General features: G+C 51.9%; 56 protein-coding genes and 1 pseudogene (1 of these 57 running past the window's edge). 22 read left to right on the plus strand and 35 right to left on the minus strand.

The genetic code is table 11. The features are described from left to right. A pseudogene (locus FEK66_RS26305) lies at positions 1-189 on the minus strand (hypothetical protein); the annotation flags it as partial. Here FEK66_RS26305 and hokE point away from each other — a divergent pair. Further along, a complete protein-coding gene (hokE, locus tag FEK66_RS19880) occupies positions 158-310 on the plus strand; it encodes a type I toxin-antitoxin system toxin HokE (protein ID WP_000956465.1) in 153 nt (50 codons plus the stop codon). The pseudogene FEK66_RS26305 and the gene hokE overlap by 32 nt on opposite strands. Positions 311-431: 121 nt before the next feature. Here the strand turns inward: hokE and entD are convergent, their stop codons facing one another. Next, positions 432-1,052, minus strand: coding sequence for an enterobactin synthase subunit EntD (gene entD, locus FEK66_RS19885; RefSeq protein WP_130206413.1), 621 nt, complete (start codon positions 1,050-1,052; stop codon positions 432-434). Positions 1,053-1,226: 174 nt separating this feature from the next. After that, entirely contained in the window at positions 1,227-3,467 is a 2,241-nt protein-coding gene (fepA, locus tag FEK66_RS19890) for a siderophore enterobactin receptor FepA (RefSeq protein WP_135493518.1), read from the minus strand. 242 nt (positions 3,468-3,709) lie between these two features. Between fepA and fes the strand changes: the two genes are divergently transcribed. The 4 genes from fes to wzz(fepE) all read left to right on the plus strand — a co-directional run bounded on the left by fes (position 3,710) and on the right by wzz(fepE) (position 10,361). Continuing rightward, a complete protein-coding gene (gene fes, locus FEK66_RS19895) occupies positions 3,710-4,912 on the plus strand; it encodes an enterochelin esterase (protein ID WP_130206417.1) in 1,203 nt (400 codons plus the stop codon). 2 nt (positions 4,913-4,914) lie between these two features. Beyond that, positions 4,915-5,133, plus strand: coding sequence for an enterobactin biosynthesis protein YbdZ (gene ybdZ / locus FEK66_RS19900; protein ID WP_000885787.1), 219 nt, complete (start codon positions 4,915-4,917; stop codon positions 5,131-5,133). Continuing rightward, complete coding sequence (entF, locus tag FEK66_RS19905; protein ID WP_135493519.1) at positions 5,130-9,011, plus strand: enterobactin non-ribosomal peptide synthetase EntF; 3,882 nt, start codon at positions 5,130-5,132, stop codon at positions 9,009-9,011. The genes ybdZ and entF overlap by 4 nt, the downstream gene beginning before the upstream one ends. A 216-nt stretch (positions 9,012-9,227) precedes the next feature. Next, positions 9,228-10,361: an LPS O-antigen length regulator Wzz(fepE) gene (gene wzz(fepE) / locus FEK66_RS19910; protein WP_135493520.1), complete on the plus strand. Its 1,134-nt coding sequence runs from the start codon at positions 9,228-9,230 to the stop codon at positions 10,359-10,361. Here the strand turns inward: wzz(fepE) and fepC are convergent. From fepC to fepD, 3 genes are read right to left on the minus strand one after another with little or no spacing between them, the layout of a single operon-like run. Then, positions 10,358-11,173 (minus strand): iron-enterobactin ABC transporter ATP-binding protein, encoded by an 816-nt coding sequence (gene fepC, locus FEK66_RS19915; RefSeq protein ID WP_130260253.1) that lies wholly within the window; start codon positions 11,171-11,173, stop codon positions 10,358-10,360. The two genes, wzz(fepE) and fepC, sit on opposite strands and share 4 nt — an antisense overlap. Continuing rightward, positions 11,170-12,162, minus strand: a complete 993-nt coding sequence (fepG, locus tag FEK66_RS19920) for an iron-enterobactin ABC transporter permease (RefSeq protein ID WP_130206425.1) — start codon at positions 12,160-12,162, stop codon at positions 11,170-11,172. The genes fepC and fepG overlap by 4 nt, the downstream gene beginning before the upstream one ends. Beyond that, complete coding sequence (gene fepD / locus FEK66_RS19925; protein WP_130206427.1) at positions 12,159-13,163, minus strand: Fe(3+)-siderophore ABC transporter permease; 1,005 nt, start codon at positions 13,161-13,163, stop codon at positions 12,159-12,161. The genes fepG and fepD overlap by 4 nt, the downstream gene beginning before the upstream one ends. 110 nt (positions 13,164-13,273) lie before the next feature. Here fepD and entS point away from each other — a divergent pair, with 110 nt between their 5' ends. Next, on the plus strand, positions 13,274-14,524 hold the full coding sequence (gene entS / locus FEK66_RS19930) for an enterobactin transporter EntS (RefSeq protein WP_130260252.1): 1,251 nt from the start codon (positions 13,274-13,276) through the stop codon (positions 14,522-14,524). A gap of 3 nt (positions 14,525-14,527) precedes the next feature. Here entS and fepB read toward each other — a convergent pair whose 3' ends face one another. Next, positions 14,528-15,484, minus strand: coding sequence for a Fe2+-enterobactin ABC transporter substrate-binding protein (gene fepB, locus FEK66_RS19935; RefSeq protein WP_130258593.1), 957 nt, complete (start codon positions 15,482-15,484; stop codon positions 14,528-14,530). Between the two features lie 188 nt (positions 15,485-15,672). On the opposite strand from fepB, the gene entC reads away from it, so the two are divergent. The 7 genes from entC (at position 15,673) to FEK66_RS19970 (ending at position 23,097) form a co-directional block, all read left to right on the plus strand. Continuing rightward, on the plus strand, positions 15,673-16,848 hold the full coding sequence (gene entC, locus FEK66_RS19940) for an isochorismate synthase EntC (protein WP_130260251.1): 1,176 nt from the start codon (positions 15,673-15,675) through the stop codon (positions 16,846-16,848). A gap of 9 nt (positions 16,849-16,857) precedes the next feature. After that, entirely contained in the window at positions 16,858-18,468 is a 1,611-nt protein-coding gene (gene entE / locus FEK66_RS19945) for a (2,3-dihydroxybenzoyl)adenylate synthase EntE (RefSeq protein ID WP_135493521.1), read from the plus strand. Positions 18,469-18,481: 13 nt separating this feature from the next. After that, entirely contained in the window at positions 18,482-19,339 is an 858-nt protein-coding gene (gene entB, locus FEK66_RS19950) for an enterobactin biosynthesis bifunctional isochorismatase/aryl carrier protein EntB (protein WP_135409655.1), read from the plus strand. Continuing rightward, positions 19,339-20,085: a 2,3-dihydro-2,3-dihydroxybenzoate dehydrogenase EntA gene (gene entA, locus FEK66_RS19955; protein ID WP_000347633.1), complete on the plus strand. Its 747-nt coding sequence runs from the start codon at positions 19,339-19,341 to the stop codon at positions 20,083-20,085. Before entB ends, entA begins: the two co-directional genes overlap by 1 nt. Positions 20,086-20,087: 2 nt before the next feature. Next, positions 20,088-20,501 (plus strand): proofreading thioesterase EntH, encoded by a 414-nt coding sequence (entH, locus tag FEK66_RS19960; protein ID WP_000637953.1) that lies wholly within the window; start codon positions 20,088-20,090, stop codon positions 20,499-20,501. A 180-nt stretch (positions 20,502-20,681) separates the two neighbouring features. Next, positions 20,682-22,787, plus strand: a complete 2,106-nt coding sequence (cstA, locus tag FEK66_RS19965) for a pyruvate/proton symporter CstA (RefSeq protein ID WP_135493522.1) — start codon at positions 20,682-20,684, stop codon at positions 22,785-22,787. Between the two features lie 112 nt (positions 22,788-22,899). Next, on the plus strand, positions 22,900-23,097 hold the full coding sequence (locus tag FEK66_RS19970) for a YbdD/YjiX family protein (RefSeq protein ID WP_000460431.1): 198 nt from the start codon (positions 22,900-22,902) through the stop codon (positions 23,095-23,097). Between the two features lie 9 nt (positions 23,098-23,106). Here the strand turns inward: FEK66_RS19970 and hcxA are convergent, their stop codons facing one another. After that, entirely contained in the window at positions 23,107-24,195 is a 1,089-nt protein-coding gene (hcxA, locus tag FEK66_RS19975) for a hydroxycarboxylate dehydrogenase HcxA (protein ID WP_135493523.1), read from the minus strand. 108 nt (positions 24,196-24,303) lie between these two features. On the opposite strand from hcxA, the gene ybdL reads away from it, so the two are divergent. Beyond that, on the plus strand, positions 24,304-25,464 hold the full coding sequence (gene ybdL, locus FEK66_RS19980) for a methionine-oxo-acid transaminase (protein WP_135493524.1): 1,161 nt from the start codon (positions 24,304-24,306) through the stop codon (positions 25,462-25,464). Here ybdL and FEK66_RS19985 read toward each other — a convergent pair whose 3' ends face one another. The 4 genes from FEK66_RS19985 to dsbG form a co-directional block, all read right to left on the minus strand. Then, positions 25,465-26,094, minus strand: coding sequence for a ParB/RepB/Spo0J family partition protein (locus tag FEK66_RS19985; protein ID WP_130258600.1), 630 nt, complete (start codon positions 26,092-26,094; stop codon positions 25,465-25,467). It abuts the gene before it with no gap. Beyond that, positions 26,067-27,287 (minus strand): phosphoadenosine phosphosulfate reductase, encoded by a 1,221-nt coding sequence (locus FEK66_RS19990; protein ID WP_135493525.1) that lies wholly within the window; start codon positions 27,285-27,287, stop codon positions 26,067-26,069. The genes FEK66_RS19985 and FEK66_RS19990 overlap by 28 nt, the downstream gene beginning before the upstream one ends. A 141-nt stretch (positions 27,288-27,428) precedes the next feature. After that, positions 27,429-28,334: a LysR family transcriptional regulator gene (locus FEK66_RS19995; RefSeq protein ID WP_130206447.1), complete on the minus strand. Its 906-nt coding sequence runs from the start codon at positions 28,332-28,334 to the stop codon at positions 27,429-27,431. Between the two features lie 207 nt (positions 28,335-28,541). Then, on the minus strand, positions 28,542-29,288 hold the full coding sequence (gene dsbG, locus FEK66_RS20000; RefSeq protein ID WP_131161032.1) for a thiol:disulfide interchange protein DsbG: 747 nt from the start codon (positions 29,286-29,288) through the stop codon (positions 28,542-28,544). A gap of 372 nt (positions 29,289-29,660) precedes the next feature. On the opposite strand from dsbG, the gene ahpC reads away from it, so the two are divergent. Next, the gene (gene ahpC, locus FEK66_RS20005; protein WP_000052796.1) at positions 29,661-30,224 is read left to right on the plus strand and encodes an alkyl hydroperoxide reductase subunit C; all 564 of its coding nucleotides are present in this window, start codon (positions 29,661-29,663) and stop codon (positions 30,222-30,224) included. Here the strand turns inward: ahpC and FEK66_RS25735 are convergent. Next, positions 30,221-30,397: a hypothetical protein gene (locus FEK66_RS25735; protein WP_165383272.1), complete on the minus strand. Its 177-nt coding sequence runs from the start codon at positions 30,395-30,397 to the stop codon at positions 30,221-30,223. The two genes, ahpC and FEK66_RS25735, sit on opposite strands and share 4 nt — an antisense overlap. On the opposite strand from FEK66_RS25735, the gene ahpF reads away from it, so the two are divergent. Continuing rightward, complete coding sequence (gene ahpF, locus FEK66_RS20010) at positions 30,396-31,961, plus strand: alkyl hydroperoxide reductase subunit F (RefSeq protein ID WP_135493527.1); 1,566 nt, start codon at positions 30,396-30,398, stop codon at positions 31,959-31,961. The two genes, FEK66_RS25735 and ahpF, sit on opposite strands and share 2 nt — an antisense overlap. Positions 31,962-32,079: 118 nt before the next feature. On the opposite strand, the gene uspG is transcribed toward ahpF, so the two are convergent. From uspG to citC, 10 genes are all read right to left on the minus strand, one after another. Continuing rightward, entirely contained in the window at positions 32,080-32,508 is a 429-nt protein-coding gene (gene uspG, locus FEK66_RS20015) for a universal stress protein UspG (RefSeq protein ID WP_130206453.1), read from the minus strand. Positions 32,509-32,862: 354 nt separating this feature from the next. After that, complete coding sequence (gene rnk / locus FEK66_RS20020; RefSeq protein ID WP_130206455.1) at positions 32,863-33,273, minus strand: nucleoside diphosphate kinase regulator; 411 nt, start codon at positions 33,271-33,273, stop codon at positions 32,863-32,865. 239 nt (positions 33,274-33,512) lie between these two features. Further along, the gene (rna, locus tag FEK66_RS20025) at positions 33,513-34,319 is read right to left on the minus strand and encodes a ribonuclease I (protein WP_130206457.1); all 807 of its coding nucleotides are present in this window, start codon (positions 34,317-34,319) and stop codon (positions 33,513-33,515) included. Between the two features lie 113 nt (positions 34,320-34,432). Further along, positions 34,433-35,896 carry a citrate/succinate antiporter CitT gene (gene citT / locus FEK66_RS20030; protein ID WP_130206459.1) on the minus strand — a complete coding sequence of 488 codons (1,464 nt, stop codon included), beginning with the start codon at positions 35,894-35,896 and terminating at the stop codon, positions 34,433-34,435. A 50-nt stretch (positions 35,897-35,946) separates the two neighbouring features. Further along, positions 35,947-36,825, minus strand: coding sequence for a triphosphoribosyl-dephospho-CoA synthase CitG (gene citG, locus FEK66_RS20035; protein WP_131161033.1), 879 nt, complete (start codon positions 36,823-36,825; stop codon positions 35,947-35,949). Further along, a complete protein-coding gene (gene citX / locus FEK66_RS20040; RefSeq protein WP_000550408.1) occupies positions 36,800-37,351 on the minus strand; it encodes a citrate lyase holo-[acyl-carrier protein] synthase in 552 nt (183 codons plus the stop codon). Before citX ends, citG begins: the two co-directional genes overlap by 26 nt. Before the next feature lie 3 nt (positions 37,352-37,354). Next, positions 37,355-38,887 carry a citrate lyase subunit alpha gene (gene citF / locus FEK66_RS20045; RefSeq protein WP_096987655.1) on the minus strand — a complete coding sequence of 511 codons (1,533 nt, stop codon included), beginning with the start codon at positions 38,885-38,887 and terminating at the stop codon, positions 37,355-37,357. A gap of 10 nt (positions 38,888-38,897) precedes the next feature. After that, a complete protein-coding gene (citE, locus tag FEK66_RS20050) occupies positions 38,898-39,806 on the minus strand; it encodes a citrate (pro-3S)-lyase subunit beta (RefSeq protein WP_000622357.1) in 909 nt (302 codons plus the stop codon). Continuing rightward, positions 39,803-40,099 carry a citrate lyase acyl carrier protein gene (citD, locus tag FEK66_RS20055; protein WP_000700703.1) on the minus strand — a complete coding sequence of 99 codons (297 nt, stop codon included), beginning with the start codon at positions 40,097-40,099 and terminating at the stop codon, positions 39,803-39,805. Before citD ends, citE begins: the two co-directional genes overlap by 4 nt. A 14-nt stretch (positions 40,100-40,113) precedes the next feature. Beyond that, a complete protein-coding gene (citC, locus tag FEK66_RS20060) occupies positions 40,114-41,172 on the minus strand; it encodes a [citrate (pro-3S)-lyase] ligase (protein ID WP_135493528.1) in 1,059 nt (352 codons plus the stop codon). 378 nt (positions 41,173-41,550) lie between these two features. Between citC and dpiB the strand changes: the two genes are divergently transcribed. Both dpiB and dpiA read left to right on the plus strand, forming a co-directional pair. After that, positions 41,551-43,209 (plus strand): sensor histidine kinase DpiB, encoded by a 1,659-nt coding sequence (gene dpiB / locus FEK66_RS20065; protein WP_131161034.1) that lies wholly within the window; start codon positions 41,551-41,553, stop codon positions 43,207-43,209. Next, complete coding sequence (gene dpiA / locus FEK66_RS20070; protein ID WP_130206469.1) at positions 43,178-43,858, plus strand: two-component response regulator DpiA; 681 nt, start codon at positions 43,178-43,180, stop codon at positions 43,856-43,858. The genes dpiB and dpiA overlap by 32 nt, the downstream gene beginning before the upstream one ends. A gap of 38 nt (positions 43,859-43,896) precedes the next feature. On the opposite strand, the gene dcuC is transcribed toward dpiA, so the two are convergent. Continuing rightward, the gene (gene dcuC, locus FEK66_RS20075) at positions 43,897-45,282 is read right to left on the minus strand and encodes an anaerobic C4-dicarboxylate transporter DcuC (protein ID WP_130206471.1); all 1,386 of its coding nucleotides are present in this window, start codon (positions 45,280-45,282) and stop codon (positions 43,897-43,899) included. Between the two features lie 561 nt (positions 45,283-45,843). Between dcuC and pagP the strand changes: the two genes are divergently transcribed. Further along, positions 45,844-46,404 (plus strand): lipid IV(A) palmitoyltransferase PagP, encoded by a 561-nt coding sequence (gene pagP / locus FEK66_RS20080; RefSeq protein WP_135493529.1) that lies wholly within the window; start codon positions 45,844-45,846, stop codon positions 46,402-46,404. A 174-nt stretch (positions 46,405-46,578) separates the two neighbouring features. Further along, positions 46,579-46,788, plus strand: a complete 210-nt coding sequence (gene cspE, locus FEK66_RS20085) for a transcription antiterminator/RNA stability regulator CspE (RefSeq protein WP_000034825.1) — start codon at positions 46,579-46,581, stop codon at positions 46,786-46,788. A 53-nt stretch (positions 46,789-46,841) separates the two neighbouring features. Here cspE and crcB read toward each other — a convergent pair whose 3' ends face one another. Beyond that, positions 46,842-47,225 (minus strand): fluoride efflux transporter CrcB, encoded by a 384-nt coding sequence (gene crcB, locus FEK66_RS20090; protein WP_130206475.1) that lies wholly within the window; start codon positions 47,223-47,225, stop codon positions 46,842-46,844. Positions 47,226-47,317: 92 nt separating this feature from the next. On the opposite strand from crcB, the gene FEK66_RS20095 reads away from it, so the two are divergent. Beyond that, positions 47,318-48,106, plus strand: coding sequence for a deaminated glutathione amidase (locus FEK66_RS20095; protein ID WP_130206477.1), 789 nt, complete (start codon positions 47,318-47,320; stop codon positions 48,104-48,106). Positions 48,107-48,234: 128 nt separating this feature from the next. Beyond that, a complete protein-coding gene (gene tatE, locus FEK66_RS20100) occupies positions 48,235-48,438 on the plus strand; it encodes a twin-arginine translocase subunit TatE (protein WP_064528973.1) in 204 nt (67 codons plus the stop codon). A 99-nt stretch (positions 48,439-48,537) separates the two neighbouring features. Here tatE and lipA read toward each other — a convergent pair whose 3' ends face one another. From lipA to FEK66_RS20150, 10 genes are all read right to left on the minus strand, one after another. After that, positions 48,538-49,503: a lipoyl synthase gene (lipA, locus tag FEK66_RS20105; protein ID WP_000042625.1), complete on the minus strand. Its 966-nt coding sequence runs from the start codon at positions 49,501-49,503 to the stop codon at positions 48,538-48,540. A 302-nt stretch (positions 49,504-49,805) separates the two neighbouring features. After that, positions 49,806-50,447, minus strand: coding sequence for a lipoyl(octanoyl) transferase LipB (gene lipB, locus FEK66_RS20110; RefSeq protein WP_130206479.1), 642 nt, complete (start codon positions 50,445-50,447; stop codon positions 49,806-49,808). Positions 50,448-50,546: 99 nt separating this feature from the next. Next, a complete protein-coding gene (gene ybeD, locus FEK66_RS20115; protein WP_130206481.1) occupies positions 50,547-50,810 on the minus strand; it encodes a DUF493 family protein YbeD in 264 nt (87 codons plus the stop codon). Positions 50,811-50,919: 109 nt separating this feature from the next. Further along, positions 50,920-52,131 carry a D-alanyl-D-alanine carboxypeptidase DacA gene (dacA, locus tag FEK66_RS20120; RefSeq protein WP_064528971.1) on the minus strand — a complete coding sequence of 404 codons (1,212 nt, stop codon included), beginning with the start codon at positions 52,129-52,131 and terminating at the stop codon, positions 50,920-50,922. Between the two features lie 140 nt (positions 52,132-52,271). Beyond that, on the minus strand, positions 52,272-53,348 hold the full coding sequence (gene rlpA / locus FEK66_RS20125; RefSeq protein WP_130260240.1) for an endolytic peptidoglycan transglycosylase RlpA: 1,077 nt from the start codon (positions 53,346-53,348) through the stop codon (positions 52,272-52,274). 9 nt (positions 53,349-53,357) lie between these two features. Next, positions 53,358-54,470 carry a peptidoglycan glycosyltransferase MrdB gene (gene mrdB / locus FEK66_RS20130; protein ID WP_000131717.1) on the minus strand — a complete coding sequence of 371 codons (1,113 nt, stop codon included), beginning with the start codon at positions 54,468-54,470 and terminating at the stop codon, positions 53,358-53,360. Positions 54,471-54,472: 2 nt separating this feature from the next. Then, complete coding sequence (mrdA, locus tag FEK66_RS20135; protein WP_130219433.1) at positions 54,473-56,374, minus strand: peptidoglycan DD-transpeptidase MrdA; 1,902 nt, start codon at positions 56,372-56,374, stop codon at positions 54,473-54,475. Between the two features lie 30 nt (positions 56,375-56,404). Further along, positions 56,405-56,872, minus strand: a complete 468-nt coding sequence (rlmH, locus tag FEK66_RS20140; protein WP_000776104.1) for a 23S rRNA (pseudouridine(1915)-N(3))-methyltransferase RlmH — start codon at positions 56,870-56,872, stop codon at positions 56,405-56,407. A gap of 3 nt (positions 56,873-56,875) precedes the next feature. After that, positions 56,876-57,193, minus strand: coding sequence for a ribosome silencing factor (rsfS, locus tag FEK66_RS20145; RefSeq protein WP_001161662.1), 318 nt, complete (start codon positions 57,191-57,193; stop codon positions 56,876-56,878). Positions 57,194-57,467: 274 nt separating this feature from the next. Beyond that, on the minus strand, positions 57,468-57,671 hold the 3' end of the coding sequence (locus FEK66_RS20150; RefSeq protein ID WP_135493553.1) for an adenosylcobalamin/alpha-ribazole phosphatase. 393 nt of this gene lie beyond the right edge of the window; the window shows 204 of its 597 coding nt (coding positions 394-597); its start codon lies off the right edge, out of view; the stop codon is at positions 57,468-57,470.

Genomic DNA, 57,671 nt, shown 5'->3' on the forward strand with positions numbered 1-57,671 from the left:
AGATAACTGCGGGTGCCTGAGGCTTTCCGGTTTCAGGTTTACTCTGAGGTCTGGAAAGATGAAGCCCCAGGAGATATTTCTATCAACCCTGGGGCTGCCACTCCGAACCTCAACAACTCGGATGGTAGTCCCTTCTTCGCATGGAGGCAATATAAACATGCTGACGAAATATGCCCTTGTGGCAGTCATAGTGCTGTGTTTAACGGTGCTGGGATTTACGCTTCTGGTCGGAGACTCGCTGTGTGAGTTCACGGTAAAGGAACGTAATATTGAGTTTAAGGCTGTTCTCGCTTACGAACCGAAGAAGTAGCCGTTGTGCGGGGAGCAATCCCCGCATATCCGGTTGTCAGGTCAGGGTGGTAAGGCACCTGCTTTACACTTTCGCCCGCGGTTAGTGATGGCTGCGGGCGAACCGTACCAGATGTTGTCAATTAATCGTGTTGGCACAGCGTTATGACTATCTTTTGTTTAAGCTGCCAGTGCACAGCAAACTGCTCATCCTCTCGTCGAATGATGATCCGCTGTTTATTCCAGCTAATTATCTGATAATCCAGAAAGCCTGGAGCGGCCTGTATCTTGTTTGCCTTAAATGCACTCTCTTTGGCGGAAAATGCCAGTGTCAGCGCCAGAGGAAAGGCTAAACCGCAGTCTGCAAGTCGCTTGTGTTCCGCTGGTGTAATAATGTTGTCTGTCAATTCTCTTGCGGTTTGTGCAGAGAAAATCTCTTCAATATCAATGCCAATCGGTTGACGGGAAACCACGGCTAATGCCGTAGTCCCACAGTGACTAATGCTGCCGTATACCCCCGCAGGCCACACAGGTTGGCGTAGCTCGCCGATTGCAGGCACACATTTATAGCCATATTCCCGCAGCGCATAAATTGCAGCGATCCGCCCGGCTAAATGCTCTGTTTTACGTTTACGTCCAGCGTGTTGAAGTTGTGCGTAGTGCGGCAGCCAGAGTAAATCCTGCTCGCGAAAACTCGCCGGATCAAACTCAACAAAATGCAGCGTATGTCCTGCAAAGGGGAGGGAGGTATGCGTAGTTTTCATGTCAACCATATTAGAGAATGATGACAAACGCAAAACTGCCTGATGCGCTACGCTTATCAGGCCTACGTGGTCCTGCAATATATTGAATTGGCAAGATTTTTGTAGGCCGGATAAGGCGTTCACGCCGCATCCGGCATGAACTACGCGCACTTTGTCAACAATCTGACGTTAGCTTCAGAAGTGAGTATTAATGCTCATATACCACGTACGTCCCGGCTCGTTATAGGTATACGCCCCGGCACCTGCGATATAGTTGGCTCCTGCCAGATCGCCCGTGGTCTGGGCATTACCCGCACGCCACAAACGTTTGTCGAACAGGTTGTCCACGCCGCCGGTCAGACTGACATTCTTGGTCACATCCCAGGTCGCGCTCAGGCCAACAATGCTGTATGGACTGATTTCTTTGGTTTCCGGTCCAACCGCTGGCTGACCTTTATAGTTGTACTTCTTCGGCTGCTGTTTGCCGTACCAGGTGAAGGTCGTTTGCATCGACAAATCTTCCCGTGCCTGCCAGCTCAGCGTTGAGTTCAACGTATATTCCGGGATGATCGACAAACGGTCGCCCGTGGTTTTGTTTTCACTCTTCAGCATATAAGTGATGTTATTGGTCCACATCACCGTTTCGCTAACCGGTACGTTTAACGATCCTTCCAGACCTTCAACCACCGCTTTCGGCACGTTATCCCACTGGTAGAGATCGGTGCCAGCCGCATTTTGCCCTACAGCCACATAGCCCGCTTCAATCTTATTGCGATAATCGTTACGGAACCAGGTCACACCCGCCAGCCAGCCGTCGCGTTTGAACTCCAGACCAATCTCTTTGTTGATACTGGTTTCCGCTTTCAGGTCATCGTTCCCCTGCAGATAGCAGCCGCCCGCGCTGGCGTAACAGCCCTGACCTTTACTGTAGAGAATGTAGTTCGGGTTGGTCTGGTACAGGCTCGGCGCTTTATAGGCGCGGGCAATGCCCATTTTCAGCGTGAAGTCATCGCCTAAACCTTGCGATATGTTCAGCGCCGGGCTCCAGTTATCGCCAACAATGCTGTGATGATCGAAACGCAGCCCTGGCGTTACGATGGTGCTGTCAGTCAGCTCCATGTTGTTTTCGGCAAACAACGAGAAAATTTCTGCTTTTGAATATGGGCTACGGTCGGTGGCGCTCACGCCATCAATAGCACCACCGGTATTCGTTCCGGTCAGCGCCTGGGTGTTGGAACTTAAGTCCTTCATCCGCTGCTGATTCCACTCCGTACCCAGCGTCAACGTCTGGTTAACGAGAAAATCAATCGGCAGGTTAACTTCGCTGTGCAACATCACGTCATCAAGATCGATATCGACGAAATCCTGTGTCGCTTTTTCGTTAAATTTCCCTTCGGTGCCGCCCGCCAGACCTTCCGGAATACGCGAGTTACGGGTGTGTTCGTACTGTACCCAGTTGCTGGTGGTCACACCGTTATCCCAGCCGCCGTTCCAGGTCAGTGAGTAGTTCTGGCGATACAAGCGGTTAGTTTCATCGCCATATTTTGAGCGGGTATAGGAATCGGAGTTGGTGTTCTGTGTGTCGCCCGCATACAGGTTGCCCTGGCGGCTGTAGCCTGCTTCCAGTTCGAGTGATTGCAGAGGCGCGAAGTCCCAGCGAACTACGCCATTAATATCCTTGTTGATCACCCCTTCGCGCCCGGCGGGCAGCGTATCCGCATATGTACCGGCACGCGCGGACTGATGCCCCTGGTTAATATTCCACGCGTCGGCCTGGGTTTTGTCGAGGTTGCCATATAGACGGAAGCTGAATTCATCTCCCAGCGGACCGGTCAGGCTGAAGTTGGTACGTTTGGTGGCACCTTCCTCTTTATGTTCTGGGGCGTTGAAATAAGCATCCCAGGAGCCATGCCACTCACCGCTGCCTTTTTTGGTAATGATGTTAACCACGCCGCCCGCAGCGCCGTTACCATAACGCGCAGCTGCCGGACCACGCAGAACTTCAATACGTTCAATCATTTCAGGCGGCACCCAGGAGGTATCACCACGGGTATCGCGCTCGCCGCGCCAGCCCTGACGTACTGAGTTGCGGCTGCTGACCGGCTTGCCGTCAATCAAAATCAGCGTGTTTTCCGGCCCCATGCCGCGAATATCAATCTGGCGGTTATTACCACGTTGACCACTGGTGGAGTTGCCGGTCAGGTTAACGCCTGGCATGGTACGGATGATTTCCGACACATCGCGGGCAACGGGGTTTTTGCGGATTTCATCTGCGGTGATGGTAGAAACGCCAGGCGCTTGCAAGTTCTGCTCGGCGGCGGTAACGACAATGGTATCGTCATGTGAAACAGGAGTATCGGTTGGCTCTTGTGCCTGTGCTACCCCATAAATCCCCAGATTGACCAACAAGGCCAGGGAATGAATCTTCTTGTTCATTGTTTTATTCCTGCATTTTTGCCACGAATTGCAACTGTCGGGCATGGTCGTCATCAACACGACGCATCCCGCTACCGCGAAAACCTTTGATCCTGAAAGACACGCAGTGCAGTTGGTTAATAAATGTCCGCGCTTCCCACGGCGCGCCATTACGCTATTGCAAATGCAAATAGTTATCAATAATATTATCAATATATTTCTGCGATCAATGAAAAAATTCACAATAAACATAAGGTTATGATGTGGCGGCGTTAAAGGTGGGAAGTGATAGCTGGTGGCAGTCGAAACATGGCCCTGAATGGCAGCGTCTTAATGACGAAATGTTTGAGGTCACTTTCTGGTGGCGTGATCCACAAGGTTCTGAAGACTACTCGACGATAAAGCGCGTATGGGTCTACATCACTGGCGTCACCGATCACCATCAAAATAGCCGCCCCCAGTCGATGCAGCGAATTGCAGGTACCGATGTCTGGCTGTGGACGACACAACTCAATGCCGAATGGCGCGGCAGCTACTGTTTTGTTCCCAGCGAACGCGATGACATTTTTTCTGCACCATCCCCCGATCGCCTCGAATTGCGTGAAGGCTGGCGAAAACTATTACCCCAGGCGATAGCCGATCCGCTGAATCCACAAAGCTGGAAAGGCGGTCGAGGGCACGCTGTCTCTGCACTCGAAATGCCGCAAGCGCCTCTGCAACCTGGTTGGGATTGTCCGCAAGCGCCAGAAATACCTGCCAAAGAAATTATCTGGAAAAGTGAACGGTTGAAAAATTCACGCCGTGTATGGATTTTTACCACCGGAGATGTAACAGCAGGAGAACGTCCGCTGGCAGTTTTGCTTGATGGCGAATTTTGGGCGCAAAGTATGCCTGTCTGGCCTGCGCTGACTTCGCTGACCCATCGTCAGCAACTTCCTCCCGCCGTGTATGTGTTGATCGACGCTATCGACACCACGCACCGCGCCCACGAACTGCCGTGTAATGCCGATTTCTGGCTGGCAGTACAGCAAGAGTTATTACCCCTGGTGAAAGCTATTGCCCCTTTTAGCGATCGTGCCGATTGCACCGTGGTCGCCGGGCAAAGTTTTGGTGGGCTTTCCGCGCTGTATGCCGGACTGCACTGGCCTGAACGCTTTGGTTGTGTATTAAGCCAGTCAGGATCGTACTGGTGGCCGCATCGGGGCGGGCAGCAAGAGGGCGTGTTACTTGAACAGCTAAAAGCTGGTGAAGTTAGCGCCGAAGGTCTGCGCATTGTGCTGGAAGCGGGTATTCGCGAGCCGATGATCATGCGGGCCAATCAGGCGCTGTATGCGCAATTACACCCCATAAAAGAATCCATTTTCTGGCGTCAGGTTGACGGCGGACATGATGCGCTTTGTTGGCGCGGTGGCTTGATGCAGGGGCTAATCGACCTCTGGCAACCGCTTTTCCATGACAGGAGTTGAATATGGCATTCAGTAATCCCTTCGATGATCCACAGGGAGCGTTTTACATTTTGCGCAATGCGCAGGGGCAATTCAGTCTGTGGCCGCAACAATGCGCGTTACCGGCAGGCTGGGACGTTGTGTGTCAGCCGCAGTCACAGGCGTCCTGCCAGCAGTGGCTGGAAGCCCACTGGCGTACTCTGACACCGGCGAATTTCACCCAGTTGCAGGAGGCGCAATGAGCCAGCATTTACCTTTGGTCGCTGCACAGCCCGGCATCTGGATGGCAGAAAAACTGTCGGATTTACCCTCCGCCTGGAGCGTGGCGCATTACGTTGAGTTAACCGGAGAGGTTGATGCGTCATTACTGGCCCGCGCGGTGGTTGCCGGATTAGCGCAAGCAGATACGTTGCGGATGCGTTTTACGGAAGATAACGGCGAAGTCTGGCAGTGGGTCGATGATGCGCTGACGTTCGAACTGCCAGAAATTATCGACCTGAGAACCAACATTGATCCGCACGGTACTGCGCAGGCATTAATGCAGGCAGATTTGCAACAAAATCTGCGCGTCGATAGCGGTAAACCACTGGTCTTTCATCAGCTGATACAGGTGGCGGATAACCGCTGGTACTGGTATCAGTGTTATCACCATTTGCTGGTCGATGGCTTCAGTTTCCCGGCCATTACCCGCCAGATTGCCAATATTTACTGCACATGGCTGCGTGGCGAACCAACGCCTGCTTCGCCGTTTACGCCTTTCGCTGATGTGGTGGAAGAGTACCAGCAATACCGTGAAAGCGAGGCCTGGCAGCGTGATGCGGCATTCTGGGCGGAACAACGTCGTCAACTGCCGCCGCCCGCGTCACTTTCTCCGGCACCTTTACCGGGGCGCAGTGCCTCGGCAGATATTCTGCGCCTGAAACTGGAATTTACCGACGGGAAATTCCGCCAGCTGGCTACGCAACTTTCAGGTGTGCAGCGTACCGATTTAGCCCTTGCGCTGGCGGCTTTGTGGCTGGGGCGATTGTGCAACCGCATGGACTACGCCGCCGGATTTATCTTTATGCGCCGCCTGGGATCGGCAGCGTTGACGGCGACCGGACCCGTGCTCAACGTTTTGCCGTTGGGTATTCACATTGCGGCGCAAGAAACGCTGCCGGAACTGGCAACCCGACTGGCGGCTCAACTGAAAAAAATGCGTCGCCATCAACGTTACGATGCAGAACAGATTGTCCGTGACAGCGGACGCGCGGTGGGAGAGGAACCGTTGTTCGGTCCGGTACTCAATATCAAGGTGTTTGATTACCAGCTGGATATTCCTGGTGTTCAGGCGCAAACCCATACCCTGGCAACCGGTCCGGTTAATGACCTTGAGCTGGCCCTGTTCCCGGATGAACACGGTGATTTGAGTATTGAGATCCTCGCCAATAAACAGCGTTACGCTGAGCCAACGTTAATCCAGCATGCTGAACGCCTGAAAATGCTGATCGCCCAGTTCGCCGCGGATCCGGCGCTGTTGTGCGGCGATGTCGATATTATGCTGCCAGGTGAGTATGCGCAGTTGGCGCAGATCAACGCCACTCAGGTTGAGATTCCAGAAACCACGCTTAGCGCGCTGGTGGCAGAACAAGCGGCAAAAACACCGGATGCTCCGGCGCTGGCAGATGCGCGTTACCAGTTTAGCTATCGGGAAATGCGCGAGCAGGTGGTGGCGCTGGCGAATCTGCTGCGTGAGCGCGGCGTTAAACCAGGGGACAGCGTGGCGATGGCACTACCGCGCTCGGTCTTTTTGACCCTGGCGCTACATGCGATTGTTGAAGCAGGTGCGGCCTGGTTACCGCTGGATACCGGCTATCCGGACGATCGCCTGAAGATGATGCTGGAAGATGCGCGTCCGTCACTGTTAATCACCACCGACGATCAACTGCCGCGCTTTGCCGATGTTCCTGATTTAACCAGCCTTTGCTATAACGCCCCGCTTACCGCACAGGGCAGTGCGCCGCTGCAACTTTCACAACCGCATCACACGGCTTATATCATCTTTACCTCTGGCTCCACTGGCAGGCCAAAAGGGGTAATGGTCGGGCAGACGGCTATCGTTAACCGCCTGCTATGGATGCAAAGCCATTACCCGCTCACGGGCGAAGATGTCGTTGCCCAAAAAACGCCGTGCAGTTTTGATGTCTCGGTGTGGGAGTTTTTCTGGCCGTTTATTGCCGGGGCGAAACTGGTGATGGCTGAACCGGAAGCGCACCGCGACCCGCTCGCTATGCAGCAATTCTTTGCCGAATATGGCGTAACGACCACGCACTTTGTGCCGTCGATGCTGGCGGCATTTGTTGCATCGCTGACTCCGCAAACCGCTCGCCAGAATTGCGCGACGTTGAAACAGGTTTTCTGTAGTGGTGAGGCCTTACCGGCTGATTTATGCCGCGAATGGCAACAGTTAACCGGCGTGCCGTTGCATAATCTATATGGCCCGACGGAAGCGGCGGTAGATGTCAGCTGGTATCCGGCTTTTGGCGAAGAACTGGCACAGGTGCGCGGCAGCAGCGTGCCGATTGGTTATCCGGTGTGGAACACGGGCCTGCGCATTCTCGATGCGATGATGCATCCGGTGCCGCCGGGTGTGGCGGGTGATCTCTATCTCACCGGCATTCAACTGGCGCAGGGGTATCTTGGACGACCCGATCTGACCGCCAGCCGCTTTATTGCCGATCCTTTTGCCCCAGGTGAACGGATGTACCGTACTGGAGACGTTGCCCGCTGGCTGGATAACGGCGCGGTGGAGTACCTCGGGCGCAGTGACGATCAGCTAAAAATTCGCGGGCAGCGTATCGAACTGGGCGAAATCGACCGCGTGATGCAGGCGCTGCCGGATGTCGAACAGGCTGTTACTCATGCCTGTGTAATTAACCAGGCGGCAGCCACTGGTGGTGATGCGCGTCAACTGGTGGGCTATCTGGTGTCGCAATCAGGCCTGCCGCTGGATACCAGCGCATTGCAGGCGCAGCTTCGCGAAACATTGCCACCGCATATGGTGCCCGTGGTTCTGCTGCAACTTCCACAGTTACCACTTAGCGCCAATGGCAAACTGGATCGCAAAGCCTTACCGTTGCCTGAACTGAAGGCACAAGCGCCGGGGCGTGCGCCGAAAGCGGGCAGTGAAACGATTATCGCCGCGGCATTCGCGTCGTTGCTGGGTTGTGACGTGCAGGATGCCGATGCTGATTTCTTTGCGCTTGGCGGTCATTCGCTACTGGCAATGAAACTGGCAGCGCAGTTAAGCCAACAGTTTGCCCGCCAGGTGACGCCGGGGCAGGTGATGGTTGCGTCAACCGTCGCCAAACTGGCAACGATTATTGATGGTGAAGAAGACAGCTCCCGGCGCATGGGATTCGAAACCATTCTGCCGTTGCGTGAAGGTAATGGCCCGACGCTGTTTTGTTTCCATCCGGCGTCCGGTTTTGCCTGGCAGTTTAGCGTGCTCTCGCGTTATCTCGATCCACAATGGTCGATTATCGGCATTCAGTCGCCGCGCCCTCATGGCCCCATGCAGACAGCGACGAACCTGGATGAAGTCTGCGAAGCGCATCTGGCAACGTTACTTGAGCAACAACCGCACGGCCCTTATTACCTGCTGGGGTATTCGCTGGGCGGTACGCTGGCGCAGGGTATTGCGGCGCGGCTGCGTGCCCGTGGCGAACAGGTGGCATTTCTTGGCTTGCTGGATACCTGGCCGCCAGAAACGCAAAACTGGCAGGAAAAAGAAGCCAATGGTCTGGACCCGGAAGTGCTGGCGGAGATTAACCGCGAGCGCGAGGCCTTCCTGGCAGCCCAGCAGGGAACGGCGTCGACAGAGCTGTTTACCACCATTGAAGGCAATTATGCCGATGCAGTGCGGCTATTAACCACCGCCCATAGTAAACCGTTTGATGGCAAAGCTACGCTGTTTGTTGCGGAGCGTACACTTCAGGAAGGTATGAGTCCCGAACACGTCTGGTCGCCGTGGATAGCTGAGCTGGATATTTATCGCCAGGATTGCGCGCATGTGGATATTATTTCTCCAATAGCATTTGAAAAAATTGGACCAATTATTCGTGCCGCGCTAAATAAATAACTTTATCTTAAATGCGAATCCATAATTACGATAAATAATTATGGATTTTGTTATTTATTGTATTAATATTTACTGAGTGGTTTGTCTGAAAATGCGCCAAACATTGCGTTTGCTGCGTGGAATTTACAAAGTTCAGCTTCGGATAATTCTCACCAACTGGTAAAGTGTGCGCCGTGGAAATTTACCCTCATTGGACTCATTTTCAGGTTATACCGTATGTCAACACTGAATATTAAGCAGGAAAGCGACTCGCATTTTCCCGATTATCATCTGGCGCCAGCCGGTAATAATGAAATTGATTTACTTAATCTTATCGAAGTTTTATGGCACGCAAAAAAACAGATCATGGCTGTCGTTTTTGCCTTTGCCTGTATTGGGTTGCTGGTGTCATTTATCCTACCGCAAAAATGGACCAGTGCGGCGGTTATAACGCCGGCAGAACCTGTGCAATGGCAAGATCTGGAGAAAACATTTACTAACCTTCGGGTACTGGATCTGGATATCAAAATTGATCGTACAGAAGCATTTAACCTGTTTATCAAGAAGTTTCAGTCCATTAGTTTGTTGGAAGATTATCTTCGTTCATCGCCGTATGTTATGAACCAATTGAAAGAGGCGAAAATTGATGAACAGGAGTTGCATCGGGCTATTGTCACATTGAGCGAGAAGATGAAAGCGGTTGATGACAACGCCAGTAAGAAAAATGAGCCGTCCGCGTTATATACTTCCTGGACGCTAAGTTTCACCGCACCCACCAGTGAAGAGGCACAGAAAGTGTTGGCCGGGTATATCGATTATATCTCTGCGTTGGTGGTGAAAGAGTCGCTAGAAAATGTGCGTAATAAGCTGGAAATCAGAACCCAGTTTGAAAAAGAAAAGCTGGCGCAGGATCGCATTAAAACGAAAAACCAACTTGATGCAAACATTCAGCGTCTCAATTATTCACTCGATATTGCTAATGCAGCAGGCATTAAAAAACCTGTTTACAGTAATGGTCAGGCAGTAAAAGATGACCCTGATTTTTCTATTTCTCTCGGCGCAGACGGTATTGAACGCAAACTGGAAATTGAAAAAGCGGTCACCGATGTTGCGGAACTGAACGGTGAATTACGTAATCGTCAGTATCTTGTCGAGCAATTAACAAAAGCAAATGTCAACGATGTTGATTTTACGCCGTTTAAATATCAGTTGCGTCCGACGTTGCCGGTGAAAAAAGACGGTCCGGGCAAAGCGATTATTGTGATCCTTTCCGCGTTGATCGGCGGTATGGTGGCTTGTGGTGGCGTGCTGTTGCGCCATGCGATGGCATCCAGAAAACAGGATGCCATGATGGCAGACCACTTAGTTTAAATCTTCGCGGTTGAAGGTGCCGTTCGTCCGAGCGGCACCACGAGCGGCGTTCCGGCTACCGGATCGTCAATAATCATGCAGCGCAGACCATAAATGCGCTCGATCAATTCAGCAGTAACAATCTCCTTCGGAGCTCCCTGAGCAACAATTTTCCCTTCCCGCAATGCAATCAAATGGCTGGCGTAACGACAGGCCTGATTAAGATCGTGCAGCACTGCCGCCAGGGTATAGCCTTTCTCACGGTTCAGTTCGCTTAACAGTTCCAACAAATCAATCTGATGACTGATATCCAGCCAGGTCGTTGGTTCATCGAGCAGCATAATCGCCGTTTCCTGGGCCAGCACCATCGCGATCCACGCCCGCTGGCGTTGTCCGCCGGAGAGGGTATCCACGCTTTGATCCGCCAGATGGGTGATTCCCGTGGCCTGCATCGCATTCGTTACCGCTTCTTCATCTTCTTTGCGCCAGCGGGTAAACAGCGGTTGATGCGGGTAACGCCCGCGTGCTACCAGCTCCTGCACGGTGATATCTCCCGGCGTGGTAGCATTTTGCGCCAGTAGACCAATCCGGCGTGCAACTTCTTTACTGGCGTAATGTTGAATGTGCTCGCCATCCAGCCAGACATGCCCGTGAGCAGGCGTCATCAGGCGGCTTAGGGTACGCAGTAACGTGGATTTACCGCAGCCATTTGGCCCGATAATTGCCGTGAAGTGACCATCAGGAATTTCTACAGTCAGATTTTCCGCAACGGTATATTTGCCATATCCCAGGGTTAACTGTTCGCCGCGCAAACGGGCTACTGATTCGGTCATTTTTTGCGAGACTCCTGAATTAACAAGACGATAAGGTAAATACCGCCGAGGCTGACGGTAACGACACCAACCGGAAGTTGATACGGCATAAACAGTTGCTGAGCGCAGAGATCGGCCGCCAGCAGTAACAGCGCCCCGCACAGCGCCGCCTGGGTCAGCCCCCAGCGAGCGGTGCCGCTAATGCGTCGGGCAATGTGTGGCGCGACCAGCGCAATAAAGGAAATCGGCCCCGCCAGAGCAGTTGCCGCAGCGGTAAGCACCACCGCCACCAGCATCATTAACAGACGCGAACGTTCGACGCTGACGCCCAGCGCACACGCGGTATCATCGCCCATTTCCAGTAAGCGCATTCGCCGTACCAGTAAGGCGGCGGCAATGAGCATCAATATAATGATGGGCGCGGAAGGCGAGGTTTTTGCCCACGTCAGGCCGTTGAGCGATCCGGCATTCCACAAACCCGCTGTTAGCGCCGTTTCTAAAGACGCTTTCAGCAACAGCCAGGTATTAAAGGCCACCAGCATGGCGCGAACGCCGATGCCGATAATAATTAACCGAAAGGTGTCGATACCGTTACGCCAGGCGAGCAGCCAGACCAGCAGCGAGGTGACAATGCCGCCCGCCATTGCTGCCAGCGCGATAGCCGTCAGATCCTGACCAAACAGCACCATCGCCACCAGCACGCCGCTCCACGCTCCGGTGTTAAAGCCCATTACGTCAGGGCTGCCGAGTGGGTTACGCATCAGCGACTGAAAAATCGCGCCGCTGACGCCCAGCGCCGCGCCGATCAACAGCGCCATCAGCACGCGCGGTAAACGCCATTCGGTGACTACCATCGTCATACTACGCGGTGCGTCACCCATCAGCGCGGCGAATACCTGCGAGGTTTCCAGCGTGACGGCACCGCTGCGTAATCCCCAGACACTCGCCACCACGCAGGCGGTAATCAGCAGTAAGCAGGTGATGATTAATCGGCGAGAGACGTAAATCATGCGCCACCTCGTGTTTTACGTCGCACGAGGAAGATCAGCACCGGAGCACCAATAAAGGCACTGACCACGGAAACGCGCAGCTCGCCGGGCACAATCACACGCCCGATGATATCGGCAAACAGCAGCAGGGCAGGGGTAGCGAGTAGCGTGACGGGCAGCGACCAGCGATGATCGGCACCTACCAGCCAACGCGCCATATGCGGCATCATCAGGCCAATAAAGGCAATCGGGCCAACTACCGCCGTCGCACTACCACAAAGCACGGTAATCGCCAGCAGACCAATCAACTGTGTGCGCGCCACGCGACTGCCCAGCGCCGTCGCGGTGTCGCTGCCAAGGCTTAAACTGTTCAGCGCGCGACTCAGTAATAGCGCAGTTGCTCCGGCGATCAGCACCGGGATCAGCACCACTTTTAAAGTGTGTAGATTACGAATATCCAGCGAACCGGCTTGCCAGAAACGCAGTTGATCGTAGACGTCAGGATTAAGCAGGGCGATGCCGCTGGTCAGTCCTTCCAGTACCGCCGCCAGCGCCACGCCCGCCAGAGTTAAACGCACCGGACTTAATTGCCCGCCGCCCTGGCTGCCGGTAAAGGCTACAATCAACGAGGCCACCAACGCCCCGGCGAAGGCCATCGCCAGTTGTTCCTGCGCGGATGAGTAACCAAACAGCGCCGCACCCAGCACAATGGCAAAGCTGGCTCCGGCATTCACGCCAAGTAAACCAGGATCGGCAAGTGGATTTCGGGTGAGGGTTTGCATTAACGCCCCGGCAAGCCCAAGCGCACTGCCCGCCAGCAATCCGGCCAGGGTACGCGGCAGTCGCGCGTCGAGCACGATAGTGCAGTCGGCGCTCTGGCAGGTGCCGGAGAGGGCCTCCAGCACTACGGAAGCGGGGAGTGATTTTGCCCCAATGAGCAGGCTTAATGCCGTCGCGATAATCAGTAATAACAGCAATCCGGGCACGGCAATGGCGCGTGTCACGGCAACAGAACCAGACATACGAACTTCCATGATAATGAAATTAATTATCGTTATCGATCTTATTTGGATATGTTAGCATGTGCAGCCTAAGAATAGGTATTTAAAATATTTGATGGCAAGGCATTGTAATGAATAAACAATCCTGGCTGCTTAACCTCAGCCTGTTGAAAACGCACCCGGCGTTTCGCGCAGTATTCCTCGCTCGTTTTATCTCTATTGTTTCTCTGGGTTTGCTCGGCGTCGCGGTGCCGGTGCAGATCCAGATGATGACGCATTCTACCTGGCAGGTGGGGCTTTCGGTGACGCTGACCGGCGGCGCGATGTTTGTCGGTTTGATGGTCGGCGGCGTGCTGGCGGATCGCTATGAGCGCAAAAAAGTGATTCTGCTGGCGCGCGGCACCTGTGGCATTGGCTTCATTGGACTGTGCCTGAACGCGCTGCTGCCGGAGCCGTCTTTGCTGGCAATCTATTTACTCGGATTATGGGATGGTTTTTTCGCGTCACTTGGCGTTACGGCGCTACTGGCGGCGACACCTGCACTGGTAGGGCGTGAAAACTTAATGCAGGCCGGGGCGATCACCATGTTGACCGTGCGGCTGGGATCGGTGATTTCGCCCATGATTGGCGGCTTACTGCTGGCGACTGGCGGCGTAGCCTGGAACTATGGGCTGGCGGCGGCGGGCACGTTTATTACCTTGCTACCGTTGTTAAGCCTTCCGGCGTTGCCACCGCCACCGCAGCCGCGTGAGCATCCGTTGAAATCATTACTGGCAGGATTTCGTTTTCTGCTCGCCAGTCCGCTGGTGGGCGGCATTGCGCTGCTGGGTGGTTTATTGACGATGGCGAGCGCGGTGCGGGTACTGTATCCGGCGCTGGCTACCAACTGGCAGATGTCGGCGGCACAGATTGGTTTTCTCTATGCGGCGATCCCGCTCGGCGCGGCTATCGGCGCATTAACCAGCGGGAAGCTGGCACATAGCGCGCGACCAGGGTTGTTGATGTTGCTCTCCACGCTGGGATCGTTCCTCGCCATTGGTCTGTTTGGCCTGATGCCGATGTGGATTTTAGGCGTGGTTTGTCTGGCGCTGTTCGGCTGGCTGAGCGCGGTCAGTTCGTTGCTGCAATATACAATGCTGCAAACGCAAACCCCGGAAGCGATGTTAGGGCGGATTAACGGTTTGTGGACGGCACAGAACGTGACGGGCGATGCCATAGGCGCGGCGCTGCTGGGCGGTTTGGGAGCGATGATGACACCGGTGGCTTCCGCAAGCGCGAGCGGTTTTGCTTTGTTGATTATCGGCGTGTTGTTGTTGCTGGTGCTGGTGGAGTTGCGGCGTTTTCGCCAGACGCCGCCGCAGGTGACAGCGTCCGACAGTTAATGCTTAAAACAGCGCCTTAAGTCGTTCCAGCACTTGCATGGCGCTGTAGTAATCCAGTCGGAACGTCTCGGTTCCCAGCGCATAAACCTGCTTGTTTTGTACTGCAGGCAGGTGCGCGAGCAGCGGATTGGCATAAATTGCATCGGCATCTTTCTGATCACCAGCGAACAGGAATAGTGACTCGCCATTTAACCCTGCCGCCAGATTTTCCCCACCAAGCTGAATGATGTCATGGCGTTTGCCCTGGCTTTGGCTGGCGTTTAACCCTGCGGGCAACTTCGCCAGCGTAAAGCCGAGTTGTTCCAGCATCTGCCCTTGTGCTGATTCCGGCGTCCAGAGATTGGCACTGTGTGCAGCGGCGGTATAGACAATGGCAGTGACCGGCTGCGGCGGTAATTTGATTTGCTCTTTCGCCGCCGCCAGTTGCTTATCAAACTGTGCAATCCGCTCTGCCGCTTGCTTCTCATGCCCGGTAATTTCGCCAAGTTGCGTTAACAGCGACTGCCAGCTTTTGTCGTCGTAATTGATGATTAATGTCGGGGCGATGGTGGAAAGCTGATCATACAGCGCCAGCGCCGAATCCCCGCCTGTTGCGCTAATTAAAATCAGATCCGGCATTTGCGCGGCAACGGCTTCGGCGCTCGGTTCGCCGATATAGAGCCGTTGCAGTTTGCGTTCTTTCGCCACCTTGCTCCACTGGCGTAAAAAGCCCTGGTCATCCGCGACGCGGTTATTTGGCGTGGTCGCGCCGCTGGCAATCACTGGGGCATCAATCGCCAGCAACGAACCCGTCAGCGTGACGCTGGTTGAGACGATGCGCTGTGGCTGGCTTTCCAGCATATGAGTGCCGCGGCTGTCAGTCACCTGACGCGGCCAGTCGGCGGCCTGCACTGCGGATATTCCTGAAAGTAAAAAGCCTGTTAGTAGAAGAGCGGTGCGGTAGAGCGGGGCGAGTCTCACAAATCAGCGTCCTGTTATTAATGAAGTTAATGCTTCTCATTTTCATTGTAACGACAACCAGATGCAACCCCGAGTTGCAGATTGCGTTACCTCAAGAGTTGACATAGTGCGCGTTTGCTTTTAGGTTAGCGACCGAAAATATAAATGATAATCATTATTAAAGCCTTTATCATTTTGTGGAGGATGATATGGATACGTCACTGGCTGAGGAAGTACAGCAGACCATGGCAACACTTGCGCCCAATCGCTTTTTCTTTATGTCGCCGTACCGCAGTTTTACGACGTCAGGATGTTTCGCCCGCTTCGATGAACCAGCTGTGAACGGGGATTCGCCCGACAGTCCCTTCCAGCAAAAACTCGCCGCGCTGTTTGCCGATGCCAAAGCGCGGGGCATCAAAAATCCGGTAATGGTCGGGGCGATTCCCTTCGATCCACGTCAGCCTTCGTCGCTGTATATCCCTGAATCCTGGCAGTCGTTCTCCCGTAAGGAAAAACAAGCTTCCGCACGCCGTTTCACCCGCAGCCAGTCGCTGAACGTGGTTGAACGCCAGGCAATTCCGGAACAAGCCACGTTTGAACAGATGGTCGCCCGCGCCGCCGCTCTTACCGCCACGCCGCAGGTCGACAAAGTGGTGTTGTCACGGTTGATTGATATCACCACTGACGCCTCCATTGATAGCGGCGTATTGCTGGAACGGTTGATTGCGCAAAACCCGGTTAGTTACAACTTCCATGTGCCATTGGCTGATGGTGGCGTTCTGCTCGGGGCCAGCCCGGAACTGCTGCTGCGCAAAGACGGCGAGCGTTTTAGCTCTATTCCGTTAGCCGGTTCCGCGCGTCGTCAGCCGGATGACGTGCTCGATCGCGAAGCGGGTAATCGTCTGCTGGCGTCAGAAAAAGATCGCCATGAACATGAACTAGTGACTCAGGCGATGAAAGAGGTACTGCGCGAACGCAGTAGTGAGTTACACGTTCCCTCCTCTCCACAATTGATCACCACGCCGACGCTGTGGCATCTCGCAACTCCCTTTGAAGGTAAAGCGAATTCGCAAGAAAACGCACTGACTCTGGCCTGCCTGCTGCATCCGACCCCCGCGCTGAGTGGTTTCCCTCATCAGGCCGCGACCCAGGTTATTGCTGATCTGGAGCCGTTCGACCGCGAGCTGTTTGGCGGCATTGTGGGTTGGTGTGACAGCGAAGGTAACGGCGAGTGGGTGGTGACTATCCGCTGCGCGAAGCTGCGGGAAAATCAGGTGCGTCTGTTTGCCGGAGCGGGGATTGTGCCTGCGTCGTCACCGTTGGGTGAGTGGCGCGAAACAGGTGTCAAACTTTCTACCATGTTGAACGTTTTTGGATTGCATTAAGGAGCGAGGATGAGCATTCCATTCACCCGCTGGCCGGAAGAGTTTGCCCGTCGCTATCGGGAAAAAGGTTACTGGCAGGATTTGCCGCTGACCAACATTCTGACTCGCCACGCTGCGAGTGACAGCATCGCGGTTATCGACGGCGAGCGGCAGTTGAGTTACCGGGAGCTGAATCAGGCGGCGGAAAACCTCGCTTGTAGTTTGCGCCGTCAGGGCATTAAACCTGGTGAAACCGCGCTGGTACAACTGGGTAACGTCGCTGAACTTTATATTACCTTTTTCGCGCTGCTGAAACTGGGCGTTGCGCCGGTGCTGGCGCTGTTCAGCCATCAGCGTAGTGAACTGAACGCCTATGCCAGCCAGATTGAACCCACATTGCTGATTGCCGATCGCCAACATGCGCTGTTTAGCGGGGATGATTTCCTCAATACTTTCGTCACAGAACATTCCTCCATTCGCGTGGTGCAACTGCACAACGACAGCGGTGAGCATAACTTGCAGGATGCGATTAACCATCCGGCAGAGGATTTTACTGCCACGCCATCACCTGCTGATGAAGTGGCCTATTTCCAGCTTTCCGGCGGCACCACCGGCACACCGAAACTGATCCCGCGCACTCATAACGACTACTACTACAGCGTGCGCCGTAGCGTCGAGATTTGTCAGTTCACACAACAGACGCGCTACCTGTGCGCGATCCCGGCGGCTCATAACTACGCCATGAGTTCGCCGGGATCGCTGGGGGTATTTCTTGCTGGCGGCACTGTCGTTCTGGCGGCCGATCCCAGCGCCACGCTTTGCTTCCCATTGATTGAAAAACATCAGGTTAACGTCACCGCGCTGGTGCCACCGGCAGTCAGCCTGTGGTTGCAGGCACTGGCTGAAGGCGAAAGCCGGGCGCAGCTTGCCTCGCTGAAACTGTTACAGGTTGGTGGCGCACGTCTTTCTGCCACGCTTGCGGCGCGTATTCCCGCAGAGATTGGCTGCCAGTTACAGCAGGTATTCGGCATGGCGGAAGGGCTGGTGAACTACACCCGACTTGATGATAGCGCGGAGAAAATTATCCATACCCAGGGCTACCCAATGTGCCCGGACGATGAAGTGTGGGTTGCCGATGCCGATGGAAATCCACTGCCGCAAGGGGAAGTTGGACGCCTGATGACGCGCGGGCCGTATACCTTCCGCGGTTATTACAAAAGCCCGCAGCACAATGCCAGCGCCTTTGATGCCAACGGTTTTTACTGTTCCGGCGATCTGATCTCTATTGATCCAGAGGGTTACATCACCGTGCAGGGGCGCGAGAAAGATCAGATCAACCGTGGCGGCGAGAAGATCGCTGCCGAAGAGATCGAAAACCTGCTGCTGCGCCATCCGGCGGTGATCTACGCCGCACTGGTCAGTATGGAAGATGAGCTGATGGGCGAAAAAAGCTGTGCTTATCTGGTGGTAAAAGAGCCGCTGCGCGCGGTGCAGGTGCGTCGTTTCCTGCGCGAACAGGGTATTGCCGAATTTAAATTACCGGATCGCGTGGAGTGTGTAGATTCACTTCCGCTGACGGCGGTCGGGAAAGTCGATAAAAAACAATTACGTCAGTGGCTGGCGTCACGCGCTTCAGCCTGAAGGAGAGAACACGATGGCTATTCCAAAATTACAGGCTTACGCGCTGCCGGAGTCTCACGATATTCCGCAGAATAAAGTCGACTGGGCCTTTGAACCGCAACGTGCCGCGTTGTTAATCCATGATATGCAGGACTATTTTGTCAGCTTCTGGGGTGAGAACTGCCCGATGATGGAGCAGGTGATCGCCAATATTGCGGCGCTGCGCGACTACTGCAAACAGCACAATATTCCGGTTTATTACACTGCCCAGCCGAAAGATCAGAGCGATGAAGATCGGGCGCTGTTGAATGATATGTGGGGGCCGGGCCTGACCCGATCGCCGGAACAGCAAAAGGTGGTGGATCGCCTGACGCCAGATGCCGACGACACGGTGCTGGTGAAGTGGCGCTACAGCGCGTTTCATCGTTCTCCGCTGGAGCAAATGCTCAAAGAGAGTGGGCGTAACCAGCTGATTATTACCGGGGTATATGCCCACATTGGCTGTATGACCACCGCAACCGACGCATTTATGCGCGATATTAAACCGTTTATGGTGGCGGATGCACTGGCCGATTTCAGCCGTGACGAGCATTTGATGTCGCTGAATTATGTGGCCGGACGTTCTGGCCGGGTGGTGATGACCGAAGAATTACTGCCAGCACCTATCCCCGCCAGCAAAGCGGCGCTGCGTGAGGTGATCCTGCCGTTGCTGGACGAGTCCGATGAACCGTTCGATGACGACAACCTGATCGACTACGGTCTGGATTCGGTGCGGATGATGGCGCTGGCGGCGCGCTGGCGCAAAGTGCATGGCGATATCGACTTTGTCATGCTGGCGAAAAACCCGACCATCGACGCCTGGTGGAAGCTACTCTCCCGCGAGGTGAAATAATGGATTTCAGCGGTAAAAATGTCTGGGTAACCGGCGCGGGGAAAGGTATCGGCTACGCCACGGCGCTGGCATTTGTTGAAGCGGGAGCAAAAGTTACAGGTTTTGATCAAGCGTTCGCTCAGGAGCAATATCCCTTTGCGACCGAAGTAATGGATGTTGCCGATGCTGCGCAGGTGGCGCAGGTATGTCAGCGACTGTTAGCTGAAACGGAGCGACTGGACGTGCTGGTCAATGCGGCGGGAATTTTGCGCATGGGCGCGACCGATCAGCTCAGTAAGGAAGACTGGCAACAGACTTTTGCGGTCAATGTCGGCGGTGCGTTTAACCTGTTCCAGCAGACCATGAATCAGTTTCGTCGCCAACGGGGCGGGGCGATTGTCACTGTGGCGTCCGACGCTGCGCACACGCCGCGTATTGGCATGAGTGCCTATGGCGCGTCGAAAGCGGCGCTGAAAAGCCTGGCGTTGAGCGTCGGACTGGAACTGGCGGGTAGCGGTGTGCGCTGTAATGTGGTTTCGCCGGGTTCAACCGACACCGATATGCAACGCACGCTGTGGGTGAGCGATGACGCCGAAGAGCAGCGTATTCGCGGCTTTGGCGAGCAGTTTAAACTCGGTATTCCGCTGGGGAAAATTGCCCGTCCACAAGAGATCGCCAACACGATTTTGTTCCTCGCTTCCGATCTCGCCAGCCATATCACCCTACAGGATATCGTGGTAGATGGCGGCTCAACGCTGGGGGCATAAGCATGATCTGGAAACGCCATTTAACGCTCGACGAACTGAACGCTACCAGCGATAACACAATGGTGGCGCATCTGGGAATTGTGTATACCCGTCTGGGCGATGATGTGCTGGAAGCCGAAATGCCGGTTGATACCCGTACTCATCAGCCGTTTGGCCTGCTGCATGGCGGCGCGTCGGCAGCGCTGGCGGAAACGCTGGGATCGATGGCCGGATTTATGATGACCCGCGACGGACAGTGTGTGGTGGGCACGGAACTTAACGCCACCCATCATCGCCCGGTGTCTGAAGGCAAGGTACGCGGCGTCTGCCAGCCGCTGCATCTTGGGCGGCAAAATCAGAGTTGGGAAATCGTCGTTTTCGATGAACAGGGGCGGCGTTGCTGCACTTGTCGGCTGGGTACGGCAGTTTTGGGATGAGCCCGACAGAATTAAATGAGATTGTTGGAAAACTCGGTTAACGGAGTGATCGAGTTAACATTGTGAAGTTAAATATTGGTTTCAACTCCGATTTACATGGTTGCTGTGTTGTTAAATTGTACAAAGATGTTATAGAAACAAAATGTAACATCTCTATGGACACGCACACGGATAACAACTATGAACAAATCAGGGAAATACCTCGTCTGGACAGTGCTCTCTGTAATGGGAGCATTTGCTCTGGGATACATTGCTTTAAATCGTGGGGAACAGATCAACGCACTGTGGATTGTGGTGGCGTCGGTCTGTGTCTATCTGATCGCTTACCGTTTTTATGGTCTGTATATCGCCAAAAATGTGCTGGCGGTTGACCCGACGCGTATGACGCCAGCGGTGCGCCATAACGACGGGCTGGACTATGTGCCGACGGACAAGAAAGTGCTGTTCGGTCACCATTTTGCGGCCATTGCCGGAGCAGGTCCGCTGGTTGGGCCGGTACTGGCGGCGCAAATGGGTTACCTGCCGGGGATGATCTGGCTGCTCGCCGGGGTGGTTCTCGCCGGTGCGGTGCAGGATTTTATGGTGCTGTTTGTTTCTACGCGCCGTGACGGTCGTTCGCTGGGTGAGTTGGTCAAAGAAGAGATGGGGCCAACCGCCGGGGTGATTGCGCTGGTAGCCTGCTTTATGATCATGGTCATTATCCTGGCGGTGCTGGCGATGATCGTGGTGAAAGCCCTGACTCATAGCCCGTGGGGAACGTATACCGTTGCGTTTACCATTCCGCTGGCGCTGTTTATGGGGATCTACCTGCGCTATCTGCGTCCGGGGCGTATTGGCGAAGTGTCGGTCATCGGTTTGGTGTTCCTGATTTTCGCCATTATCTCTGGCGGCTGGATGGCAGAAAGCCCGACCTGGGCGCCGTACTTTGACTTTACCGGCGTGCAGTTGACCTGGATGCTGGTGGGTTACGGTTTTGTGGCGGCGGTGCTGCCGGTGTGGTTGCTGCTGGCCCCGCGTGACTACCTCTCTACCTTCCTGAAAATCGGGACTATCGTCGGTCTGGCGGTAGGCATTTTGATTATGCGCCCGACGTTGACCATGCCTGCGTTGACTAAATTTGTTGATGGTACTGGCCCGGTATGGACTGGTAACCTGTTCCCGTTCCTGTTTATCACCATCGCCTGTGGCGCGGTGTCTGGCTTCCATGCGCTGATCTCTTCCGGTACCACGCCGAAGATGCTGGCGAACGAAGGGCAGGCGTGTTTTATCGGCTACGGCGGAATGTTAATGGAATCCTTCGTGGCGATTATGGCGCTGGTTTCTGCCTGTATCATCGATCCGGGTGTGTACTTCGCCATGAACAGCCCGATGGCGGTGCTGGCTCCGGCAGGAACGACGGATGTGGTCGCTTCTGCGGCGCAGGTGGTGAGTAGCTGGGGCTTTGCGATTACCCCGGATACGCTAAACCAGATTGCCAGCGAAGTGGGTGAACAGTCGATCATTTCCCGTGCGGGCGGTGCGCCGACGTTGGCGGTGGGGATGGCCTACATTCTGCACGGCGCGCTGGGCGGCATGATGGATGTGGCGTTCTGGTATCACTTCGCCATTCTGTTTGAAGCACTGTTTATTCTGACTGCAGTAGATGCAGGTACGCGTGCTGCGCGCTTTATGTTGCAGGATCTGCTGGGCGTGGTTTCTCCGGGCCTGAAACGGACCGATTCACTGCCTGCTAACCTGCTGGCAACGGCGCTGTGCGTGCTGGCGTGGGGCTACTTCCTCCATCAAGGGGTGGTCGATCCGCTGGGCGGTATTAACACTCTGTGGCCGCTGTTTGGTATAGCCAACCAGATGCTGGCAGGGATGGCGCTGATGCTCTGTGCCGTAGTGCTGTTCAAAATGAAACGTCAACGTTACGCCTGGGTGGCGCTGGTACCAACGGCCTGGTTGCTGATTTGTACCCTGACCGCAGGCTGGCAGAAAGCGTTTAGCCCGGATGCGAAAGTCGGCTTCCTGGCGATTGCTAACAAGTTCCAGGCAATGATCGACAGCGGCAATATTCCGTCGCAGTATACTGAGTCACAACTGGCGCAACTGGTGTTCAACAACCGTCTGGATGCTGGGTTAACCATCTTCTTTATGGTGGTCGTGGTGGTTCTGGCACTGTTCTCGATTAAGACGGCACTGGCGGCATTGAAAGAGCCGAAGCCAACGGCGAAAGAAACGCCGTATGAGCCAATGCCGGAAAATGTCGAGGAGATCGTGGCGCAGGCGAAAGGCGCGCACTAAAGTCAGAGTGTGGGGGAATGTGCCGAGCGTTCCCCTTACTCTCAGCCCGAGCGTGTTGATAGCAATTAAGCCCTCATAATTCAGGAGGGTATTTGTATTACCGGAGGTTTAGATGTTTGATTCACTGGCAAAAGCCGGAAAATATTTAGGTCAGGCGGCGAAGCTGATGATCGGTATGCCTGATTACGACAACTATGTCGAACATATGCGGGTTAACCATCCTGATCAAACGCCGATGACCTACGAGGAGTTTTTCCGTGAGCGGCAGGACGCGCGCTACGGTGGAAAAGGCGGCGCGCGCTGCTGCTAAATTTGTACGTCAGGCTTTAAACGATTCCACTTTTTCGAACGCTGCACGCAAGGTATCAGGTGTCAGCGTGACTGGCAGGTAATGAATGGATTCCACCGGACGTAAGGTGTGGGTAATCACTTTGTCGATCTCCGCCTGATTATTGATATCCACTTCCAACTCCGCCAGCGTAGTCGGCAGATGAAAACGCTGATACGCCCCGGTTAATTGCGCCAGCACATCATCCTGGCCCAGCAAGGCGCTTTGCACCAGAATACCGTAGGCAACTTTGGTGCCGTGGAGAAACTTCTCGGTTTGCGGCAGTACAGTCAGACCGTTGTGCACGGCATGGGCCGCCGCCACACGCGTAAAACGATCGCCCAGACCACCGACCATTCCGCCTCCGGCAATAATGGCATCCACCACATCGCAAAATGATTGTGTTAACTGCTGATTTTGCTGATCGGCAAGCGCCTGCTCGCTACTGTTTAACAAGACGTCGCGAATGGCCTGCGCGTTATTAATCCCCAGACGCACGGTTAGCGGCAACGTTTCTGGTTGCGGGGCCAGTACTACCGCTTCATACCATTTCGCCAGCGTGTCACCGATCCCCGCCAGCAGATATTGTTGCGGCGCATTGAGGATAATCTCCGGTTCCACCAGCACCATAAAATTGGCGTCGTCGAAAATCTCATAATGCAGCGCCTGTCCGGCATCGTTATACCAGACGGAGAGCGGTGTCCAGGCAGCGCAGGTGGCGGCGATCGTCGGAACGGCAACAAACGGCAGACCGAGACGGCGGGCGAGGGCTTTCGCGGTGTCGAGCAGTGCGCCGCCGCCGACGCCAATCACCACGCTGCGATCGTCACCGGACTCAGCCGCCAGTTGTTGTACATCGCTTTCGCTGCAATGACCGCGAAACAAAATATGCTTTGCCCCTGGCAGCCCAAACGCTGGCGGAAGTTTGGTTTGCGCCGCAGCAATGGCGCGTTCGCCGTAGATCCACACCGCGCGAGAAAGCTGTTCATCAGTGAAAAAATCGTGCAGGTGATTGAGACTTCCTGGATGTGAAAAGTAGTTAGCCGGGCCGACGACGACGCGGATGGGATTGTGAGGCATGTTGTGTTGTCCTTATTGTTTTATTTAGACATCTAAACGTCTTGATTGCCAAATACTAGCATCGTGTTATAGTGCCTTCAACACGCAACTTCGTCAGGTACAATAAAAATGACAAATAACCCTCTGATTCCACAAAGCAAACTTCCACAACTTGGCACCACTATTTTCACCCAGATGAGCGCACTGGCGCAGCAACACCAGGCGATTAACCTGTCGCAAGGCTTTCCTGATTTTGATGGTCCGCGCTATTTACAGGAGCGGCTGGCGTACCACGTTGCCCAGGGGGCAAACCAATACGCGCCCATGACCGGCGTGCAGGCATTGCGCGAGGCGATTGCTGAGAAAACCGCGCGGCTGTATGGCTATCAACCAGATGCCGATAGCGATATCACCGTAACGGCAGGGGCGACGGAAGCGTTATATGCAGCGATTACCGCATTGGTGCGCAATGGTGATGAAGTGATTTGCTTTGATCCCAGCTATGACAGTTACGCCCCCGCCATCGCGCTTTCTGGGGGAATAGTGAAACGTATTGCACTGCAACCTCCGCATTTTCGCGTTGACTGGCAGGAATTTGCCGCATTGTTAAGCGAGCGCACCCGACTGGTGATCCTCAATACGCCGCATAATCCCAGCGCCACCGTCTGGCAGCAGGCTGATTTCGCCGCTTTGTGGCAGGCAATTACCGGGCACGAGATTTTTGTTATTAGTGATGAAGTGTACGAGCACATCAACTTTTCACAGCAGGGCCATGCCAGCGTGCTGGCGCATCCGCAGTTGCGTGAGCGGGCGGTGGCAGTATCTTCATTTGGCAAGACCTATCATATGACCGGCTGGAAAGTGGGCTATTGCGTTGCGCCTGCGCCCATCAGCGCCGAGATCCGCAAAGTGCATCAGTATCTGACCTTTTCGGTGAATACCCCGGCACAGCTGGCGCTTGCGGATATGCTACGTGCAGAACCTGAGCATTATCTTGCGTTACCGGACTTTTATAGGCAGAAACGCGATATTCTGGTGAACGCCTTAAGTGAAAGTCGGCTGGAGATACTACCCTGCGAAGGTACTTACTTTTTGCTGGTGGAATACAGCGCCGTGTCTACGCTGGATGATGTTGAGTTTTGCCAGTGGCTGACGCGGGAGCATGGCGTGGCGGCGATCCCGCTGTCGGTATTTTGCGCCGATCCCTTCCCCCATAAACTGATTCGTCTCTGTTTTGCCAAGAAGGAATCGACGTTGCTGGCAGCAGCTGAACGCCTGCGCCAGCTTTAGTTATTTGACAGTCCAGGCGCGGGAATATTGACGGTCGGCAAACAACTCTTGCAGGCCGTTAATTTGCTTCAGGCGCAGCACTTCGTCGCTGTCCATTCCCAGTTCTTTGCCAATTTTATTATCGTCCCATCCCAACTGGCTGAGTTCACGGACGATTTCCGACATTGCAGTGATTTGATGGCGTCCACGAGCGCGGTTGTGGCGAATTGTTGCAGCGATGCGCTCGTTACGATCCCCTCCCAGACAGGTAACCGGTAAATACCCTTTTAAGCGCGTTTTTAACGTGTTAGATCCTTTACCAATTTCATGACGGTGAAAGCCATCAACAATCTCCATTGTGTCAGATTGAGTGTTAGTCACCACGATAGGTTGGGTAAAACCATCAATTTCAATGGATTTTTTTAGCAGCTTCTTCTCTGGCGGTGCCACATTATTGGGGTTGTAATCATTCGGCACGAGTTGGCTATTTTTAACCCACAGAACGCAATCCACGGGCTCTTCACGAAAGGGGCTAACCTGATGGATCGCCATGCGGATTTCATTAATCGCTTTGATGCGATCGTCTTCCGGCAAGCTGGCGAGAAATTGGGTTAAATCCTGCGTTAATCGTTGTTGCATAGTATCCCCCATTCCTGACGTTTTCCTTTTATCCGTTCGTTATAACGCTGATAGTTCTTCGCTTTCGTAGGACTAAATGATAATGCCCGGCACCAGTAATCGTTATTGAGTAAAACTTTGCATATTCGCCGCCAGGAGGGGATATCTTTCGTGCCAATGTCCCCTTGCTGGGTTTGTGGAACCTCGATGCCTTTTTTCTGATACCAGTGCAAATAAATGGCGATTTTATTGCGGTAATGCTCAGCTGTTTTCTCCGGCATGCTATCGAGCAGCAATAATGCATACTCTTGCCAGTCTAAATGCTCTGGCTTGAGGATTTTCCGATGCCCATAGAAATGATTGTCATGTCCGGCGTAAATTCCGCCGCTTTTTACACCGCTGACTCGTGCGCACATAGCAGCCCAGCGATCCGGTTCGATAACGTGATAGAGCCATAATCCCTGCCGTTGCTCCGGGCCAAAAGGTTCGCAAATTCGCATCTGACGCAGAGGGACGCCTGCCTGATACATTAGGTTATACAGTGGGTTGCAGAGACTTTGATGATTTGCATACCAGGTCCAGATATCAGCCACTTTCCAGTCGTAGATGGGGTAAATGTACCAGCTATGACCGCCTGGTGCGGCCGTAGTCCAGGGTTTATCGTCGGCAAAACGCTGTTTATTCGAACTGGCGATAGCAACGAAACGGTTATAGGACTCGTCAGCCCGGATGCCGATCATCATGGCCGCCGGACGTTTTTGCGAAAACCATTCGGCAAATTCACGCACGAAATGTTCAAACGTCATACCCGGTTGATAAAACGAGAAAAATGTCGGATCGGTTATCGCATCTTCCGGGGGCTGGCGTACCCATTCAACATCAGGTTCCCAGCATTGCCATTCGGGTTGATACTGAGAAAGAGAGTTTTGCGTCGTAAGAGGCAGCGCTACCCAATAAAATTCTTCAATGACATCTGCATACTGCTCTCGTAGGGACTGAATATAGTGAATAGTTAAAGAAAACTGTGCTTCCCAGTCGATAAACAGAACGTATATTTTTTTCCCCATTTTTCTGGCCAGATTCGCGGTTAGATGAAGCATTAAGCCTGAATCTTTACCGCCAGAAAATGAGACACAAACGCGGGGTAGGGTGTTGAGTGTCCAGGTAATACGCTCTTGTGCAGCTTCCAGAATATTGAGCGGAAGCGGAATTTTATAAATGGACATCTGAAAACGCTCTCTTAACGTGATCTGGAGAATAGTGCGATAGTTTTCTGATTATAGTAGTAACAAATTAAAATAAGATATCTCATTTTATATTCATCGGCTGAATTTTTTATGAGGAGCATTGTCCTTATTGAACGGTGTTCAGGATAAATTATCATTTAAGCGATCAATAAATCGGGAGAATCCCAGATTGTTTAATGATGATTTGTTATAGGAGATATAAAGCGTATTAGAGGGTAGGTTTTGCTCTAGCTTTATTTGTTTTAATTGTAGGTTCTTTTGATTGCTGCGATATAACTCAACGGGAACAATGCCCAATAAATCGGTTACCGCAATAGTATTGATGATAGTAAACAGCGAAGAACTACGGAATGCTATTTTTCGGTTTGTCAGAAGCGCTTCTATTTCCATCTGAAAATCTTCAAGTCCAGATGCTTTTGATATCAGAAAAGTAAACTCTTCATCAAGAATTTCTTCGCGGCTGCTGTATTCCGTTATTCTCGGATGGGATGAACTACAGATAAGTGTATTGCGTATCGATTGAAAAGGTACACAGCTCACCGAGCGACTGATAACTGGCGTTAATGTGATGACCAGATCTGCTTTGCGATAAGCTAATAAATCTTCGGCACTTTCTGCTGACATCATAATGTCATGATGTTCAATTTCTACGGACGAATCTTGTCGGAGACATCCGATCAAAAGGCTACTGTTCGTTGAGGAAATAAGTTGCGGGCCGTAAATAATAAATTTTTTCTTTAGCTCAGATTTATTGACAATGTTGATGGTTTGTTCAAGGTTTTTAAGGTTTTTCTCAAGATGATGATGCAAATTTAAACCCGTTGTTGTTGGTGCAATCCCTTTACCGGATCGAGTAAACAAGGGATCATTAAATTGCGCTCGTAGACGTTGTAAAGACTGGCTTACTGCAGAAGGTGTTATGTATAACGATTCAGCTGCCTTGCTAATACTGAGATGTTGATAGATGCACTCAAAAATGACAAGTAAGTTTAAATCAAATTTTTTTAGGTCGTAAAGATTAGCCATGATGTACTCCATTCATATACTTGTTTTCATGATATTCATCAAGTCAATGATATGGCTTTATGTATTTCAATATATTATGTTGTTTTGCTTAATCTATGATTAAGTTTTTCTAAACTAGCATAGTTGATATGCGTGAGGTGAGCAATACTTGCTATTATTTGGATAACTGAAAAGTGATATGTATTTCAGTTATCCATGAATTGAATGTTAATTATTCCCCATAATAATGTTTAAGGTCTTTTTATCTGGTAATCCAACAGCCTGCTGTAATGTTTTTTCTGGGCTCATGTAATAAATCGCAGGGGTGACATTTGCACCCAGTTCGTCCATCAACGCCTCGTTGGCACTGAGAATCTTCATCTGTTCAGGTGTAACGTTCCCGGAGAGGTTCAGCTTTAATTTGCCGCCAGATGCTTCATATTCTTGCCACGTTTTTGCCGGATCTTTAGACGCGAGGATTGCCGCTGCGGTGGCGGGGCTTTCTGGTTTTATCACGCCAACCAACAAAGTACGAATCTGTACTTTACCGGCATCAACCCACGGGCGTGCTTGTTGCCAGAATTGTTTGCAATATGGGCAGAAAGGATCGGCAAAAACATAAACCACGATCGGCGCGTCTTTTTTACCGTCAAGTAGCCAGTTTGATTGTTCCATACGCTGCCACATTTCGCGTCCGGCAGGCGCGTAAATCTCTTTTTCAATAAGAGCGTTACTGAGGTTTTCTCCCTTTTCGTTGTACATATAGCCAGAGATGGCATGTTTACCGTCTGGCGTAAGGTAGATAGTGACCCCCATGTCCTGATATTTCCCCAGATAACCTTTCAGACCGCCTGGCGCATCGAACGATTTAATAATCGTAATCCCCTGTTTTTCAATCGCTTTTACGGGGGCGGGAAGCTCTTCGGCGTAAACGATTCCCGGTAGCAGGGTAAAAAAAATTATCTTTTTTAACATTAATTTGTCCTTTTCAGTCAGTGCAAAATTTGAGTAAAAGGTATAACCTATCACTGTCATAGGTAAGAGCTTAGAACAGGTGATTGCCCTTTGTTTATGAGGGTGTTGTAATCCCTCTCGGCATTGCGGTCGTCATCGCAACACCGCAGCCTGCTGAACAGGCGCTGAAGATACCAAAGGGTAGTTCAGGTTACGCGGCCACCTGGAAAGGAGGCCCATTTTACTTTTATCGCCGCTGGCGGTGCAAAGTTCACAAAGTTGTCTTACGAAGGTTGTAAGGTAAAACTTATCGATTTGATAATGGAAACGCATTAGCCGAATCGGCAAAAATTGGTTACCTTACATCTCATCGAAAACACGGAGGAAGTATAGATGTCCTTGATTAACACCAAAATTAAACCTTTTAAAAACCAGGCATTCAAAAACGGCGAATTCATCGAAATCACCGAGAAAGATACCGAAGGCCGCTGGAGCGTCTTCTTCTTCTACCCGGCTGACTTTACTTTCGTATGCCCGACCGAACTGGGCGACGTTGCAGACCATTACGAAGAACTGCAGAAACTGGGCGTAGACGTATACGCAGTATCTACCGATACTCACTTCACCCACAAAGCATGGCACAGCAGCTCTGAAACCATCGCGAAAATCAAATACGCGATGATCGGCGACCCGACTGGCGCCCTGACCCGTAACTTCGACAACATGCGTGAAGATGAAGGTCTGGCTGACCGTGCGACCTTCGTTGTTGACCCGCAGGGTATCATCCAGGCAATCGAAGTTACCGCTGAAGGCATTGGCCGTGACGCGTCTGACCTGCTGCGTAAAATCAAAGCTGCTCAGTATGTAGCTTCTCACCCAGGTGAAGTTTGCCCGGCTAAATGGAAAGAAGGTGAAGCAACTCTGGCTCCGTCTCTGGACCTGGTTGGTAAAATCTAAATTTCCTTCGTCTTTCGCGCTACCAACTCCGGCGCGAAATACTTCGGAAATTCACCTAATTCTTCGGGTGCTGCGGCACCCGATTTTCTTCCCCGCATCATGATGCAAGCTGCATCCAGGTAGCCGATGAAGGCCGCTTGCATGATGATGTTTAAAGCCCAGGAGATAAACATGCTCGACACAAATATGAAAACTCAACTCAAGGCTTACCTTGAGAAATTGACCAAGCCTGTTGAGTTGATTGCCACGCTGGATGACAGCGCTAAATCGGCAGAAATCAAGGAACTGTTGGCTGAAATCGCAGAACTGTCAGACAAAGTCACCTTTAAAGAAGATAACAGCTTGCCGGTGCGTAAGCCGTCTTTCCTGATCACCAACCCAGGTTCCAACCAGGGGCCGCGTTTTGCAGGCTCCCCGCTGGGTCATGAGTTCACCTCGCTGGTACTGGCGCTGCTGTGGACCGGTGGTCATCCGTCGAAAGAAGCGCAGTCTCTGCTGGAGCAGATTCGCCATATTGACGGAGATTTTGAATTCGAAACTTATTATTCGCTCTCTTGCCACAACTGCCCGGACGTGGTGCAGGCGCTGAACCTGATGAGCGTACTGAACCCGCGCATCAAGCACACTGCAATTGACGGCGGCACCTTCCAGAACGAAATCACCGATCGCAACGTGATGGGCGTTCCGGCAGTGTTCGTAAACGGGAAAGAGTTTGGTCAGGGCCGCATGACTATTTCCGAAATCGTCGCCAAAATCGATACTGGCGCTGAAAAACGTGCAGCAGAAGAGCTGAACAAGCGTGACGCTTACGATGTGCTGATTGTCGGTTCTGGCCCGGCAGGGGCTGCGGCAGCAATTTACTCCGCACGTAAAGGCATCCGTACTGGTCTGATGGGCGAACGTTTTGGCGGTCAGATCCTCGATACTGTTGATATCGAAAACTACATCTCTGTGCCGAAAACCGAAGGCCAAAAACTGGCAGGCGCGCTGAAGGTTCACGTTGATGAATACGATGTTGATGTGATTGATAGCCAGAGCGCGAGCAAACTGATCCCGGCAGCGGTTGAAGGCGGTTTGCATCAGATTGAAACGGCTTCCGGCGCGGTACTGAAAGCTCGCAGCATTATCGTGGCGACCGGTGCAAAATGGCGCAACATGAACGTTCCGGGCGAAGATCAGTATCGCACCAAAGGCGTAACCTATTGCCCGCACTGCGACGGCCCACTGTTTAAAGGCAAACGCGTAGCGGTTATCGGCGGCGGCAACTCCGGTGTGGAAGCAGCAATCGACCTGGCAGGGATTGTTGAACACGTAACGCTGCTGGAATTTGCCCCAGAAATGAAAGCTGACCAGGTTCTGCAGGATAAACTGCGCAGCCTGAAAAACGTCGACATCATTCTGAATGCGCAAACCACGGAAGTGAAAGGCGACGGTAGCAAAGTCGTAGGTCTGGAATATCGTGATCGTGTCAGCGGCGATGTTCACAACATCGAACTGGCTGGTATTTTCGTCCAGATTGGTCTGCTGCCGAACACCAACTGGCTGGAAGGCGCAGTAGAACGTAATCGTATGGGTGAGATAATCATTGATGCGAAATGCGAAACCAACGTCAAAGGCGTGTTCGCTGCCGGTGACTGTACGACGGTTCCGTACAAGCAGATCATCATCGCTACTGGCGAAGGTGCTAAAGCCTCTCTGAGCGCTTTTGACTACCTGATTCGCACCAAAACTGCATAAGAAGAAGTAAGATTCACCTGCAATTGCTTAGCCGCCGGGGTCAAACCTGGCGGCTTTTTTTATAAAAAACGCCCTGCCGGGATTGCTCAGGGCAGGGCGTCATAAATGCGTTAATTTGTTAACGAACGACTAATACCGGCAGATTGGCGTGGCGGATCACGTTGGAAGCGTTGGAACCTAACAGATGGGTTGAAATCGATGGATTTCGCGAACCGATAACCACAACATCCGCATCCAGTTCTTTAGCTAACTCGTTCACTTCATCTCGCACGTTACCAAAACGGACATGTGGTTTGATACGGGATGGATCAATATTGAAATGGCCGACCATTGTCTGTAAGCGTTCTTCGGCTTCATGTTGCAAATGTTCTTCGAAACGACGCACATCAGCAGCAAAACGGTGCAGACTAAGGCTTGCGGCGCCCGGTAATACATGGAGTAAATGAATTACGCCATCATCCTGGGCGAGAAATTCAGCGTGACGAACGGCTTTGTCGCTCAATTCCATTTCAAATACGTCTACTGGCATAATGATTGTTTTGTACATAAGCATTCCCTCCTTGCTATTGCATGAACATATAACAGCATATTATTGATTATGATTCTATGATTTGCGAAGTTGATTTGATCTGGGATAGCAATTGATCTGGAAAATGGATTAAGTCAGCTACTACCAGCGTTGCTCAAGATATAGCACTGCCACAACAAGAATTGCTGCAATGAATATATAAAACGCAGTAATACCGAGAGCTTCGCTCATAGGGGGATCCGCTGGTGGATAACTTGTTCAGATTAGAACGCAGCGGTGAAGAGCAAAATGATAAATCTGGTTGATATTTGAGCGGAAAGAGGATGCAGAAGCATCCTCCGGGCAAAGCGAATAACGCTTGTGCAGATGGGATTAAAGCAGGTAGTCGCCAGCGGCTTCAGGCTGGTATTCGAGTTCCAGCACTTCAAGGTGGGTAGCAACGCCGCCCGGAAGTTCCCAGTGGATGGTATCGCCAACGCGCAACCCCAGCAGTGCGGCACCAACCGGAGCCATAACGGAAAGTTGAGTATTGCTGTCGGTCATTTTTGCCGGATACACCAGTGTACGCACACGGACTTCGCCATCGCTAAGATTGCGGAATTTAACCCGGCTGTTCATCGTCACCACATCGTGTGGCATCTCTTCTGGCGAACACATTTGGGCGCGATCCAACTCTGCGTTTAACGCGTCGGCGATTGGCAAACCGGCATAGGCAGGTTGCTCCAGCAGAATATCGATGCGTTCGGCATCCAGGTCGTTAATGATGATTGTTGGTCTGGACATTTTTACTCCATGTCGTCGGTACTGCGATTGTCGCAGATAAACATACCCAAAAGAAAACCCTCACCGTCAGGCGGCGAGGGTTTAGCTCATATGATGATACTGACTGTTGCTCACTCTTTGAAGTGATTTACATCACATTCAGGTAATTCCTTAATGCTGAGCGATTTGTATAAATCTTAATCGAAAAACAGCGTAAGGGATAAATTTTCGTGATGGATCAACGTCCGCTGCGCTGGATCTCAATAACCTGCTTTATCAATCACAAAGGCTTTGCCACAGTTGCCTGGGTGAGGTTGTGGCAAGAATGAGCTTGCCGAGAGCGGCGCATTGATGGCATCAGCTTTGATTGAAATCTGGATTTCAGTCAAATACGCCGGATTACCCTGGCAGGTTAACTTGACCGCTTTGACGTTCTCTTTCCCCCAGTTTTTGGCAAAGGCGTCGTCAAAGTCACTGCGGCTCACGGTTTTACCGTAGTTATCAGCGAGGAATTTTCCGGCTGCGCTCTCTTTGATCTCTTGATTCAGACGTACCATCGTCCCGAAGTAAGCGTCCGGATCAAAACCAAAGCAGGCACCGTGTTTCGCGTATTCATAACGTTCCAGACAGGAACGACCACCTGCGCCCGGCATAACTTCACTCAATTTAGCTGCTGTTTCCAGCGATAACCCTGTTTCCGGTGAAGAACACATCCGGCTGGCGCGCGCTTCCGGCAGGTTTGGGACTGGGCGAGTGGCGCAGCCGAAGCGCATCCAGCGGCGTTCATCAACGCCACGCGCAGCAACCGATTTAGGTAATCCTGGCCACAGACCATGTACGGTCAGAAAATCAGCTTTGTTGCTCGTTTCGGTTTGCAGTCGACACTCATCGCGTTCGTTACGATTTCGGTCGTGCTGGCTCTGGCAAAACCCGGTTTGCCAGGAAAGAGCTAAAACGTAACGATCAAAATCGCCATACTGTTTTGCCTGTAATGCAGCGGCGTTGACAGAAGATAAGGGGAGCAGAGAAGCCGCCAGTAAAGCGGCGTTACGCCAGAATATTTTCATAGTGGGTGTGGAACTCATACATGCACTGAATACTATCTATTAAATCATAAAAAAGCCCGCCAGGTTGGCTAACCTGGCGGGCGCGGTGATTTATTCAGCGTTTGGCGAACGTATTAGTTCCACATGGCGAGAATCGGCCAGCCTACCAGAAGCAGCATGGCAATATAAATCACCCCGAAGATAGCCCCAAGACGCCAGTAATCTTTTGATTTCACATAGCCGCAGCCGTAAATAATCACACCTGGGCCAGTAGCATATGGGGTCAGACAGCCCATGATACCGATAGACAGCACCAGCAGAATACACAGTTGTTCCATCGGTACGCCCGGAATACCTTTACCGACCGCCAGAATGACCGGCAGCATGGTTGCGGTGTGCGCTGACAGGCTGGCAAACAGGTAATGAGCAAAATAGAACACCAGCACGAGGACGATAACCGTCGCATTTGGCGAAAAACCTTCCAGATGCGTACTCATGGTGCTGGCGAACCAGTCGATAAATCCGGAACGAGTCAGGCCATTAGCCATGACGACCAGCGTTGCCAGGTTGACCAGCGTGTTCCATGCGCTGTTATAACGGGTAATGTCTTTCCACGGCACAACGTGCAGCGCCAGCATCAGCGAAACAGCCAGCAGGCCAACCGCAGTGGCATTAATCACTTCGCTGCCAAATACCCATAAACCTAAGCTGAGCAACACAAGGCCAATCAGCGTCCACTCTCTGCGTGTCAGCGCCCCCATGGTTTTTAGTTCATCACCCGCCCAGGTTGCCACTTCTTCACTGTGTGTGATTTCCGGTTTGTACAGCACGTAGGAAAGCCACGGCGCAATGATAAGCAAGATAACCCCAACCGGCAGGAAGCAGAGGAACCACTGCAACCAGCTAATCTGGATACCGGCAATTTTGCTGACGAACTCCAGACCCAGCACGTTTGGTGCTGCACCAGTGACAAACATAGAGGAGCTAAGACTGGTACTAATGACCATCATCCACATCAAATAGCCGCCAATACGACGCGCGGACGGATCGTTCGGGAATGATTTAAATAGCGGCGGCAGGTTTTTAATGACCGGGAAAACCGTACCCCCGGTACGCGCGGTGTTGGACGGTGTAAACGGCGCCAGCAGAATGTCGATGATGACAATCGCATAACCCAACGTCAGCGTGCGTTTCCCCATGAATTTCACCAGGAAAAGGGCAATACGACGGCCTAATCCAGAAACTTCATATCCTAATGCAAAGATAAATGCGCCAAATACCAGCCAGACTGTGGTACTGGAAAAACCAGCCAGCCCCCATTTCAGCGCCTGTTTTTGCGCATTAAACGCTGGGTCAGCTAATTCTTTGGCGTCAAAGAGCAGGTAATTACTGCCAATCACGCAAATAGTAACCGCAATAAAACTGATCGCTGTTGCCGGGATTGGCTCGAGGATCATTCCGACAATCATTGCCACAAACACAGCGAAGTAATGCCATGCCTGCGGCGGCATACCGTCGGGGACAGGGATAAGAAACATGACACCCATCACCACCAGTGGGGCCAATAGTTTCCATATATTATCTTTTGCTAAAGACATACGGGTTCTCCGAAAATTAATATTTCCAAATTTATCAAGTGCTTAAATCATTAAATCTGTGCTAAAAACCAGGTAAGGATCAGCAGGTCGGCACTGCCGCCTGGACTGAGATTTCGTTCGATACACTCCCTGTCGAACTGCCGGAGATAATCGAGATCGGCGGGGGTTCGAATGCCCCCTTTTTGCAATAGTGTTTGCGCCTCGCGCTGTAGCCAGCGCAGGCCCCCCTCACCACCGCGCGATGCAACGTTGGTATCGCCGTTGGTAGCCATCAGTAGGAGCAAGGTATCGAGCAATGCCAGTTCAGGATCTAGCCCCTGATCCAACAGAGTGAGGTAATGCGGTAGGGCGTGGTTGATCACCAGTGGATAACCTGCTTCGGCTTCACCGCGCGCGCCGGTAAGGCCAAGTTGCTGGTACAACCGTTGACCTGCGGTCAGTTGTTGATTATTGGTACGCAGTTCGCGCTCGGTCAGACCACGGCAGAAACTTGCCGCCGTCGAACAAACGGTTGTGGGCGTTACCGGCTGGTTGAGCTGAAGCAAACGGCCAATCGCCGCGCACAGTAGCCCTAAAGAAAAAATACTGCCTTTATGGGTGTTTACGCCCGCAGTGGCGCGGAACATATCGCCTTCACAGGCCATACCAATTGGGCGTAATCCGTGGAGTACCGCTTCCGGTGCCATTTCTGCACTACAGGCACCAAATTCAATGAAACAGGGTAACCAGCCCTGGATCGCCAGTGCGCTACGGTGGAAATCTTCCAGCGCCATATCTTTGTGCGCACCGCAGTTAATGCGATCTACCAGGCCTGGTTTCGGTGACAGATTGACTTCAGTCAGCATGGCGCGCCAGCCCAGCAGGGCGTATTCATTGATTAATGACGCAGCAAGCTTTGTGGTTTTAGTTGACGTTGCAGGCATCGACATCGTTCAGCAGCGCCTCCATGCGGTTGAGTAAATCGGTCAGTTGGTGGGTTTTCCCGCGCGCGCAGACGGCTGCGCTTTGCTCGCATAGCAGGCAGCGGCGAGGCGGCAGCGAATAATCGCGGCGGGAGAGAATTTCGCCTTCGGGCGTCAGGACATCGATATCCCATAAACGCCCGAGAGGATGACTATGTTCAAGCTCAATCGTGGCGAGCTTGAGGTCGCGAGCTGGAGCGGCAATGCTCAACATGCCCTCCGGCCCGCTGGCGGAAACCAGTGCAGCCTGCTCCTGAATTTGCCAGCCCTGTTTTGCGGCTAAGGCACGCAAGGCTGTCACGCCATGATTAAAAATTCGGCGTGTGACCTCGCTGTCTTTAATCGGACCCGGCGCAACCACGGTAAAGGAGACCAGTGGAACAGGATGGCGCTTGAGCCAGGCGTGTTGCCGTGCTTGCCTTTCATCCCGGCTGACGAGCAACTCGGGAATTGAAACCGCATGGTGGCTGGCGAGTTCAGGGAGCAGGTGCATGGCTTATTCCTTCACCTGATGCACAACGTCAATCACCGAGCCATCGCGGTAGCGCACGACGGCAACGACGCGGTCGGTGAATTCAATCGGCTGTGGTTCACCGGTCAGCAGACGCGCACGTTCGCGCAGCCACTCAATGGAAACCACTTTTATGCCTGCTTCCTGCAGACGTTCTGCCAGTTCCGGACGTGCCGGGTTAACAGCGATGCCGTGGTCGGTGACCAGAATATCGACGCTGGACCCTGGGGTAATGCAGGTCAGCACGTTATCCACCAGAGTAGGGATACGACCGCGCACCAGCGGCGCAACAATGATGGAAAGCGCAGAGGCAATTGCGGTATCGCAGTGACCGCCGGAAGCGCCACGCAGCACACCGTCAGAGCCGGTCAGCACGTTAACGTTGAACTGGGTATCAATTTCCAGCGCGCTCAGTACCACCACGTCGAGACGATCAACCGATGCGCCTTTAGAGCCCCAGTTAGCGTACTGGTTGGCACTGATTTCGATGTGATTCGGGTTACGGGCCAGCGATTGCGCAGCGTGGCTGTCAAAGCTCTGCACATCCAGCAGTTTGCGGATCAGACCTTTTTCGTGCAGATCAACCATCGTTGCGGTAATGCCACCGAGGGCGAAGTCGGCGCGAATATCGCGGCTACGCATTTTGTCTTCCAGGAAACGGGTTACCGCAAGCGAAGCGCCGCCGGTGCCGGTCTGCATGGAGAAACCTTCTTTGAAGTAGCCAGAGTTGACAATCACATCCGCAGCGCTGCGGGCAATCAGCAGTTCGCGCGGGTTAGTGGTCATACGGGTTGCGCCAGCACCGATTTTCGCGGCATCGCCAACGCGATCAACTTTGACGATCAAATCAACCTGATCTTGCTCAATGCTTGCCGGATTATGCGGATAAGGCAGCAGTTCTTCGGTGAGCATCACGACCTGTTTTGCGTTGTCGGCATCAACCATTGCATAGCCGAGGGAGCCGCAGCAGGCTTTACCGGTGTAGCCGTTGGCATTACCGAATTCATCGCAGGACGGGACGCCGAGGAAAGCGACGTCGATGTTCAGTTCGCCGCTCTGTACCAGATGCACGCGACCGCCGTGGGAGTGGATTTGCACCGGTTCAGCCAGCAGGCCACGGGAGATTTCTTCTGCCAGTGGGCCGCGTAAACCGGAGGTATAAATGCGGGTTACCACGCCCTGACGGATATGTTCTACCAGCGGCGCATGGCAATCACTCAGGGAACTGGACGCCAGGGTCAGGTTTTTAAAGCCCATCTTCGCGATGACGTCCATCACCATATTGACGGTCAGGTCACCACCACGAAAAGCATGGTGGAAGGAGACGGTCATACCATCTTGCAAACCAGAACGACGAATGGCTTCTTCCAGGTTGGCGCACAGTTTGCGATCGCGCGCTTTTTCAGCCTGATAGGTTTGTTTCGGCGAGTTCTGGAAAGCGGCAAGATCGCATTCAGCGTGACGATTCCAGGCTGCTACCCGTTCTTGTCGTTGAGATTGTTCAATTTTCTGCGTCATTTTGATTGCCTTATTCTTCGCGGATGCCGGAAAGTTCTGCACGGGAGAGCACCAGACGGGCGCGATCGATAACCGGACCGTCAACCATCTTGCCGTTCAGGGAAACGACGCCAAGGCCTTCGCGAGCGGCGGCTTCAGCGGCTTCTACGACGCGGCGTGCGTGATCCACTTCTTTCTGGGTTGGAGCGTAGAGGTTGTGCAGCAGATCAATCTGACGCGGGTTGATCAGCGATTTGCCGTCAAAGCCCAGTTGTTTGATGTGGGCGGCTTCTTGCAGGAATCCAGCTTCGTTGTTGGCGTCGGAATAGACGGTATCGAACGCCTGAATACCCGCAGAACGTGCGGCCTGCAAAATAGAGCAGCGAGCGAACAGCAGTTCAGTTCCTTCCGGAGAGCGTTCTGTACGCAGGTTGCGCACGTAGTCTTCTGCACCGAGGGCGATACCGATCAAACGCTCGGAAGCATGAGCGATTTCCACCGCGCGGGTAATGCCCAGCGGAGATTCAATCGCCGCCAGCAGCCCAGTGCTGCCTGGTTCGCGACCACAGGCTTTTTCAATACGCAGGATCTCTTTTTCGATATCCAGAACGTCCTGAGCGGTATCGGTTTTCGGCAGACGCACAACGTCTGCGCCACCGCGAACGACGGCTTCCAGGTCGTTAACGCCCCATTCAGAATCCAGTGCGTTAACACGTACGATGGTTTCAATATCGCGATACAGCGGATGTTGCAGCGCGTGGTAGACCATGCGACGTGCGGTGTCTTTTTCACGCAGCGCCACGGAGTCTTCGAGGTCGAACATCAGAGCATCAGCCGGGTAGATGAAGGAGTTGCTGACCATCGCGGCATTGGCGCCAGGCACAAACAGCATGCTGCGGCGGGTGCGAGTTTTACGTTGTTGCAGCGAAGCGGAAATCATTGGCAATCCTCCCATGGCAGCGCCGGGATACCGCTGGCGCGTGCCAGCAAGGCTTCCAGTCGTGCACGTAAAATGCAGTCCAGTGCGCCTTTGTCATCGACATTCAGCTGTACGCCGCGCACGTTATAGCGGGCGAGAACGTCCAGAATGGTGGTGCGAATCGCATCGCCAAACTGTTTCTCAACGCTGCTGTTGATTTGCAGGTCGATATCCTGCGTATCGAGTGGGGCGATGCGTATCATCACATCCCCAGACTCAAGGGTGCCTGCAACGGCGGGCTGGTTTATTTTCATTTTTCACCTGTTTCTTATGCGGGGGTCTTTTGACGAACTGCCGCGTCCTGGCGGGCGTGTTCAAGCAGATTCTGCAAGTAATGCAGAGTGGGTGCCGGGACCAGTGGCGCGATAGCCGTGAGATCATTTTTCACCAGCAGTTGACGTACCCGGGAGGCGGATATCGGCAGTTCCTGGTAACGCAGTCGCTCAATTTCAACCAGTTCGATGGGCGGTGCGGAGATGGTCGGTGTTTCCAGCCAGTAGCGCATATCCTGGTTGTACTGAGCGGTCACGCGACAAATGGGTTCAGTACCAACAAAGCGGTGAGTAACGCCCAGCGCGGGCGCGAGGTACTGACGGAAAATTTTCAGGTCAATTTCGGAGTAACAATGGTTGATGACGCTCTGTTCTTTAATGAAGTAGCAGGGGAACGTGGCGCGGGAGATGATGTACTCGGAGCCGCGATGCACGGTCAGGCGCGGAATATCGGCGGTGCCTTTTAACACCAGCTCTAACCGGTCGTCATAGGGAAAGCGTGAAGAGTCTTCTTTGACTAAAAACAGATGCAGCCAGTCGCACTGTGCCGCAGCTTGTTGAATCAGATAACGGTGGCCGTTAGTAAAGGGATTGGCGTTCATGACGATACAGCCAATCTTCTTCCCTTCATGACGGAATTTCTTCAGCGATTCGGCATAGCGTTTCAGACGTGTGGCGCTATTTTCCATCAACACCATCACGCCAGGTACGCTGGTTAACGTATAGAAACCGCACTGACGGAACAGCGCCTCGTATTCGGTTTTGGTATAAATAAACAGATGCGTGCTGTGCCGTTCATAGGCGAGGTTTATCAGTTCGGTGGCTAATGTCAGCGCCAGTCCTTCACCACGAACTGATTCACTAATAGCGACGCACTTAATGATATTTCCGGCAATTCCGCCGCAGGCAATAAGGCGGTCGTTACGGGTTACGGTAATAAATACTTCGACCGTGGTGTCAACACTCAAATCATTTTCATGCAGAAAGTGGGTAATTTCCGCCATCTTTTTATTTTCTGAACGTTTTACCCGGGTGAAAATATCATTGCCGAACATAATAAATAGTATCCTGAAGGTGCATGTTGTTATCGATTTGCAACAAATGTTGTTCGATGTGGCAAATTGACAACCTTTTATTTTCAGTTGAGAGAAAGGGTTGTGAGTGAGGTATTTCTGTTTCTCCTTTCGCCATACATCCTAAGGAGTATTGCATCGTGAAATTTTGATTTATTTCACATAGAGTTAGTGGTTTTTTATTTATTTAATGGTTTTAAGTTTTTTAATTAATGTAATTACGAATTGACCCGTAGGTTTAATTGATTTAATTGATTTAATGAATGAAATTTGTCACGATCATATTTGATATTTATAAATCGAGATTCAACATTTTAATTACATCCGCCAAAAAACAGGGCTTACCCCGCAAGGAAAACAATGTTGCAGTTTAATGAGAATAAACAGTTTGCTTTTTTCCAACGACTGGCGTTCCCGTTGCGTATTTTTTTGCTGATTTTGGTGTTCTCGATATTTGTCATCGCTGCGTTGGCGCAATATTTTACGGCCAGCTTTGAGGACTATTTAACGCTTCATGTTCGTGACATGGCAATGAATCAGGCGAAAATTATTGCCTCCAATGACAGTATCATCACCGCAGTGAAAATGCGTGACTACAAACGGCTGGCGACTATCGCCAACAAATTGCAAAGAGACACCGACTTCGATTATGTGGTGATTGGTGACCGGGATTCGATCCGCCTTTACCATCCTAATCCGGAAAAGATTGGTTACCCCATGCAGTTTACCAAACCGGGAGCGCTGGAAAGAGGGGAGAGTTACTTCATCACCGGCAAAGGGTCGATAGGTATGGCAATGCGCGCCAAAACGCCGATCTTTGATGACGATGGCAAAGTCATTGGCGTGGTGTCGGTGGGGTATCTGGTGAGTAAAATCGATAGCTGGCGGGCAGAGTTTTTATTACCGATGGTGGGCGTGTTTGTCGTGCTGTTAGGCATTCTGATGCTGCTGTCGTGGTTCTTAGCTGCGCATATCCGCCGCCAGATGATGGGGATGGAACCAAAGCAGATTGCGCGCGTGGTCCGCCAGCAAGAGGCACTTTTTAGTTCGGTTTATGAAGGGCTGATTGCGGTGGACCCGTATGGGCATATTACTGCCATCAACCGCAACGCAAGAAAAATGTTGGGGCTGAGTTCTCCCGGACGGCAGTGGCTGGGCAGACCTATTGCAGAGGTTGTCAGACCGGCTGATTTCTTTACCGAACAAATTGATGAAAAACGTCAGGATGTGGTGGCGAATTTTAATGGTCTGAGCGTTATTGCTAACCGCGAAGCTATTCGTTCTGGTGATGATTTGCTAGGTGCAATTATTAGTTTTCGTAGTAAAGACGAAATATCTACCCTTAATGCGCAACTGACGCAAATTAAACAATATGTCGAAAGCCTGCGCACACTACGTCATGAACATCTCAATTGGATGTCTACGCTCAATGGTCTGTTGCAGATGAAAGAGTATGATCGTGTGCTGGCGATGGTTCAGGGGGAGTCCCGGGCTCAGCAGCAACTTATTGATAGTCTGCGTGAAGCATTTGCCGACCGCCAGGTGGCGGGGCTTCTTTTTGGTAAAGTGCAGCGCGCCCGGGAGCTGGGGCTAAAAATGACGATTGTTCCAGGCAGCCAACTTTCACAACTGCCGCAAGGGCTGGACAGCACTGAATTTGCGGCGATAGTGGGCAACTTACTCGATAATGCCTTCGAAGCCAGTCTGCATAGTGATGAAGGGAATAAGACAGTCGAATTATACCTGAGCGATGAAGGCGACGACGTGGTAATTGAAGTGGCCGATCAGGGCTGCGGCATTCCAGAGTCTCTTCGCGACAAAATATTTGAGCAGGGCGTCAGTACGCGTGCTGATGAACCCGGTGAGCATGGCATTGGGTTGTATCTTATTGCCAGCTATGTAACGCGCTGCGGTGGTGTTATCACTCTCGAAGAGAATGATCCCTGCGGTACTTTATTTTCAATCTATATTCCGAAAGTGAAACCTGATGACAGCTCCATTAACCCTATTGATCGTTGAGGACGAAACACCGTTGGCAGAAATGCATGCGGAATATATTCGTCACATTCCCGGCTTCAGTCAGATATTGCTGGCGGGAAACCTGGCGCAGGCCCGAATGATGATCGAGCGTTTTAAGCCGGGGCTTATCTTGCTGGATAACTATCTCCCTGATGGTAGAGGCATTAATTTGTTGCATGAGTTGGTGCAGACGCATTACCCCGGCGATGTGGTGTTTACCACTGCCGCCAGCGATATGGAAACGGTATCTGAGGCTGTGCGCTGCGGTGTGTTTGATTATTTAATCAAGCCAATCGCTTATGAGCGTCTGGGGCAGACATTAACTCGTTATCGCCAGCGTAGACACATGCTGGAAAGCATTGATAGCGCCAGTCAGAAGCAAATTGATGAGATGTTCAACGCTTACGCTCGCGGTGAACCAAAGGATGAGCTGCCAACTGGCATTGACGCGTTGACGCTAAACGCAGTGAGAAAACTGTTCAAGGAGCCAGGTGTGCAACATACGGCTGAGACAGTAGCGCAGGCTTTGACCATAAGCCGCACCACCGCGAGACGTTATCTTGAATATTGCGCCAGCCGACATCTGATCATCGCCGAGATTGTTCACGGCAAAGTCGGTCGGCCGCAGCGCATTTACCACAGCGGATGAAGAGAGTGCCGGAGGACGCGCTCCTCCGGCTTGGGAAATTACTTACCAGCAACCGCGGCGGTAGTACCGGGCACCATCAACTCTGTAGCCACAATGACAATCACCAGCCCAACAAGCACCGGCACCGAGGTGCGTTTAACCACTTCAAAAGGTGATATTTTAGCCATCCCGGCAACGGCAACCACCACGCCAGAGACTGGCGAAAGCGTGCGCCCCAGGTTTGATGCCTGCAGCATCGGGATTGTCAGGTACGCCGGGTTAATGCCGGAAGAGTGTGCCAGTTTCGGGATCATCTCAACAAAGGCATAGAAAGGCGCATTGCCGGAACCCGTGGTGACTGCTGCCAGCATTGTCAGGATAACCAGCACCAGCATCAGGATTATGCTCGCCGAACCGAACGAGGTGGCGATTGAGATCAGGCTCTGGATAAAGCCGATGGTGCTAAGGCCCTGAGCGAAAACCCCTGCGGCAACTAATAACATTACTACGTTAGCGAAGGCATCAGCCATGCCGCGGTAAGCCACCTCGAGGCCCGAAAAGACTTTTTGCGTATTAAAGCCGCGAAGAAATTCCAGAACAGAGGCAATCAGCATACAGATCACCAGAATGGTGATGATGTGCAATTGCGGACCCCATTTACCGTCAAAAAATAGCACGCCAATGATCGGTGTAAACGGCAGAATGGCGTAAAACGCAGGCGCGGTGGTTGTGATTTCGCTGACATCTAACATTTCATGAGAGATGTGCTCTTTTTTGTCCAGATAACGCTGCCAGAAAAAGTGGGCAATCGCCATGCCGATAATCGCGGCAATTGAGATAGGCAGTGTTGTTTTGAAGGCGAAGTCAATCAGCGGCATTTCAGAAGCCTGTGCTGCCAGCACCACATCACCAGATGTTGGTGCGAGAATAATTGCTGCTGGTGAGGCACAAATGGCAGCTGCCGCGCCGCGACTGATACCAACGTTCACCATCACCGGGAACAACGTTGCCATCAGTAAAACGCCAAGACCGGTTGCGGAAGAGACTGCCAGTGACATCAGACAGGCGACAAAGTAGGCGGCAATCATCAGCAGGTAAGGGGAGTTAATGTACTGCAGCGGTTTTGATGCCAGTTTCACAACCATATCGTTCGCGCCAATGTGGGTCATATAAGCGGCAAAGCCACACAGCATCATGATCATCATACCGAGATCGCCGCCCCGGCTCATCAGTAATATTTTAATGTATTCAACGATATCTGTGGCGCTGTAGCCAGTGGAAGTCTGGCTGGAGGGTAAAACTTTGTGTCCCATTATAGCGCTGATGATCAGCAGTAGCAGGCCGCCAACAAATAGCACCCCGGTGGCAGAATACCCTTTAATGATGTAGCGAGCTACACCCACAATAACGACAACCCCAATAAGGAGTTCAATAAATGTCTGCATATTCTTTCCTGTCTCCAGAATCTACAATAAATAATAAAAAAATCCTAAAATAAGAAAAAAATATGCCGAATAAATTGACATCAGGTGCTGATTGAAATCAAGAAAGCTGTCATTAAGACATTGATGTTGCTGTTTTTATACCTGGATAACAAAATTTATTTTAGGGGGAGTAAATACAACATAATGATGTTTATGAACTGATGAACAATTGATGCAATTTTGTTAATTGTTTTATGGTGTTTTGTACGTCCAAAAAATAATCCTGTATGCGTATCATGTGGCAATGCAAACAATGATTTTATTGATGGCTTTATTGTATCTAATTGAAAAATAAGTGAATGATAAATGTTTTTATGGGTGTAACTTTTATTTGTATGAGTTGTTCTTTAGCTGAAAATATTTCTTAGTCTCCGGAATAATCCGATGGTTTTATTAGTAAATTTCATGAAATAAATTTTTCAGACGCTCGGATTATTCTTTATGTTTGCCTTGTTAAGGTTGTATTTATTTTTCTTTGGCTATGCTGGTAATATATTTTTGATAAGTTTTCTGTGGTTGCTAATGGGCGCTAGTAAATGTGTTACCGTATTTTCCTTTACTTTTATTCAGTTAATCAGCATTGAAGAAGTTTCTGCTAGTGCAGAGCAATGGATTGCGACATTTAAAGATAATGTCGCAGAAACCTGGCAGCGGCCAGAACATCATGATCTGTATATTCCCGCCATTACCTGGCATGCACGTTTCGCTTATGACAAAGAAAAGACCGATCGCTATAACGAAATACCGTGGGGTGGCGGTTTTGGTCAGTCACGTTGGGATGAGAAAGGCAACTGGCACGGTTTGTACGCGATGGCGTTTAAGGATTCGTGGAATAAATGGGAGCCCATTGCCGGATACGGTTGGGAAAGTACCTGGCGACCGCTTGCCGATGAAAACTTTCATGTCGGTCTGGGATTCACCGCTGGTGTGACGGCGCGTGATAACTGGAACTACATACCTGTTCCGCTGATACTGCCATTGGCTTCTGTGGGCTATGGCCCTGCAACTTTTCAGATGACCTATATCCCTGGCACTTACAACAATGGCAATGTTTACTTTGCCTGGATACGGTTTCAGTTTTAGACAAGTCACGTTTTAATAAAAGCCTTAAAAATCAGCATGTAATGAAATTAACATCAAAAATAACGCGACTTTTATCACTTTTTAGTAAAGTTGCACTGGACAAAGCGTACCACAATTGGTGTACTGGTAACCGACACAGCATTTGTGTCTATTTTTCATGTAAAGGTAATTTTGATGTCTAAGATTAAAGGTAACGTTAAGTGGTTTAATGAGTCCAAAGGATTCGGTTTCATTACTCCGGAAGACGGCAGCAAAGATGTGTTCGTACACTTCTCTGCAATCCAGACTAATGGTTTTAAAACTCTTGCTGAAGGTCAGCGCGTAGAGTTCGAAATCACTAACGGTGCCAAAGGCCCTTCTGCTGCAAACGTAATCGCTCTGTAAGATACGTCAGCAAGAATTCAAAACCCGCTTATTCAGCGGGTTTTTTTTGGTCTTCAGTGTGCGGTTGATGCTGAAAATAGCCAAAAAGCCAGTGCGGTCATGGCAAAGGAACCTAACAGGTTAACGAAGACGTTCAGTAGCGCCCAGCCAAAACGCCCCTCCTGCAATAAAAACACCACTTCTGCCGAAAATGTTGAGAAGGTCGTTAGCCCGCCACAAAAACCAGTGGTGATTAATACTTTCCACACCGGATCGATATTAGTCATGCGGCTAAACCAGGCAAACCCCATTCCTATGATAAATGCCCCAATCAGGTTTGCTGCCAGAGTTCCGAGTGGAATAGCCTGGTGCAGTGGGTTAAACCGCATACTTAACATCCATCTCGCCACGCTTCCCGTACCACCACCAATAAAAACTGCTAAAAGGAGTTGTAACACAGCTAAATCCTGCTATTTGATTTGTATGAGTGATAAGTTTAACGCCGAATATTCGTCGTTGGCGAATTTTACAACTCTGACAGGAGGTGGCAATGCTGGTTGCCGCAGGACAATTTGCTGTTACATCAATATGGGAAAAGAACGCTGAGATTTGCGCCTCGTTAATGGCACAGGCGGCGGAAAACGACGTATCGCTGTTTGTCCTGCCGGAAGCGCTTCTGGCGCGCGACGATCTTGACCCGAATTTGTCAGTTAAATCGGCACAGTTGCTGGAAGGGGAATTCCTCGGACGTTTACTGCGGGAAAGTAAACGTAACATGATGACGACGATTCTGACGATTCATGTTCCCTCAACCCCTGGGCGCGCGTGGAATATGCTGGTGGCGCTGCAGGCGGGGAAAATTGTCGCCCATTATGCCAAATTGCATCTCTATGATGCGTTTGCCATTCAGGAATCGCGCCATGTGGATGCAGGTGATGAAATAGCCCCTTTACTGGAGGTTGAAGGCATGAAAGTGGGGCTGATGACCTGCTATGATTTACGCTTTCCAGAGTTGGCATTAGCCCTGGCATTACAGGGCGCGGAAATCCTGATCCTGCCAGCGGCCTGGGTTCGCGGGCCACTCAAAGAGCACCACTGGTCAACCTTGCTAGCCGCTCGTGCTCTGGATACCACCTGTTATATGGTGGCTGCGGGGGAGTGCGGGAACAAAAATATCGGGCAAAGCCGGATTATAGATCCCTTTGGCATCACCATTGCGGCAGCGGCAGAAATGCCTGCGCTCATTATGGCGGAAGTGACGCCCGAACGTGTGCGTCAGGTGCGCGCGCAACTTCCCGTCTTAAACAACCGTCGCTTTGCGCCGCCGCAATTATTATGATGTTTTTTTACTCGGCGCTTGATTCACCTTGTTACAGATTGCTATTGTGTGCGCGCGTCGAATGACCGTTAATATTCTCTGGTTTTTAAGGCGCGTTCTGTTGCCAGTTTTATGTCAAGAAGGTATCTATGGGTGAGATTAGTATTACCAAACTGCTGGTAGTTGCGGCGCTGGTCGTTCTGCTGTTTGGGACTAAGAAGTTACGTACGCTGGGCGGAGACCTGGGAGCGGCCATTAAAGGGTTCAAGAAAGCGATGAATGATGATGACGCTGCGGCTAAAAAAGGCGCAGACGTTGATATTCAGGCTGAAAAGCTCTCTCATAAAGAGTGACGTGGCGAGCAGGACGCTCCCTCAATATCTTGTTCGATAAAAAAACCCGCTTCAGATAGCGGGTTTTTTATCAGACAGATGTAAGCAATTATTACACGATTACTTAACTTCCATCCCTTTCGCCTGCAAGTCGGCGTGATACGAAGAGCGGACAAACGGACCGCATGCAGCATGGGTAAAGCCCATCGCCAGCGCTTCGGCCTTCATTTCATCAAACTCATCCGGGCTAACGTAGCGTTGTACCGGCAGGTGATGGCGGCTTGGCTGCAGATATTGCCCCAGTGTCAACATGGTTACACCATGGCGGCGCAGATCGCGCATGACTTCAATAATCTCTTCATTGGTTTCACCCAGTCCCACCATCAAACCGGATTTGGTCGGGATCTCCGGATGCGCTTCTTTAAAGCGTTCCAATAGTTTTAGCGACCAGTTGTAATCTGCGCCAGGGCGTACCTGACGGTAAATACGCGGTACGTTTTCCAGGTTGTGGTTGAACACATCTGGCGGCGTGGCGGTCAGAATATCCAGCGCGCGATCCATACGACCACGGAAATCCGGCACCAGAGTTTCAATTTTGATTTCCGGGCTTTTTTCCCGGATGGCAGTAATGCAATCCGCAAAGTGCTGGGCTCCGCCATCGCGCAGGTCATCGCGGTCAACGGAGGTGATAACCACATAACGCAGCGCCATATCAGCAATGGTCTGCGCCAGTTTTACCGGCTCGTTGGCATCCGGGGCGACCGGGCGACCGTGGGCAACGTCACAGAACGGACAACGGCGGGTACAAATGGCGCCGAGGATCATAAACGTTGCTGTGCCGTGGTTGAAGCATTCTGCCAGGTTAGGGCAGGAGGCTTCCTCACAGACAGAATGCAGGCCATTTTTGCGCATTGCGGCTTTGATGCCCTGGATACGTGTAGAGTCCGCGGGAAGCTTGATTTTCATCCATTCCGGCTTGCGCAGCAGGGCTTCGCGCTCTGTTGCCACGTTTTTAACCGGGATAAGGGCCATCTTATCGGCATCGCGGTATTTAACACCGCGTTCCATCACAATGGGTTTACTCATAGCGTGCGTGTTCCAGTTGCGAATTACGAAGGAAAGCGTTTCAATTCAATAGATTGTTGTAATTATCAACTATTTTTGAATTAACGACTGGCAGTATATCATTGAAACGGCCCAGAAAGCAGCCAAAGCGGTCGCGAAAATGTAAAATTGTTGTTGGTTTGTGCCATTTTATCGTTCGGCACTGTGAACTCTATGTAACGATACTTTTTCAAAACACATTCGATAGCATCAGTTCCCCGCGAAGTATTGGAATACGCTGACTGCAATGACCCAATATGATTTGGGTCATTTATGAGGGAGAATTAAGCAGGGATATATTCTACGTCAGGATTTTTGAGTAGCGCTAAAATATTTGCCAGTAAGCGTGGTGCAATATTATCGGTGGTCGCATCAGGTTTCCATTGCGATATTTTTGCCATTTCCATCCCGGCATAACCACAAGGGTTGATACGTAAAAATGGCGAAAGATCCATATTGACGTTTAATGCCAGACCGTGGAATGAACAGCCGCGGCGAATACGCAATCCGAGCGAACAAATTTTCTTTTCCCCAACGTAGACACCAGGAGCATCAGCCCGAGGGTGCGCTTCAATATCCAGCTCGGCCAGGGTATTCACTACCGTTTGTTCGAGCAAGGTCACCAGTTCACGCACGCCCAACTTCCTGCGTTTGAGGTTAAGCAATACATACATCACCTGTTGCCCCGGCCCGTGATAAGTTACCTGGCCGCCGCGATCGCTCTGGATCACCGGAATATCACCCGGCATTAAAATATGTTCCGCTTTACCTGCTTGTCCCTGGGTAAATACAGGATGGTGTTCAACCAACCAGATTTCATCAAGGGTATTTTCATCACGGGTATCGGTGAATTCATGCATAGCCTGAGAAATAGGCTCGTAAGGTTGAAGGCCGAGCTGGCGGACAAGAATTTTATCCTGATACAAAACGGCATCTCCGTGGAGAATGAGTAAAAGTGGGGAAAATTATATCACAGCGAGGGGAGAGGAGTTACCCGACCAGAGGCCGGGTAACGGAGAAGCAAATTACAGAACCATACGGACGATATCGATTTTGCCCAGTTCTTCGTACAGAGTTTCAACCTGCTCGATATGAGTGGCGTTGATAGTGATAGATACCGAGTGGTAGTTGCCTTTGCTGCTTGGTTTTACCGTTGGGTTGTAGTCACCTGGCGCATGGCGCTGTACCACTTCAACCACCTGATCAACCAGCTCAGGTAACGCCTGCCCCATTACTTTGTAGGTAAAAGGAGTAGGGAATTCAAGCAGTTCGTTAAGTTTGGTTTTCATGTCAGCTCCGGCGTAACGTAATTAAATAGCAACTCCCGCCAGAGGGCGGGAGTTTTTTACTGATGCTTAGTATATGGGGGCGGAAATTACACTTTCAAGTGTTCAATTTTTAGCCGAACCAGTGATGGAACATTAATTTAATGTAATCAATGATTTTGCCGAAGAAGTTACCTTCCGGAATTTCCTGTAACACCACCAGCGGGCGTTGTTCGATAGTTTTGCCATCAAGCTGGAAGTTGATGGTGCCAACGACCTGGTTCTTTTGCAGAGGCGCATGTAGTTCACTGCTGTTCAGCACGTAGCTGGCTTTCAGGTCTTTCATGCGGCCACGCGGAATGGTCAGGTAAACGTCTTTATCAACCCCTAACGAAGCGCGGTCAGTATTACCAAACCAAACCGGCTCAGAGGCGAACTCTTTGCCAACTTTCAGTGGGTTAACCGTTTCGAAGAAACGGAAGCCCCAGGTCAGCAGTTTTTTACTTTCGGTTTCACGGCCTTTGAACGTGCGTCCGCCCATGACTGCGGAGATCAGACGCATCTGACCTTCCGTTGCGGAGGCGACAAGGTTGTAGCCCGCCTTGTCAGTATGGCCAGTTTTGATTCCGTCGACATTCAGGCTGTTATCCCATAGCAGGCCGTTACGGTTGAGCTGGCGAATACCGTTAAAGGTAAACTCTTTCTCTTTATAGATAGCGTATTCGTTAGGGACATCACGAATCAGGGCCTGACCGATCAGCGCCATATCACGCGCGGAGCTGTACTGACCGTCAGCGTCCAGACCGTGTACAGTCTGGAAGTGGGTATTTTTCAGGCCCAGGGCGTTAACGTAACTGTTCATCAGACCAACGAAAGCATCCTGGCTACCGGCGGCGAAGTCAGCCATGGCAACACAAGCATCGTTACCAGATTGCAGGTTGATACCACGGATAAGCTGAGAAACCGGTACCTGCATGCCAGGTTTGAGGAACATCAGCGAAGAACCTCTGAACACCGGGTTACCGGTGGCCCAGGCGTCATTGCCGATGGTCACTAAATCAGATTCTTTGAATTTACCTGCTTTCATTGCCTGACCGATAACGTAGCTGGTCATCATTTTGGTCAGACTTGCAGGGTCGCGACGGACATCCGCATTTTGCTCGGCGAGCACTTTGCCGGAGTTATAGTCGATCAGGATGTAAGACTCCGCGTCGATCTGCGGTACACCCGGGATCATGGTTTTGATATTCAGGTCATCGGCATGTGCAGCAGAGATAAAGGCTGTGCAAAGAGCCGTGGTGAGCGCCAGGCGCTTCATGATACGAGCGGAAAAAATGGTATTCATGGTCTGAACTACGACATCCGTGATGGAATTTAAAATAAGTGCCCTACTATAGCAAATGCACTACCGCCAGGCATCCGACTTTCCGCGTGACTTTGTTAACGTCATTTACAGAAATTGACATTTCAGATGCCTGCCTTACGTTATTGCGCGGTGGTAATAAATGACTGTAATTGGGCTTCGGTTTGTAAACGTTGCTGCAAGGCACTGGCTTCAGCTTTGTTGGCGAATGGACCAAGCTGAATACGCCAGACCGCGCCGTTTTGGGCCACGCGACCGGGTACGCCGAACTTTTGTCCCAGTTGCTGTTGATACTGTTGCGCGCGTGCCTGATCGCTAACGGCCCCCACTTGCACCATAAAGTTACCGCTGGCGCTTTGCGAAGTGGCTTGCGGTGTCACCATTGCAGATGTTGTTGCAGGTGCTGAGACAACGGGCTGTGGTGCAGGCGTCGGTTCGCTGCCTTCCAGTACGCCGGGCGCCAGGGTAGTCGGCGCGCCGAGGAAGCCGCTGCTGGTTACCGGCGCGCCGGTCGGATCTTCGCTTTTCAGCGTTGAGTTGCTGACCGGGAGAATATCACCCTGCGGGACAGACATAGAGTTTGTTCCGCTGCCGCCGTTTAAATCGGGCGGCGCAGGCAGGGCGTAAGTCTGTTTGGCAATGGTAGTACAAGCCATGCCTGGGCCAGAAAATGAACCATCCTGGGCGACGATAATAGGATCGATACGAACTTTTGTATTGTTCGAGGTGTTAAGACGGTCAGCTGCCGCGCGTGAAAGTGAAATCACACGGTCGTTGCCGTAGGGACCGCGATCGTTAATGCGCACCACGATCATCCGCCCATTAGCCAGGTTGGTGATTCTGGCGTAGCTGGGGATGGGGAGCGTTGGATGCGCCGCCGTCAGCTGCGTTGGATCAAATGCTTCGCCAGATGCTGTCAGATTGCTGCCAGGTTCGGCATCATAAATGGCTGCAAGGCCCGCCTGACTAAAGCGTGAAGGGTCCTGCACGATTTTGTAGCTTCTGCCGTCGCGCTGATAATCCTGATTTGCCGTCGCGTTCAGTGGTTCGAAACGTGGTTCCGCCCCGCTAATTTCAACTATAGGGCCGTTACATACCGCAGGCTGCGGCACACTTACCGTCTGTTGCTGACCATCATCGCTAGTACATGCCGCGAGCATTCCTGCCGCGATGCAGATCCCGAGCCACTGCTTACGCATTCGCACCTCTTACACGCTTTTCGACAACATTTTCCTGTGGGTGTGGATTGACATCACAATCCCAAACCCAGCCATCAGCACTATGAGCGCCGATCCTCCATAACTGACCAGCGGGAGTGGAACCCCTACAACCGGCAGAATACCGCTTACCATACCAATATTTACGAAGACATAAACGAATAATATCAGCATTAAGCCGCCAGCCATGACGCGACCAAAGGTAGTTTGTGCTCTGGCTGCAATCCACAGTCCGCGCATGATGAGCAGAATATAGAGAGCAAGCAGAATCAAAATACCCACTAATCCCAATTCTTCCGCCAGTACCGCGAAGATAAAATCGGTATGGCGTTCGGGCAGAAATTCAAGCTGTGACTGGGTACCGTGCAGCCAGCCTTTACCGCGTAATCCGCCGGAGCCAATAGCAATTTTAGACTGAATAATGTGATAACCCGCGCCAAGTGGGTCTGATTCCGGGTCGAGTAGCATCATTACGCGCTGGCGCTGGTAATCATGCATCAGGAAGAACCACAAGATTGGGATAAATGCTGCCACCAGTACCACTGCAACGCCAATCAGGCGCCAGCTAAGTCCGGAGAGAAACAGTACAAACAGACCGGAAAGCGCAACGAGGATTGACGTTCCCAAGTCAGGCTGCGCTGCCACCAGCAACGTGGGCATAAAAATCAGCACCAGCGCGATGGCGGTATTTTTTAACGACGGCGGGCAAACGTCACGGTTGATAAAGCGAGCCACCATGAGCGGCACAGCTATTTTGGCGATTTCCGAGGGCTGGAAACGAACGATACCGAGATCCAGCCAACGTTGAGCGCCTTTGGAGATGGCCCCAAAGGCATCTACCGCTACCAGCAAAATAATACAGATGATATAGAGATAGGGCGCCCAGCCTTCATAAACGCGCGGCGGAATTTGGGCCATCACCACCATAATGACCAGCCCCATCGCGATCTGGCCGATTTTACGCTCCATCATGCCGATGTCCTGGCCGCTGGCGCTCCAGATTACCAGGGCGCTGTAGACCAGTAATGCCAGTAAGATCAGTAGCATTGTGGGATCAAGATGGACTTTATCCCAGAATGTTTTTTTATTCGGATTATCCGTCATGATTAATGGTCCTCCGCAGCAGTAACCGCCGGGTTTTCTGCAGGCAGATCGGTGTTGTTGTCACCAAGCATAATATGGTCGAGGATCTGGCGCATCAGCGTACCGACCGCCGGGCCAGCCCCGCCGTTTTCCAGAATCATAGCGACAGCGACTTGCGGATTGTTATACGGCGCAAACGCGGTCATTAGTTTGTGGTCGCGCAGACGCTCGGCAATTTTGTGCGCATTATAGGTTTCGTTCGCCTTCAGGCCGAAGACCTGCGCGGTACCGGATTTCGCCGCAATTTTGTAGGGCGCGCTGGCAAAGTATTTATGTGCCGTACCGTTAGGACGGTTAGCAACACCAAACATGCCGTCTTTCGCCAGTTCCCAGTAACCAGAATGAATATCGCCTACCGGCGGTTCATGCGGCTGTACCCATGGCACTTGTTTGCCATTTTCGGCGGTGCTCATCAGCAAATGCGGAACCTTCACAATACCGTCGTTAATCAGGATCATCAGTGCTTTGTTCATCTGGATAGGGGTCGCTGTCCAGTACCCCTGACCGATACCGACCGGAATGGTGTCACCCTGATACCACGGTTTTTTAAAGCGTTTCTGTTTCCATTCGCGGGTCGGCATATTACCGGAACGTTCTTCCGACAGGTCGATACCGGTGTAATGACCGTAGCCAAATTTACCCATCCATTCAGAAAGGCGGTCGATGCCCATATCGTAGGCAACCTGATAGAAGAAGGTATCTGCTGACTCTTCCAGCGATTTAGTGACATTCAGGCGACCGTGGCCCCATTTTTTCCAGTCACGATAACGCTTTTCAGACCCCGGCAATTGCCACCATCCAGGATCAAACAGGCTGGTATTACGGGTGATTACCCCTGCACTTAATGCCGAAACCGCCACATAAGGTTTAACCGTCGACGCTGGCGGATAAACCCCCTGCGTGGCACGGTTCACCAGTGGTGTGTTCGGGTCGTTCAGCAACGCGGAATAATCTTTGCTGGAGATACCGTCAACAAACAGGTTAGGGTCGTAACTTGGCGTGGAAACCAGCGCCAGCACGCCACCTGTACGCGGATCGGTGACCACAACAGCGGCACGACTGCCCGCCAGCAGTGTTTCAATATACTGCTGGAGCTTGAGATCAATCGTCAGGTAAATATCATGCCCGGCCTGCGGCGATACTTCTTTTAACTGGCGGATGACGCGACCGCGGTTGTTAACTTCAACTTCTTCATAACCCGTCTGGCCGTGCAGAACATCTTCGTAGTAACGTTCAATCCCCAGCTTGCCGATATCATGTGTTGCGGCATAGTTGGCCAGTTTGCCGTCATTATTCAGTCGCTCGACGTCTTTATCGTTAATTTTCGAGACATAACCGATAACGTGGGTCAGCGCTGAGCCATAGGGATAGTAACGACGTTTATAGCCTTTAACTTCCACACCAGGAAAACGGTACTGGTTAACGGCGAAACGCGCCACCTGAACTTCAGTCAGGTTGGTTTTCACCGGAATAGAGGTAAAACGGTGCGAACGTGCACGCTCCTTTCGAAACGCGGCGATATCGTCATCGGTCAGGTCAACCACGCTGCGCAGGGCGTCCAGAGTCTGCTGCACGTTATCGACTTTCTCCGGCATCATCTCTATCTGATAGATAGTTCGGTTGAGCGCCAGAGGGATACCGTTACGGTCGTAGATAATGCCGCGGCTGGGGGCGATAGGCACCAGCTTAATGCGGTTTTCATTAGAACGGGTCTGGTAATCGGTAAAGCGAACAATTTGTAGATTATACAAGTTGGCGATGAGCACGCCGGTTAGCAGCAAAATCCCCAAAAAGGCGACCAGCGCCCGGCGCACAAACAGCGCGGACTCTGCCGAATAGTCGCGAAAAGAGTTCTGTAATTTCATCCGCTGCGTTTTCTACTTAAGGCTACCATATCACTCACGGTGATAAGGATGGTTGGTGGTAATGCTCCACGCCCGGTACAGACTCTCTGCGACCAGTACGCGAACCAGCGGATGGGGGAGGGTAAGCGCCGAAAGTGACCAGCTTTGTTCTGCCGCCGCTTTACAGGCAGGCGATAACCCTTCCGGCCCGCCAATCAGCAAGCTGACATCGCGGCCATCCAGCTTCCAGCGTTCCAGTTCAGCGGCTAACTGCGGCGTGTCCCAGGGCTTGCCTGGGATATCAAGGGTGACAATGCGGTTTTTACCTGCGGCAGCCAGCATTTGCTCACCCTCTTTGTCGAGTATGCGCTTGATATCCGCGTTCTTGCCGCGTTTTCCCGCCGGAATTTCAATCAGTTCAAAAGGCATATCTTTCGGAAAACGACGCAGGTACTCGGTAAAACCGGTTTGTACCCAGTCCGGCATTTTCGTTCCCACGGCGACAAGTTGCAGCTTCACGCATTAACTCCAGAGTTTTTCCAGCTCATACAGGCGACGGCTCTCTTCCTGCATAACATGGACAATCACATCACCTAGATCGACCACAATCCAGTCGGCGCCGTTTTCACCTTCAACGCCGAGGGGCAATAAACCCGCAGCGCGAGATTCCTGAACCACGTGGTCAGCAATGGACATAACATGGCGGCTGGATGTACCCGTACAGATGATCATACAGTCGGTGATACTGGATTTGCCCTGAACGTCTAAGGCGATGATGTCCTGACCTTTGAGGTCATCAATTTTGTCGATAACAAAATCCTGGAGTGCTTTACCCTGCAAGTTTTCCCCCTGGGTGAAATAAAAAAGATAAAAATGGTCTGTCAGTATACCTGAAGCAGAGGCGATTTCGGGACAAATGTCAGCAAATCGGCTCTTGAAAGTGGGCTATCATCCCACCCCGCGTCACAGATTGCATCGCCATTTTTGTAAAACAATTTCTACAAAGTCGTGTATGGCGGAAAAGTCAGGTTGCGGAGAATATCAGCCTGCCCGGGCCTGTCAATGTCCGTTGCGGCTTACCTGTAAAAAAACAGAAAAGTCATGCTTCTTCGCATCAGATGGCGCGGCTATTGAGGACGCGTAGAGTTGCGAACTCGTCATTGATATCAATGACGCTCCAGCAGCCCTGGTCTACACGAAAATGCCACATTGCCTCGGGAGGCATGCCGATTAAGCGGGCAATCAACAGGCTCAACACACCCTGGTGGCTAACGATTAATATGTTTTTGTGCTGCTGATACTCACTAAGTCCGGCAAT

Origin of the sequence: Escherichia sp. E1130 (genome assembly GCF_005781065.1) — a bacterium.
In the GTDB taxonomy this organism is placed as follows: domain Bacteria; phylum Pseudomonadota; class Gammaproteobacteria; order Enterobacterales; family Enterobacteriaceae; genus Escherichia.

Bases quoted from the DNA above. Each gene is read 5' to 3' on its own strand.
- hokE (WP_000956465.1), top strand. From the start codon at position 158: ATGCTGACGAAATATGCCCTTGTGGCAGTCATAGTGCTGTGTTTAACG.
- entD (WP_130206413.1), bottom strand. From the start codon at position 1,052: ATGAAAACTACGCATACCTCCCTCCCCTTTGCAGGACATACGCTGCAT.
- fepA (WP_135493518.1), bottom strand. From the start codon at position 3,467: ATGAACAAGAAGATTCATTCCCTGGCCTTGTTGGTCAATCTGGGGATT.
- ybdZ (WP_000885787.1), top strand. From the start codon at position 4,915: ATGGCATTCAGTAATCCCTTCGATGATCCACAGGGAGCGTTTTACATT.
- entF (WP_135493519.1), top strand. From the start codon at position 5,130: ATGAGCCAGCATTTACCTTTGGTCGCTGCACAGCCCGGCATCTGGATG.
- fepC (WP_130260253.1), bottom strand. From the start codon at position 11,173: ATGACCGAATCAGTAGCCCGTTTGCGCGGCGAACAGTTAACCCTGGGA.
- fepG (WP_130206425.1), bottom strand. From the start codon at position 12,162: ATGATTTACGTCTCTCGCCGATTAATCATCACCTGCTTACTGCTGATT.
- fepD (WP_130206427.1), bottom strand. From the start codon at position 13,163: ATGTCTGGTTCTGTTGCCGTGACACGCGCCATTGCCGTGCCCGGATTG.
- entS (WP_130260252.1), top strand. From the start codon at position 13,274: ATGAATAAACAATCCTGGCTGCTTAACCTCAGCCTGTTGAAAACGCAC.
- entC (WP_130260251.1), top strand. From the start codon at position 15,673: ATGGATACGTCACTGGCTGAGGAAGTACAGCAGACCATGGCAACACTT.
- entE (WP_135493521.1), top strand. From the start codon at position 16,858: ATGAGCATTCCATTCACCCGCTGGCCGGAAGAGTTTGCCCGTCGCTAT.
- entB (WP_135409655.1), top strand. From the start codon at position 18,482: ATGGCTATTCCAAAATTACAGGCTTACGCGCTGCCGGAGTCTCACGAT.
- entA (WP_000347633.1), top strand. From the start codon at position 19,339: ATGGATTTCAGCGGTAAAAATGTCTGGGTAACCGGCGCGGGGAAAGGT.
- entH (WP_000637953.1), top strand. From the start codon at position 20,088: ATGATCTGGAAACGCCATTTAACGCTCGACGAACTGAACGCTACCAGC.
- cstA (WP_135493522.1), top strand. From the start codon at position 20,682: ATGAACAAATCAGGGAAATACCTCGTCTGGACAGTGCTCTCTGTAATG.
- FEK66_RS19970 (WP_000460431.1), top strand. From the start codon at position 22,900: ATGTTTGATTCACTGGCAAAAGCCGGAAAATATTTAGGTCAGGCGGCG.
- hcxA (WP_135493523.1), bottom strand. From the start codon at position 24,195: ATGCCTCACAATCCCATCCGCGTCGTCGTCGGCCCGGCTAACTACTTT.
- ybdL (WP_135493524.1), top strand. From the start codon at position 24,304: ATGACAAATAACCCTCTGATTCCACAAAGCAAACTTCCACAACTTGGC.
- FEK66_RS19985 (WP_130258600.1), bottom strand. From the start codon at position 26,094: ATGGGGGATACTATGCAACAACGATTAACGCAGGATTTAACCCAATTT.
- FEK66_RS19990 (WP_135493525.1), bottom strand. From the start codon at position 27,287: ATGTCCATTTATAAAATTCCGCTTCCGCTCAATATTCTGGAAGCTGCA.
- FEK66_RS19995 (WP_130206447.1), bottom strand. From the start codon at position 28,334: ATGGCTAATCTTTACGACCTAAAAAAATTTGATTTAAACTTACTTGTC.
- dsbG (WP_131161032.1), bottom strand. From the start codon at position 29,288: ATGTTAAAAAAGATAATTTTTTTTACCCTGCTACCGGGAATCGTTTAC.
- ahpC (WP_000052796.1), top strand. From the start codon at position 29,661: ATGTCCTTGATTAACACCAAAATTAAACCTTTTAAAAACCAGGCATTC.
- ahpF (WP_135493527.1), top strand. From the start codon at position 30,396: ATGCTCGACACAAATATGAAAACTCAACTCAAGGCTTACCTTGAGAAA.
- FEK66_RS25735 (WP_165383272.1), bottom strand. From the start codon at position 30,397: ATGTTTATCTCCTGGGCTTTAAACATCATCATGCAAGCGGCCTTCATC.
- uspG (WP_130206453.1), bottom strand. From the start codon at position 32,508: ATGTACAAAACAATCATTATGCCAGTAGACGTATTTGAAATGGAATTG.
- rnk (WP_130206455.1), bottom strand. From the start codon at position 33,273: ATGTCCAGACCAACAATCATCATTAACGACCTGGATGCCGAACGCATC.
- rna (WP_130206457.1), bottom strand. From the start codon at position 34,319: ATGAAAATATTCTGGCGTAACGCCGCTTTACTGGCGGCTTCTCTGCTC.
- citT (WP_130206459.1), bottom strand. From the start codon at position 35,896: ATGTCTTTAGCAAAAGATAATATATGGAAACTATTGGCCCCACTGGTG.
- citG (WP_131161033.1), bottom strand. From the start codon at position 36,825: ATGTCGATGCCTGCAACGTCAACTAAAACCACAAAGCTTGCTGCGTCA.
- citX (WP_000550408.1), bottom strand. From the start codon at position 37,351: ATGCACCTGCTCCCTGAACTCGCCAGCCACCATGCGGTTTCAATTCCC.
- citF (WP_096987655.1), bottom strand. From the start codon at position 38,887: ATGACGCAGAAAATTGAACAATCTCAACGACAAGAACGGGTAGCAGCC.
- citE (WP_000622357.1), bottom strand. From the start codon at position 39,806: ATGATTTCCGCTTCGCTGCAACAACGTAAAACTCGCACCCGCCGCAGC.
- citD (WP_000700703.1), bottom strand. From the start codon at position 40,099: ATGAAAATAAACCAGCCCGCCGTTGCAGGCACCCTTGAGTCTGGGGAT.
- citC (WP_135493528.1), bottom strand. From the start codon at position 41,172: ATGTTCGGCAATGATATTTTCACCCGGGTAAAACGTTCAGAAAATAAA.
- dpiB (WP_131161034.1), top strand. From the start codon at position 41,551: ATGTTGCAGTTTAATGAGAATAAACAGTTTGCTTTTTTCCAACGACTG.
- dpiA (WP_130206469.1), top strand. From the start codon at position 43,178: ATGACAGCTCCATTAACCCTATTGATCGTTGAGGACGAAACACCGTTG.
- dcuC (WP_130206471.1), bottom strand. From the start codon at position 45,282: ATGCAGACATTTATTGAACTCCTTATTGGGGTTGTCGTTATTGTGGGT.
- pagP (WP_135493529.1), top strand. From the start codon at position 45,844: ATGGGCGCTAGTAAATGTGTTACCGTATTTTCCTTTACTTTTATTCAG.
- cspE (WP_000034825.1), top strand. From the start codon at position 46,579: ATGTCTAAGATTAAAGGTAACGTTAAGTGGTTTAATGAGTCCAAAGGA.
- FEK66_RS20095 (WP_130206477.1), top strand. From the start codon at position 47,318: ATGCTGGTTGCCGCAGGACAATTTGCTGTTACATCAATATGGGAAAAG.
- tatE (WP_064528973.1), top strand. From the start codon at position 48,235: ATGGGTGAGATTAGTATTACCAAACTGCTGGTAGTTGCGGCGCTGGTC.
- lipA (WP_000042625.1), bottom strand. From the start codon at position 49,503: ATGAGTAAACCCATTGTGATGGAACGCGGTGTTAAATACCGCGATGCC.
- ybeD (WP_130206481.1), bottom strand. From the start codon at position 50,810: ATGAAAACCAAACTTAACGAACTGCTTGAATTCCCTACTCCTTTTACC.
- dacA (WP_064528971.1), bottom strand. From the start codon at position 52,131: ATGAATACCATTTTTTCCGCTCGTATCATGAAGCGCCTGGCGCTCACC.
- rlpA (WP_130260240.1), bottom strand. From the start codon at position 53,348: ATGCGTAAGCAGTGGCTCGGGATCTGCATCGCGGCAGGAATGCTCGCG.
- mrdB (WP_000131717.1), bottom strand. From the start codon at position 54,470: ATGACGGATAATCCGAATAAAAAAACATTCTGGGATAAAGTCCATCTT.
- mrdA (WP_130219433.1), bottom strand. From the start codon at position 56,374: ATGAAATTACAGAACTCTTTTCGCGACTATTCGGCAGAGTCCGCGCTG.